Source organism: Campylobacter sp. US42a (assembly GCF_004379055.1).
Classification (GTDB): Bacteria; Campylobacterota; Campylobacteria; order Campylobacterales; family Campylobacteraceae; genus Campylobacter_D; species Campylobacter_D jejuni.
Map to the genome: position 1 here is coordinate 57,672 of NZ_RYYK01000005.1, position 57,671 is coordinate 115,342.

The following is a 57,671-nucleotide window of genomic DNA, read 5'->3' on the forward strand; positions in this document are numbered from 1 at the left end:
CGGCTTTAAGTGTTGCAGGTTGGGGATATTTTCTTTATCAAGGCGCCATTGATCCTAAGGGGGGAATTTATACGCTTTGGCCTCTTTTTGGCGTGAGCAATCAAATGCTTGCGGGTATGGCTTTGCTTCTTGCTACAACTATACTTGTAAAAATGGGCAAGGCAAGATATACTTGGGTTACTTTAGCGCCCGCGGTATTTGTCTTAGTGGCAACTCTGTATGGAGGAATTCAAAAAATTATGCCTTATAAAGAAGGCAATAAAGTAGCAAATGCGGTAAGTCATGTAGCCGCCGTTAGCATACAAAGTCAAAAAATTAAAGATTTAGAATTTAAATTAAATAATACTAAAGATGAAAAAGAAATTTCTACAATTAAAAAAGAAATTTTAATAGCCACTCAAAGTAAAGTTGGAAATTTACTTAATGCAATTCTTTGTGTGTTCTTTATGATAGCCACCTTGCTTGTTATAATTTCTTGTATAGGAATTTGTTTAGGTAAAATTAAAATTCCTCTTAAAGAAACTAAGTATATTAAGATTGATGAATTTCAAAAAATTTAAGTATTATTATGAAAAAGCCGAAAGGTTTTTTCATCCCTTGGTGGGACTTTCTAGTTATGATAAGTATTTAGAACACATGAAACAAAAACATCCAGGAAAAATTCCAAAAACCAGAGGGGAATTTTTCAAAGAATGTCTAGATAAAAAATATAATAGTGGCGGTTTAAATAAATGCTGATAAGCTTAAAGGATAAAGTTTTTATCATACAAAATAAGCTTTAAGCATTTAAAAAGCCATGAATTCTTTTAAGTTCTTCACTAATAGGCTTTTTCTTTCCATCTCTTGTAACACTTACATAAGTTACTAAAGCCGAAGTTACATTAATGCAAGAAGTACAACCTTGAGAATCCACTCTTTGAGCTGTGACTTCTACTTCAACGCTGATTGAAGTGTTGCCCACATTTACAACTTTAGAGTAACAAGAAATTATATCGCCTATAAAAACAGGTTCTTTAAAAACTACTTTATCCATAGAGATGGTTACAACGCGTTCAGGAGAAAGTTCTCTTGCTGCGATAGCTCCTGCTAAATCGATTTGTGAAAGTATCCATCCGCCAAAAATATTTCCCGCTGGATTTGTGTCACTTGGCATGGCTACAATTTTTAATTTTGGTTCTCCCATATCTCTCATTTTTACTCCTTATTTTAAAAAATGAATTATAATTAAAAAAGTTAAAAAGGAGAATAAAAGTATGAATAATTTTAAAGAAATAGCTAAATTGGTTAGAAAATACAAAGAAAGAAATAATGCGTTATATGAGTTTTTAGACAAAGAAGATGTGGGCGAGTATTTTAGATCTTTGATTTCTTTAAGCGAATTAAAACAAGATAAAACAACTATGCTAGCCATACTTAGGCGTTTGGTTGATTTAAAAGAAGAAAATTTAGTTCAAGAATGGAAAAAAAACAACTTTAAGGAAGATAAGATTATAGAGTTAAAACATAAGTTCTATGAAGAGATTAGAAAGTTTTATGAAAAAGAACATCAAAATTTAATTAATGAAATAAAAGAGAAAAAGCTTTTAAATAATTTTTATCAGTCCTTAATACAAGGAGTGCATAATATAGGTTTAATTATGAATATTTTTGAAATTTCTTGGACTAAAGAAATTATAGAAAAAAATAATAAAATTTTATCTACTCAATTTCCAAATTTAGATGATGCAATGGAATTTTTGCGTAAAAATCGTTTATATCAAAAAACTTCAGAAGGAGAAATTTGTGAGCGAAGCTATGGTGTTTTAGTTAGAATAGGAAATTTATGGAAATTTGTTCCTTATGCGAGATTTTTTGAGAATGAAATTTTAAAATTAGAATTTGCTTTTGAAAATATGATTGATCAGCTAAAAATATTTGCTAGCAACGAAGAGGAAAAAGCTTATATAGAATATTTTGAAAAATTAAAATTAGCGTTTTGCGAAAAAGATGAAGATAGAGTTATAAAAGCTTGGCAAGAAGCTGAATTTGCTTGGATGAAAGTAAAATCACCTTTACAAGTGGGACATCCTTTAGAATATTATGAAGATAATTATACTCATGCGGTGGCATTAGAATGGGATATAAGAATAGAAGATGAGAATGATTTTGATGTTTTGAAATTTGGTAGTGAAATTAAGGAAAGTTTTGAACATGTTTATAAAAATATAGGACTTGAAGATTGTGAATTAGAAAAAGAAGTTTTATCTAATATAGAAAAAACTCAACTTTATATTTGCACTCCGATGATATTTTATGGTGCTGAACTTAAAGGTTTATTCTCAGCTCAAGTCGTTCCAAATGATGAGTTTGTAAGTTCTAAGGCGGGCAAAAAAATATTTGCCTTTATAAATTTTGTATATGAAAATGCTAAAACAAAGCCTTTTATGAAAATTTCTAGCGAGATTTTTGATAAAGAATTTTTAGATTTTGGAAGAAATATTTTATTTTATCAGGAAAAAATTTGGAAAAGGGTTTATGAAGTATCAACTATAGGCCATGAATTTGGTCATATATTTTTTATTGCTAATGATACTGAAAAAACAATGAATCAGAGTGGTTTTTTTAAAAATATAGAAGAATATAAAGCTACTACAGGTGGACTTATAAATTTCTTTTATCACGAACAAGATGACTTGATAATGCCTGTTTTTCATGAACTTATAAAAAGGGCTATTGGACTTATTTCTTGGCAAAGGGTTGATGAAGTTAGACCTTATTATACAGAAGGACTTATTCATCTTAGTTTGCTTTTTGAAAGTGAAGTATTGATTTTTGAAAATAATAATTTGAAGATAAATTTTGATTTAGGGCATTATGAAAAATTTAAAGAACTAACTTTAAAAAATTATCATGAATTGGCAAAACACTATGCTTTAAGACTTGATGCAAAAGAGTTTTTAAGTAGATTTTGTGAAATTGAAGATAATATTTTTCTTCCTATTATGCCTAAGTGTAAAGAATTTGTTAAATTTTATTATGATTTATACGAGAAAATTGGCAATGAAATTGATAATAGCGGAGAATTTGAAAGATATAAGAAAAAATAATAAAGTTTTTTGAAAAAAACTTAAAAAAAGCTGTTTTTTACTTGATATTGTTTTTTAAATATGCTAAAATTAGGCGTTTCAATTAAAACAAAGGAGCTTTTATGACTAAAGCAGATTTCATTTCATTAGTTGCTCAAACAGCTGGGCTAACAAAAAAAGACGCTACTACTGCTACTGATGCAGTTATTTCTACTATTACTGATGTTTTAGCTAAAGGTGATAGCATTAGTTTTATTGGTTTTGGTACTTTTTCAACTCAAGAAAGAGCTGCTAGAGAAGCTAGAGTACCAAGCACAGGAAAAACAATCAAAGTTCCTGCTACAAGAGTTGCAAAATTTAAGGTAGGTAAAAACCTTAAAGAAGCTGTTGCAAAAGCAAGCGGCAAAAAGAAAAAATAAAACTTCGGCTAGATAAATTCTAGCCTTCTTTCTTAATTAATTCAGATATTTTGTATCTTTTATTTACTTTATTTTTTTAAACTTTTATAAAACTATCATTATTAAACAAAAAAAGGATATTAAAATTATGAAAGTACATGAAAAAGTAAGTGAGCTTATAGGAAATACTCCTATTATACATTTGAAAAAATTTGGTATCAATGTTTTTGCTAAATGTGAATTTTTAAATCCTAGTCATTCTATAAAAGATAGAGCAGCTTTTGAAATGATTAAAGATGCTTTAGATAGTAAAAAAATTAATCAAGATACTACAATAGTTGAAGCAACTAGTGGAAATACTGGAATTTCTTTGGCTATGATTTGTGCAGATTTGGGACTTAAATTTATTGCTGTAATGCCTGAATCTATGAGTTTAGAAAGAAGAAAAATGATAACACTCTTTGGTACTAGGTTAGAATTAACTCCTGCAAATTTAGGAATGAAAGGAGCGGTTGATAAAGCAAATGAAATATTATTAAATACTCCAAATTCTTTTATGGTTTCTCAATTTGAAAATATTTCAAATAAAAATGCGCATCGTAAGAATACGGCTTTAGAAATTTTAAGAGATTTGGATAATGAACTTGATATTTTTGTAGCTGGTTTTGGAACTGGCGGTACTATTAGTGGAGTTGGGGAAATACTAAAAGAAAAATTAGAAAAAGTGCATATTGTTGGAGTCGAGCCTCTAAATTCTCCATTGCTTAGCAAAGGTGAAGCGGGAAGCCATAAAATACAAGGAATAGGGGCAAATTTTATACCTGCTATTTTAAATAAAGAAGTTATAGATGAAGTGATCACGGTAAGTAATGAAGATGCTATAAATACAGCCAAAGAACTTGCCAAAAGTGGTTTAATGGTAGGTATATCAAGTGGAGCAAATGTATTTGCCGCAAGTATGCTAGCAAAGAAATTTCCAGATAAAAGAATTTTAACTATGCTAAACGATACGGCTGAAAGATACCTCTCAACTGATCTTTTTGCTTAAGTATAATTATTGAGAATTTAGAAAAATTCTAAGTTCTCTTAAAATTTCTTGTGGATTTAAATCGCTAATTTCTTTATAAAAATGACCTTTTTCATCAATAAGATAAAGCATATTGCTATGTGCTATAGAATAACCCATAAAAGAATCATTTAGATCTATTTTTTGATATTGAACATTATATTGTTTTGTTATTTTTTGAAGAGTTTTTTCATCTTTTGCAATTAAAGCATCTGCTTTTGGATAAAAGTATCGCAACCATTCGTTTGTATTACTTAAGTTATTATCTCTATTTGGATCTAAAGAAATAAAAAGAAGGTGAGCCTTAGGATTATTGATTTGCTTTAAGGCTTTGCCTACTAAACTAAGAGTTGCTGGACAAACATCAGGGCAATAAGTGTATCCAAAATAGATAATAAGCTTATCTCCTTTAAAATCTTTTAGGGTGGTTTCCTCTTTTAAGTCTGATTTTAAGATAAAATCATAAGAATTTTGATGATTTTTAATAAAAAATATTACACCTAAAATAATGGCAACTATAACTATAAACAAAATAATATTTTTTTTCATTTTTTTAGCTCAAAATCAAAATAAAACCCTATGGGTTTATTATTATCCATAAATTCTACCCTAAAACGCATAGTATCTAAAACGCAAGCAGCAAGAACTATTTTACTTTCATAGTCTGTTGAATTTAATCGATGTATTTTAGGTTTAATTTCACCCATATACATATTTAATCCATAAATTTTAATTCCTAAGTTGTTATAATTTCCTAGATTTACAATCTTTAGATTTGTAACATCTAAAGATTGTAAGGGTTTGGGATTTAGGGAAATTAAGACTTCTTTATTATTAAAACTATATGTGCAGTCTTTAACATTAAGATCGCAAGTCAATGGGGTAGAAAAATCAGCTTTTGTTATTTTTTTAGAATCTTTTATTATATAAAAATCAAAAATAATATATAAAATAACAATAACAAAAGCAAAAGCTAGGATAAAAATAATTTTTCTCATTAATTAAAATTCTTTAGAATCAATATTTTTTAACTCTATGATTTTATGATTATTAAATTTTAAATCTAAATTTACCTTCGTGTCTTTAATAATAGGTTTTTTTAGTTTTAAAAGCATTATATGGTAACCTCCTGATTTAAGCTCTGTGCTTGAATGAGCTTTTATAATAATTTCAGGAATTTTTTGCATCATCATTTTTCCATCTTTATGTATATGTGTATGCAGTTCACTGACTTCACTGATATCGCTTTTGGCACTTATTAGAGCAATATCCTTATCAGTATTATTAAAAATGGTAAGAAAAATAGCACTATTTTGCGCATGAGGTGGAGTTTGTTTTACAAAGGCATTTTTTACCTCTATATCATTAACAGCCCAAAGATTTACAGCAAAAAGAGCACCTAAGAGAAGAATTTTTTTCATATTGTATCCTTATTTTTATAATATTAAATATTTGTTCATTATATCAAAAAATATTTTTATTTGAATATAAAATTTTGAAAATTTTTCAATGTGTGTTACCTGTTTGAAAATTTTTTTGCATAGTAACATCAAAATCAAAGAAAAAACCAGTTGGAGCATTATTGTTTAAAAATTCAACCCTAAATCTAGAATCATCGGTAATGCTTCTACCTATAAAATTTATAAGAATATCACCATTAACTATATTAAATTTAGGAATGATATCGCCTATATAGGAATTTAAACTATAAATTTTAATCTTTAAATTAGAATAATGAGGAAAATTTTTAATTTTTATAGTAGTTTTATTGAAAATTTTTATAGGTTTTGGGTAGGCTGAAACTTCAATATTTTTTTTATTAAAAGAAAAAACACAATCTTGTAAATTTAAGTCACAAGTTAGAGGTTGGCATGTATTTAAGCTAAATACACTTTCTTTCTTTTTATCATATAATGCATAAAAAGCTAAAAACAAAATGCCTAAAAAAGACATTCCTATAAAAAAATTTCTTATCATTATAGACAACCTTTTAAAACAAGCCTTTATGATTTATAAAAATTATATCATAAATAAGGCTGCATTGTTAATATAATTAATATTTTTTAAGAAAAAAAATATTATAATCACAAACATTTTTGACTTAAAAAATTTTGAAATACCTAAGGAAAAACATTGTTAAAACGACTTGCTTTATTAATTACACTTTCTTCATTGATGTTGCATGCCTCAGATCTTGTTAAAATTTATCTTAATCAAGGATTAGATGCTGTTGGTGTAGCAATTGAAAAAGAATTAACTCAAAAGGATTTTTGGTTAAGTGAAATAGGAGATAAAAATATTTCACTTGGATACTATGATGATAATGTTGCTATCGTGCTTACAAATAAAACAGATAAAATTCTCCGTGTTTATTCTTATGAGGACGGAAAAATAAGAAAAGATTTTGAACAAAAAGAAATAATAACTGGATTAATGGGCGATAAAAAAATAGAAGGAGATTTGAAAACGCCAGTAGGTTTTTATGAGTTAGGCCGTAAGTTTAATCCAGGTGATCCTTATTATGGTCCCTTTGCTTTTGCTACAACTTATCCAAATTTACTTGATAAAGTACAAGGAAAAACAGGTGGTGGTATTTGGATCCATGGCTATCCTTTAGATGGTTCTAGACTTGATGAATTTAAAACAAGAGGATGTATTGCTTTATTTAATAATAATTTGGAGAAATTTGCACAAGTTGTACAAGATAAAAAAGTTTTTGTTATGACAGAAGAAAAAGAAAAAATTAGAGCTAAAAAGGATCAAATAGCTAGTTTATTAGCTGATCTTTTTACATGGAAACTAGCTTGGACAAATAGTGACACTAATACCTATTTAAGTTTTTATGATGAGCAAGAATTTAAACGTTTTGATAAAATGAAATTTGAACAGTTTGCTTCCATGAAAAAATCTATTTTTTCTCGTAAAGAAGATAAAAAGATTAAATTTTCAGATATTAATATCAGCCCTTATCCGAATTTAGAAAATGAAACTATGTATAGAATTTCATTTTATGAGGATTATTATACTAAAAACTATCAGTTTAGAGGCGATAAAATTTTATACGTTAAGATAGATAGTAAAGGTAAAATGAAAATTTTAGCAGAGCAATAAATGTCTTTAATAAAAATTGATCAAAAAGCTTATGAATATAATTTAAGACATATTGCTAAAAAAATAGGGAGTTTTCAAAGATTAATTTGCGTTTTTAAAGATAATGCATATGGACATGGAGCTAAGCTTTTAGCTCCATTAGCCAAAAATTTAGGAGTTTCTTTTGTTGCTGTTAAGAGTGAAGAAGAAGCTCAAGAAATCGAAGAATTTTTTGAGAATATATTAATACTATCACATCGTCCTCATGGTAATGAAAATTCTCGATTTATTTATGCTTTAAATGATATTTCCCAAGTAAAAAAATACAAGCAAGATATAAAAATACATCTAAAAATAGATACAGGCATGCATCGCAATGGAATTTGTGTAGAAAATTTAGAACATGCTATAGATCTTATTCAAAGTAGTGATTTAAAACTTACTGGAATGTTTACACATTTTGCTAGTGCAGATGAAATGGATGGAAGTTTTTTTGTTCAAAAAGAAAATTTTCAAAAAGCTAAAAAGATAGTAAAAAAATATTTTTCAAATTTATTATTTCATTCGCATAATTCTGCAGCATTATTTAGAGGGAAAATTCCCGAAGATGAATATTGTAGAGTTGGGCTTGTTCAATTTGGATATGGGGATTCAAATTTAAAAAGAGTTTTAAGCTTGTATGCTCATAGATTAAGTCAAAGGATTTTGCAAAAAGGACAGAGTATAGGATATGGAGGCATTTTTACTGCTACAAAGGATATGGAAGTAGCAACTTATGATTTGGGTTATGCTGATGGTCTTTTCCGTTACAATGGAAAAGGGGAGTTGGTGCTTGGAAATGGAAAAGTAATGCTTGGAAAGATGTCAATGGATAGTTTTTCTTGTGAAAATTCTGGTGAGGAAATTTGCGTGTTTAAAGATGCTGATATTTGGGCTGATTTTTTTCATACTATTAACTATGAAATTTTAGTAAAATTAAATCCTAACATTCAAAGAGTTCTAGTATAAATATGTTTAATATAGTTTTAGTTCACCCTAGAATACCGCAAAATACAGGTAGTATAGGTAGAATGTGTTTTAATGCTGGTTTTAAACTTCATATCGTTAAACCAACTGTTTTTGATATTTCTCAAAAGGCTGTTAGAAGGGCAGGGCTTGATTACTGGGATAAATTAGAACCCATTATTTGGGAGAATCTTGAAGAATTTTTAAATGAAAATATTATTTATAAAAATCGCTTTTTTTTCGCAACAACTAAGAGTCAAAAAGCTTATTTTGATGCAGAATTTCAAAAAAATGATTTCTTGTTCTTTGGAAGTGAGAGTTATGGCTTACCTATGGAATTAATGCAATTAAATTGGGAAAATGCTATAACTATACCTATGAAATCTTATGGAAGAAGCTTAAATTTAGCTACAAGTGTTGGTATAATCTCTTATGAAGCTTTAAGACAAAATTTTAGCAATTTTGTTTCTTAAAAGTTTCAAATTTACACAATAACTTAAAACAAATAAAATCATAAAGTCCTTTTTATAAAAATTATGTTAAAGTAAAATTTAGATTATTTTTTGAGGAGTTTGGATGAATTTAGATATTATGCTAGATTTTGCCAATAAAGCGTCTGATATTATAGCTAATAAGATTGTCCCAAATACAGACATTATTATGGTAGTTTTACTTATTGTTTGTGGGCTTTATTATAGTTTTTTAACTCGCTTTGTTCAGTTTCGTATGTTGAGTTCTGTATTTAAAATTCTTACAGAAAAAAACGAAGGACACACTAAAGAACATATTTCACCTTTTCAGGCATTGATGATCTCAACTGCTTCTAGAGTTGGTATAGGAAATATCGCTGGAATTTCTTTGGCATTGGCTACAGGTGGAGCTGGTGCTTTATTTTGGATGTGGGTTATGGCATTTTTTGGTGGTGCCTCAGCATTTGCTGAAAGCACCTTAGCTCAAGTTTACAAATCAAAAGATGATACAGGTGGATTTAAAGGTGGGCCAGCTTATTATATAAAAAAAGCCTTAGGCTCACATTTTTTTGGAGCTTTTTTTGCTTTTATTCTTATTATTACTTATGCTTATGGATTTAACGGACTTCAAAGTCAAACAATGACTTCGTCTTTTAAAGTTTATTATGATATGTTTAATCCAAATGCTGCTGTAGATTTTGCATCAAGCTCTTGGCCAATGATTATTGGTATTGTTTTAACTATTTTTGGCGCATGGATGTTTTTTTCTCACCATACTAAAATAGGTAAAATTAGTTCTTTAATTGTTCCTTTTATGGCTTTAGCTTATGTTTTACTTGCTGTGATTGCTGTTTTAATGAATTTTGATAAAATTCCTTCTGTGGTTCATATGATTTTACAAAGTGCTTTTGATTTTAAAGCGATTTTTGGTGGTTTTGCTGGTTCTGCTTTAGTTATAGGGATTAAAAGAGGACTTTTTTCAAATGAAGCAGGTATGGGCTCGGCACCTAATGCAGCTGCAGCAGCTTTGACAAGTCATCCAGCTAAACAAGGTGTTATACAAGCCTTTTCAGTTTTAATTGATGTTGTTGTTTGTACAAGTTCTGGATTTTTAGTTCTTTTTTCTATGGCATATTTAGGACTTGGAGAAAGTAAAATTGATGGTGGAATGCCTTTAGTTCAAGAAGCTATGCGTGAGTATTATGGTAGCTTTGGAATCCATTTTATTACTATAGCTATTGTTCTTTTTGCAATAACTTCTTTAATAGGAAATTATTATTATGCTCAAGCTAATGTTAAATATTTAACAAATTCCAAATTTGTAATGAATTTGTTTAGAATTACAGCTGTAGCTATGATTTTTATAGGCTCGCAAATGAATTTAAAACTTGCTTGGAATTTGGCTGATTTGACTATGGCTTTCATGGCAACGACAAATATTATATCTTTATTGCTTTTAGGTGGTATAGTAAATAAAGTTTTAAAAGATTTTAATACGCAACAAAAATCTGGTATAGATCCTAAATTTAACGCTAGCAAACTTGGAATTAAAAACGCTGAATGTTGGGATTAAAATTCATAAGCCTTAATGGCTTATGAATTAATGATTTAAAACCTTATTTAAAAATTCTCTCAATCTTTCATTGCTAGGATTTTCAAATACTTCTTTAGGGCTTGCATCAACAGCAATTTTTCCTTTATCCATAAAAAATATACGATTGGCAACATTTCTAGCAAAGCCCATTTCATGAGTTACTACAAGCATAGTTAAACCTTCTTTTGCAACATCTTTCATAATGCTTAGAACCTCGCCTATCATTTCAGGATCTAGAGCTGAAGTAGGCTCATCAAATAAAATAACATCAGGATTCATCATCAAGCTTCTAGCAATAGCTATGCGTTGTTTTTGTCCGCCAGAGAGCTTATGGGGCATTATATTTTCTTTGTCTGCTAAACCCACCTTAGTAAGAAGTATTTTTGCTTTTTTTATGGCTTCTTCTTGACTTAAAATTCCTGTTTTAATGGGTGTTAAACATAAATTTTCCATAACATTTTTATTAGCAAAAAGATTAAAATGCTGAAACACCATGCTAACTTTTTGCCTGATCTTATTAATATCAATTTCTTTATCAAGTATGTTTTGTTTATTGATTAAAATTTCCCCACTATCAGCTAGTTCTAAGCGATTGATGCAGCGTAAAAATGTACTTTTTCCGCCTCCACTTGGACCTATGATAGCTATTACATCGCCTTTTGAGATTGTAGTGTTAATATTTTTTAAAACTTCTAATTCTCCATATTTTTTTTGTAAATTTTTAACTTCAATCATTTTTATTCATCCTAAGTTCAAGTTTTTTTGCAAAATAACTAAAAATTTTTACACTTACGTAATAAACAAGTCCAGTGAAAATAATAGGTTTTGGATTGTAAAGTACGGCTTGCAAGCTTTGACTTTGCATGGTAATATCAATAACACTAATAAATCCTACAACAGAAGTTTCCTTAAATAAAGAAATAAATTCATTAGCTAATGCAGGTAGAATGTTTTTAGTAGCCTGAGGAAGAATAATTTCTTTCATTGAAGTTTTGTAATCAAGTCCCATTGCTCTTGCAGCTTCCATTTGTCCTTTATCTACACTATTAATGCCGCTTCTTACAATTTCTGCTATATAAGCCGAGCTATTAAGTCCTAGTGCAAGAATGGCTGCATAAAGGTTATCTATAAAAGTAAAAATTACAAAAGCAAAAATCATCAATTGTAAAATTATCGGTGTTCCTCGTATAATGTCTATATATTCATCTATAATAAAATTAAGTGTTTTAAATTTAGAGAAGCGTAAAATAGCTAAGCTAAAACCAATAATCACTCCGATAATAACAGCACAAGCAGTTAATAAAAGCGTAATAAGATAACTTTTTAAATAAGCTTTTGCATTTTCTGTATAGCCATAGCTTACAACTCCACTAGGATCTTGAATTTTTAATATTTCTATCGGGAAAGAAAAATAGCCCCATAAAATAATAATAACAAAAAAAACAAAAATTCTTATATTTTTCTGATTCAATTTGTAAACCTTTTCAGAGAAATTATTTAAAAAAAGATTTTATAGAAATATCTTTGAATTTTCTCTAAAGATTTAAAAAAATGTGTTAGAATTTCCCAAAAATAAGGTTGTATTTATGGAAATTTTAGATTTCATTCTAATAGTTATTTTTGTGTTTTTAATGATTGTTTTGGTCATAGGTTTTAATCGTCAAATGATGCAAAAAAACAAAGAAAGAGAAGAAAGATTTAAAAAATATAAAAAAGGAGAACAAAATGAGTAAAAAAGTATTAATTCCATTGGCTCAAGGTTTTGAGGAAGCTGAATTTATAGGAATTGCGGATGTTTTAAAACGAGCAAGAGAATTAAATCCAGATTTGGAAGTTGTTATAGCTTCGTTAAACAGTGAGTTATTAGTAAAAGGTGCTAATGGCATTAGTATAAAAGCAGATTGTTCTATAGAGGATGTTGATATAGAAAATTTAGATGCCATTGCTTTGGCGGGTGGCTTTGAAGGTATGATGAATCTTAAGAATTCAAATGTTATTTTAAATATCATTAAACAACTTCATAGCAAAAATAAAATTGTTGCCGCAATCTGTGCTTCTCCTATAGTCTTAAATGAAGCAGGTGTTTTAGAGGGCGAGTTTGCTTGCTATCCTAGTTGTGAAGTTGGACTTAATGGAAATCGTGTTAACAAGGCTGTAGTTGTAAATAAAAATGTTATAACTTCAGCAGGTCCAGCTACGGCAATTCTTTTTGGTTTAGAGCTAGCTAAAAAGTTATGCGGTGATGAAATTTATCAAAAATTATATGAGGGAATGTTGCTACCTTTGACAAAATAGTTTAAATGGTAGTTTTTCTACCATTTAAACTAAAATAAAGCTTGAGGATTTTCTTTTTTTGTTTTTTCCTTAGGCAGTTCAAAACCTCCAAGCATATGAAAATGCAAATGAAAAACTTCTTGTCCACTATTTTTTCCACAGTTTGTTACCAAGCGATATCCACTTTTATCTACACCTAAAAGAACAGCTAATTCTTGTATGAAACTTGTCATTTTGGCCATAAGTTCAGGATCAAATTCTTGAAAGTCTTTAAAATGTTTTTTAGGGATTATAAGTATATGTATAGGTGCTTTGGGTGCAATATCATGAAATGCTAGAAAATCGTCACTTTCAAGCACTTTATTGCATGGAAGTTTACCTTCAACTATGAGTTCAAAAATTGTTTTTTCTCGCATTATTTATCCTTTTTTATTGTTGGTTTGATACAATTATATCTTTAAAGTTTGGTTTTTATGCTGAATTTAAAATAGTTTTTAATAGAATTAGAACTTGAAATATTTTATTTAAGGTAAGAAAATTGCAAAATTTTATAGAACAGATTCAAAAATGTGAGAATTTAAATGATTTGGAAGCCATTAGGATTTCCGTTCTTGGAAAAAAAGGTATTTTAACAGAAGGCTTTACAAAGCTTAAAGAGTTAGAAGATGATGCGAAAAAAGAATTTGCTGCTAAACTAAATGCACAAAAAGAAATATTTAATGAGGCTTATTTAGCCAAATTTAAAGATTTGGAAAATCTTGCTTTAGAAGAAAGAATGAAACAAGATGCTTTAAATTTTAACTATTTTGATGAAAGTATTACAACAGGTGCCTTGCATCCTGTTATGAGCACCATGGATAAAATCATAGAGTATTTTATAGCTTTGAATTTTAGCATAGAAAAAGGGCCTTTAATAGAAGATGACTTTCATAATTTTGAAGCGTTAAATTTACCTAAATCTCACCCCGCAAGAGATATGCAAGATACCTTTTATTTTGATGATAAAAGGCTTTTAAGAACACAAACTTCACCAGTGCAAATACGGACAATGCTTGCACAAAAACCTCCTATTAGGATGATAGCCCCTGGTGCTGTATTTAGAAGAGATTTTGATATTACGCATACTCCTATGTTTCATCAAGTTGAGGGCCTTGTGGTGGAAGAAGGGCAAAAGGTTAGCTTTGCAAATTTAAAAAGTGTATTGGAAGATTTTTTGCGTTATATGTTCGGAGATGTGAAAGTTCGTTTTCGTCCAAGTTTTTTCCCATTTACAGAGCCTTCTGCTGAAGTTGATATTTCTTGTGTATTTTGCAAAGGAAAGGGTTGTAGAGTTTGCAAACATACAGGTTGGCTTGAAGTTTTAGGATGTGGAATAGTTGATCCTAATGTTTATAATTTTGTTGGTTATGAAAATGTAAGTGGTTATGCCTTTGGATTGGGAGTAGAGCGTTTTGCAATGCTTTTGCATCAAATTCCAGATTTAAGATCTTTATTTGAAGGTGATTTGAGATTATTGGAGCAGTTTAGATGATAATTACTAAAAGTTGGTTGAATGATTGGTTAGAACTTGAAGAAATAAGTTCGGATAAAATAGCTAAAACTTTAAACTCTATAGGTATAGAAGTTGATAGGGTTGGCGCTTTAAAAGCTCCAGATAAAGTTGTTGTAGGCTATGTTAAGGAAAAAATTAAACATGAAAATTCAGATAAATTAAGCATTTGTCAAGTTGATATCGGAAGTGAAACCTTGCAAATTGTCTGCGGTGCTGCGAATGTTGATGCAGGACAATTTGTAGCTGTTGCAACTAAAGGTGCTATCATGCCAAATGGTATGGAAATAAAAGAAGCAAAATTACGAGGAGTGGATTCTTGTGGTATGCTTTGTTCTAGTTTAGAACTGGGTTTTGAAAAAATCAATGAAGGAATTATGCTTTTAGATGAGAGTATAGGGAAATTAGAACTTGGGAGAGCTTTAAATACTTATGAAATTTTTAATGATGAGCTAATAGAAGTAGAACTTACTCCTAATAGGGGTGATTGTTTAAGTATTTATGGTATTGCTCGTGATTTGGCTACAGCTTTAAATTTAAATTTAAAAGAACCAAAACCATTCAAAGAAAGTGAAAATGTTTTAGGTATCGGTAGAATTTTGCGCTTAGCAGCTGAGAAAGAACTTAATGGACTTTATAATTATCGAGCCATAGAGTTAAAAGAAGAAATTCAAACAAACTTATTACTTAGTTTAAGACTTGCTCAAATTGAAGGTTTGGGAAAAAATTCCATAGAAAATTTATTAAATTATGCAACACATTCAACTGGTGTTCTTTTTAATGCTTATGATTTAAGTAGTTTTTCTGAAAAAGATGAAGAATTTACCATTAATTTAAGCAAGCAAGTGCATGGAGAAACAAAAGTATCTTGCAAAGATAAACTTTTAAGCTTTAGCGGAATTTTCCAAAATAATGAAAGTAGATGTAAAGATGATTCTAAAATAATTATTATTGAGGCTAATTATACCGATCCATTGGTAATTGCAGATGCTAAAATATATCATAAAGATCAAGATGAAAAAATGCTTTATAGAAGTTTTAGGGGAAGTGAACCTAAATTAAATTTAGGAATGGATTTTTTGCTTAGTATTTTTGAGCAGATTCCAAATCTTGTTATTTATAGTTCTTCTCAACAAATTTTAACTGACAAAGAATTACCAATCATACCAATAAGTATTGAAAGTATTGGCGATATAATAGGACAAAATGTTGATAAAGATGAAGTATTAAAAATATTGAAAAAATTAGGTTTTGAACTCATACTTTCAGGTGAAGGGCTTATAAATGTTAAAGCACCTTTACATCGTCCTGATATTAAAAATTTATCAGATATTTGCGAGGAAGTTGTAAGAATTATAGGTATTGATAATATTGCTTCTAAGGGTTTAGAATTTATAGAAAAAAATCGTTTAAATTCTGCATATAAAAATTATATTGAGTTTTTGAATTTAAGGAAAAGAGCAGTAGCTAGTGGTTATTTTGAAAGCTTACATTATGTTTTGGATAATGAAGAAGAGCTTAAAAGATTGGGTTTTGACTCTGTTAAATTAAAACTAATTAATCCAATTACAGCAGAACTTAATACTTTAAGAACAACCCTTTTAAATCATTTGTTAAATGCAGCAAGTTTAAATGCAAAAAATTCTAAAAAAATTATTAAACTTTTTGAACTAGGGGCTGTTTTCAATGTTAATAATCAAGAATTAAATCGTATCGCATTTATCCATTCTGGCTTAAAAGAAGAAGCTAAAATTTCCAACAAGGCAAAACCTGAATCGGTGCAATTTTATGATTTTCTTTTAGACATTAAAAATATTATAGGTGATTTTAAACTAAAATCATCAAAATATAATATTTTAAGCCCTTATGAACAAGCAGATATTTACCTATCGGATATTAAAGTAGGTTTTATAGGCCGTTTGCATTTAAAAATAGAAAATGAGAGAGATTTACCAAAAACATATATTTGCGAACTTGATTTAGATTTAATCAGGCAAGATTTTAAGATAGCTAAGCCTTACTCCAAATTCCCAGCTATCACTAGAGATCTTAGCGTGTTAATACCTAAAGGTTTTGAATACAATCAGATTAAAAATTGTATCGAAGAATTGAATTTAGAAATACTTGAAAATTTTCGTTTAGTTGATATTTATAGTGATGAAAACCTTAAAGAATTTTATAGCATTACTATAAGTTTTTCTTTTAGGGATATAAATAAAACTCTAGAGGATAATCAAGTCAATGAATGTATGGATAAAATTTTAAATACTCTTAAAAATTTGGGTCTTGATTTAAGATGAAAATTTACAAATTGCAAACCCCTGTAAATGCTATACTTGAAAATATAGCAGCAGATAAAAGCATATCTCATCGTTTTGCTATATTTTCGCTTTTAACACAAGAAGAAAATAAGGCTCAAAATTATCTCTTAGCTCAAGATACTTTAAACACTCTTGAAATTATAAAAAATCTTGGAGCTAAAATTGAACAAAAAGATTCTTGCGTCAAAATTATACCCCCTAAAGAAATTTTATCTCCAAATTGTATTTTAGACTGTGGAAATTCAGGAACTGCTATGCGTTTGATGATAGGATTTTTAGCAGGAATTTCTGGTTTTTTTGTTTTAAGTGGAGATAAGTATTTAAACAATCGTCCTATGAGAAGAATAAGCAAACCACTTGCTCAAATAGGCGCTAGAATTTATGGAAGAGATGAGGCAAATTTAGCTCCACTTTGCATAGAAGGTCAAAATTTAAAAGCTTTTAACTATAAAAGCGAAATTTCTTCGGCTCAAGTTAAAACAGCTATGATTTTATCTGCTTTTAGAGCTGATAATGTATGCACTTTTAGTGAAATTTCTCTTAGTCGAAATCATAGTGAAAACATGTTAAAGGCTATGAAAGCTCCAATAAGGGTTAGCAATGATGGCTTAAGTCTTGAAATAAGTCCTTTAAAAAAACCTTTAAAAGCTCAAAATATAATCATTCCTAATGACCCTTCTTCGGCTTTTTATTTTGCTTTAGCAGCTATTATTTTGCCTAAATCTCAAATTATTTTAAAAAATATTTTACTTAATCCTACTCGTATAGAGGCGTATAAAATTTTGCAAAAAATGGGTGCCAAACTTGAAATGACAATAACTCAAAATGATTTTGAAACTATTGGTGAGATCAGGGTGGAGTCTAGCAAGCTTAATGGCATAGAAGTTAAAGATAATATTGCTTGGTTGATAGATGAAGCGCCTGCTTTGGCTATAGCTTTTGCTTTGGCTAAGGGTAAATCTAGTTTAATAAATGCTAAAGAATTACGCGTTAAAGAAAGCGATAGGATTGCTGTGATGGTTGAAAATCTAAAGCTTTGTGGTGTTAAAGCTAGAGAACTTGATGATGGTTTTGAAATAGAAGGTGGATGCGAACTAAAATCTTCAAAAATTAAAAGCTATGGAGATCACCGTATTGCTATGAGTTTTGCTATTTTAGGTTTGCTTTGTGGAATTGAGATTGATGATAGTGATTGTATAAAAACTTCTTTTCCAAATTTTATAGAGATTTTATCAAATTTAGGAGCTAGGATTGATTATTGAATTAGCAAAAAACTATGGTTTTTGTTTTGGTGTTAAAAGAGCTATTAAAAAAGCAGAACAAATAAAAGATGCCGCAACTATAGGCCCTCTTATTCATAATAACGAAGAAATTTCTCGTTTGCAAAAAAATTTTAATGTCAAAACTTTGGAAAATATACAAGCTTTAAGCAATGAAAAAAAGGCTATTATAAGAACTCATGGTATTACAAAGCAAGATTTAGAAGAATTGAGAAAAAAAGATATAGAAATTTTTGATGCCACTTGTCCTTTTGTTACAAAACCACAACAAATTTGCGAGCAAATGAGCAAGGAGGGTTATGAAGTTGTTATTTTTGGAGATGAAAATCATCCCGAAGTTAAAGGAGTAAAAAGTTATGTAAGTACAAAAGCTTATGTGGTTTTGGATAAAAAAGAACTTCAAAATATAAAACTTCCTAATAAAATAGCTGTGGTAAGCCAAACAACTAAGAAGCCTGAGCATTTTATGGAGATAGTAAATTTTTTAATACTTAAAACCAAAGAAGTAAGGGTTTTTAATACTATATGTGATGCAACCTTTAAAAATCAAGATGCCATTAAAGAACTCTCGCTTAAAAGTGATGTTATGGTTGTTGTAGGGGGTAAAAACTCAGCCAATACAAAACAACTTTTTTTGATTGCAAAAACCAATTGTGAAGATAGCTATCTAATTGAAACCGAAGAAGAGTTAAAAAAAGAATGGTTTTTGGATAAAAAACATTGTGGCATTAGTGCAGGTGCTAGTACTCCTGATTGGATCATACAAAAAGTTATCGCCAAAATAGAAAATTTTAAGATTAATTAAAAAATGTTTTCAAATAGAATAAAAAAGTCAAAAATTTAAAAAAAATTAACAAAAATAAAAAAACTTAACACTAATTAAAGAAAAATAAGGTAAAATCAATCAATTTCTAAAAATTATTTTAAAGGACCATAATGAGCGAGGTGAACAAAAAAGTTCAAGGCGGCGTAGATGATTATCTTGAGGAAGAAGATTTTGGACAGCTTTTGGAGGCTTTCGATAAATCAAGAGAAGAGGCTACAACAGAGGGTGTGATTGTAGAGATCAAAAATGATGAAGTTTATGTAGATATAGGTAAAAAATCTGAAGGTATTTTAGCTCTTAGCGAAATACAAGATGACAATTCTAAGCTATTATTTAATGTAGGCGATAGTATTAAAGTTGCTGTTATGGGTTCTCGTGGTGGCAGATCTTTACTTTCTCATAAAAAAGCTTTGAGAAAAGAAAAAGTTATTGAATTTATTAAAAACTATCAAGAAAATCAAGATGATATTTTTACCATAAAAGTAGTTGGAAAAAATAAAGGCGGATTGATAGTTGTTGATGAAAATGATGTTGAATTTTTCTTACCAAAATCTCAATATGGCTTCAAAGAAACAAATAATATTATAGGCAAAACGTTTAAAGTTAAAATTATTAAAATCGACAAAGATGAGCAAAGTATCATTGTTTCTCGTAAAAAAACTTTAGATGATGAGAGAAGAAAACGCAAAGAATTGATCAATAATGTAGCACAACAAGAAGATTTAATTGAAGGTATTGTGAAAAAAATTACCACTTATGGTATGTTTGTAGATGTAGGAGGTGTTGATGGCCTTGTTCATTACAGCGAAATTTCTTACAAAGGACCTGTAAACCCTGGAACACTTTATAAAGAGGGCGATAAAGTTCCAGTTAAAGTAATAAAGTATGATAAAGAACGCAAACATTTATCCTTATCTATAAAAGCGGCTTTACCTGATCCATGGAGCGAGATAAAAGATACTCTTGATGTAGGTGATACCATTAAAGTAATAGTATCAAATATAGAGCCTTATGGTGCTTTTGTAGATTTAGGAAATGATATAGAAGGATTTTTACATATTAGTGAAATTTCTTGGGATAAAAATATTAAAAATCCAAAAGATTATATCAACAAAGGTCAAGAAATTGATGTTGAAGTAATTGAAATCAATCCAAATGAAAGACGCTTAAGGGTTTCTTTAAGAAATTTACTTTCTAGACCTTTTGATGAATTTATGAAATCTTATAAAATTGCAGATGTGGTTGAAGGAGAAATTACCTCAGTAACTTCTTTTGGTGCATTTGTTAAACTTGGTGGTATTGAAGGTTTATTGCATAATGAAGATGCTTCTTGGGATAGAAACGATAAATGCAAAGATAAATTCTCCCAAGGAGATAAAATCAAGGTAAAAATTATCAAAATAGACGAAGAAAACCAAAAAATATCATTAAGCACAAAAGAATTAAGCAGCTCTCCAGTTCAAGAATATGCCAAAATTCATAAAGTCGGCGATATTGTAAAAGGCACTATCCGTGATATTAAAGATTTTGGTGTTTTTGTAGAGCTAAGTAAAAATGTTGATGCTTTAATTCATAAAGAAGATATAAGCACTTCTATGCTTGAAAATTTAAAAATTGGCGACGATATTGAAGCTGCTATAGTTTTTATTGATGAAAAGAAAAATAGAATTCGCCTAAGTGTTAAAAATCTTGTTAGAATGAAAGAAAGAGAAGTTCTTAATGAAATCAATAATGATGATAAAGTGACTTTAGGTGATATCATTAAAGATCAGCTAGCTTAATGAAAAAATACATTACAATAAGCATTTTGAGTATTTTATTACTCATTTTGCTTGCTGTTGTTTTTACATTGCTTTGGCAATTTAAAGCTAATGTAAATTTCATTCCACAACTTGCTAAAGATACAAATACACAGCCAAGCATTCAAACCCAAAATCAAGATCTTTCATGGCAAGAAGAATTAGCAAAATGGCCTACAAGAGATTTTACCCCAGCAGCAGAAAAATTTACCTTATATTTTGATGCGGATACTAGCGAGCTTAAGGAGAAAAATAAATATTATCAACTTATAGTTGGAAAATATGATATTTATTCTATGTTTTGCTTAAGACAGACTTTAAATTCTTTTAATGTGAAGTATTTTCTTCTTAAATCAGGTGATAGTCCAGAAATCTTTTTGGATACAGGTAATGAAAAACTTATAGATGATATTATCAAAGAATTAAAAAAATATAAAATAAATACAGAAGTAAAGGAAATTTGGTTATGAAAAAAAAGATTATAGTATGTGATGCTATTTTGGATAAAGGTGTCGATATTCTAAGAAAAGCTGAAGATATTGAGCTTATAGAAGCTGCAAAAGTTCCAAAAGATGAACTTATGCAAATGCTAAGCGATGTTGAAGTTGCTATTACTAGAAGTTCTACAGATGTAGATATAAATTTCTTAAATCATGCCAAAAAATTAAAAGCGCTTGTGCGTGCTGGGGTGGGCGTAGATAATGTTGATATTCCAGAGTGTTCTAAAAGAGGAGTGATTGTGATGAATGTCCCAACTGCAAATACTATTGCCACAGTTGAACTAACAATGGCACATCTTTTAACATCAGCTAGAAGCTTTGTCAATGCTCATAATTTTTTAAAAATTGAAAGAAAATGGGAAAGAGAAAAATGGTATGGCATTGAATTGATGAACAAAACCCTAGGGGTTATAGGTTTTGGAAATATAGGTTCAAGAGTAGCTATCCGCGCTAAAGCATTTGGTATGAAAATTTTAGCCTATGATCCGTATATTTCTGCTTCTAAGATTACAGATTTAGATATGGAGCAAGCAAAAAATTTGGATGAAATTTTAGAAAAAAGTGATTTTATTACCATTCACACACCAAAAACCAAAGAAACCAATGGTGTGATAGGAAAGCAAGAAATTGCAAAAATGAAAGATGGAATAAGATTAATAAATTGTGCTCGCGGAGGATTGTACACAGAAGAGGCTTTATATGAAGGTTTAAAAAGTGGTAAAATAGCATGGCTTGGTATAGATGTGTTCGATAAAGAACCCGCGACTAATCATCCTCTTTTAGACTTTGAAAATATTTCGGTTACTTCTCACCTAGGAGCAAATACTTTAGAAAGTCAAGATAATATCGCAAGAGAAGCTTGTGAGCAAGCATTAAGTGCAGCACGAGGCGTAGCTTATCCTAATGCCTTAAATTTACCAATTAAAACTGAAGATTTACCACCTTTTGTAGCTCCTTATATAGAACTTGTTTCTAAAATGGCTTTTTTAGCTGTTCAAATTGATAAAAATCCGATAAAAAGTATTAAATTAGAGGCTGAAGGAATTATTGGCGAGTATGCAAATTCTATGCTAACCTTTGCAGCTGTTGGTGCTTTGGGTGGAATTTTAGGAGAGAAAATTAATTATGTTAATGCAGAATTTGTAGCCAAAGAAAAAGGAGTTGAATTATCTTGCGAAACTCTTCCAAATAGTGGTTATAATAATAAACTTAGTGTTAAAATTATCACCGAAAATTCAAATATCAGTGTTTCAGGAACAGTGTTTAATGAAAATGAACAACGCATAGTTGGATTAAATGGCTTTAAAACTGATTTTAAGCCAAAAGGGAAAATGATTATTTTTAAAAACAAAGACATACCAGGAGTTATAGCTAAAATCAGTTCCGTTTTGGCAGCTAAAAATATCAACATAGCTGATTTTAGGCTTGGTAGAGATGGTTTTGGGTATGCTTTGGCTGTTGTTTTGATTGATGAAAAAGTTCAAAAAGAAGTATTAGATGAACTAAAACAATTAGAGGCGTGTGTATTTGTCCAATATGTTGAAATTTAAAATTTTAATTATAGAAGATGATATAGATTTAAACGAACTGCTTGTTTTAAAGTTGAAATCTAGTGGTTATGAAGTTATATCTTTAGTGGATTTTTTTGGAGTTGAAGATTTGCTCGATAATGAGCAAATCGATCTTGTAATAGTCGATAGAAATTTGCCCAGTGGAGATTCTTTAGAAAAAATTCAAGATTTAAGAGAGCAAGGATATAAAGAAGCAGTTATTTTTCTTACAGCCAAGGCTTTACATCAAGATTTGCTCGAAGGCTTTGAAAGTGGTTGTGATGATTATGTTTGCAAACCTTTTGATTTTAATGAGCTTTTGCTTCGCATTAAAGCAATTTTAAAACGCCATAAGAAAGAAGAAGAAAAGCTATCTTTTGGTGATTTTATTTTAGATTTGGCTAATTATGAATTCTTTTACAAAAATCAAAAATTAGAAATCTCAAATCTTGACTATGAGCTTTTAAAATGTTTTTTTGAAAATCCAAATACCTTGCTTACTAGACAATTTTTAAGCGAAAGTGTTTGGAAAGATGATACTACAAGTGATAAAACAATCAATATAGCTCTAACAAGACTTAGAAATAAATTTCCAAAACTAAAAGATCATATTATAAGCGTTAGGGGTGTTGGCTATAAATTATGCTAAAAACTAAAAATATTTTTATAGTTTTTTTTGTTGTATTGGCTTTGATTTTTGGGTTTATTTTTTATACTTTTACTAATTCTTATCTTAATTTCTTGCTTATAAAACAATATGAACAAAAAATCAAAAGCCTTAATGATGTTTTAAAATTTTCTCTCTTAGAGCATTTAAATGATGCCAATATTAAAGATTTTGCTAAAGATACTAGGGCTGATTTTATTATCCTAAACAATGATATGAAAATAAGTTCTGTAAAAAATCCTGATTTTTTTTCTAATCTTAAAGAAGGAGAAATTTTAAATTTCAATTCAAAAAAAATTCTTACCAAAAGCTTTATTTACAAAGGATATAAATATATTATTATTGTTTATCCTCGTTTTTTAGATTTAGAACTTTTTTGGACAAAAATAGCAATCGGTTTTGGAGTGTGCTTGCTGTTTGTTTTTATTTTGATGTTGTTGTTAGGTAGAAGAATAGAGAAAAATTTTAATAAAATTTTGGATTTTTTGGATTCTATAAGTGATCATAAAGTTGTTATATTAGAAAAAGGAATGTTTAAAGAATTTAACTTACTAAATGAGAAACTTTTAAAAACTAAGGATAAAATTCTAAAGAATACCCAAAAAAATAAAAAACAAAGCGATAAAATCACTTTAAAAAATACTCAGCTTGCTAGCGTGATTTCTGCTATTTCACATGAGCTTAAAAATCCTTTAAGCGTGATTGATCTTAGCTTAGAAATATTAAAAGATGAGAAATTAGAAGATAAAAAATTAAAAAAGGAATTGCTAGAAAAAATTTCGCGTCAAAGCATTAAACTTAATGCTTTGACCCATAAGCTTAATTTTGTTTTCAATCTTAATAGTGAAGCCTTGCAAATGCAAGAATTTGATCTTTTTTTTCTATGTGAAAAAATCACTAAAAACCCAGGCTTTGAAAGAGTTGTATTGCAAGGTAAAAGCACGAAAGTTAAGGCTGATGAATTTTTAATCGAGCAAGTGATTATAAATTTGCTTTCTAATGCTTTAAAATATAGTCAAAAAGAAGTCATTTTAACAGCAAGAGATCAAAAAATAATAGTGCAAGATTTTGGAAAAGGCATAGAAGAAGATAAAATAAAATTGATTACAAAAAAATTTTATAAAATTGATGTAAAAAGCGATAATTCTTTTGGTTTAGGACTTTTTTTAGTAAAGAAAATTTTAAATATACATAAAAGTTATCTTGAAATTTCTAGCACTTTAGGCTATGGTTCTAGTTTTAGCTTTAAACTCAGTCAAGGATAAAAAATGGCTCTTATAGATTTAATTGAAGCTTCAAAAAAATTTGGAGACAAAATAGTTTTAAATGAAGCAAATTTTAGTGCAAACGAGGGAGAAAAGATTGCTATTATAGGCAAAAATGGAGAAGGAAAATCTACTTTTTTAAAAACGCTTTTAGGCACACTTCCTTTAGATAGCGGTAGAGTAATAAAACAAAATGGCAAAAGTATAGCCATGCTTTCACAAACCGTTGATTTTAATGCAAATTTAAGTGTAAAAGAAGCTATCAAGCAAGAGCTTGCAGAAATTTACAATGCTTTAGAAGAATATGAAATACTGCATAAAAAATTAGAAGAAGATCCTAGCAATAAAGATCATCTTAAAAAAATAGATACACTTATGACTTTGATTGATAGTAAAGATGCTTGGAATATAGAATCTAAAATAATACGCGTTTTAAAAGAATTTAGTTTGCTTGAGTATGAAAATCGCATTATATCTACTTTAAGTGGCGGAGAAATACGCCGCGTTGGACTTTGCATACTTTTGCTAAAAAATCCTGATATTTTATTGCTTGATGAACCAACTAATCATTTAGATGTATATATGACAAGCTTTTTGGAGGAATTGCTAAAAAATTCAAAGATGTGTGTGATTTTTATTTCCCATGATAGATATTTTATTGACGCTATAGCACACAAGTGTGTAGAAATAGAGCAGGGTAAACTTAGTATTTTTAAAGGCGGATATGCAAACTATTTAGAGAAAAAAACACAAATTTTACAAAGCCTTGCTAAGAGCCATGAAACTCTTTTAAAGCAATTAAAAAGCGAAGAAGAATGGCTTAGAAGAGGGGTTAAAGCAAGACTTAAAAGAAATGAAGGACGAAAAGAACGCATTTTTAAAATGCGTGAAGAAGCGAAAAAAAATCCCGGAGCAATCAAACGCTTAAAACTTGAAATTTCAAGAGCGGCTTTAAATTTTAATGGAGAAAAAACGATCAATCGTAAAAAAATGCTTTTTGAGCTTAAAAATATAAGCAAAAATATAAACAATAAAAATCTTTTTAAAGATTTTTCAACGCGTATTTTACAAGGTGAACGCATAGCTATCGTAGGAAGAAATGGTTGTGGGAAATCAACATTGTTAAAAATTCTTCTAGGACAAATCAAACAAGATAGCGGCGAAATAAAACGTGGAGAGCTTAAGATAGGATATTTTGATCAGGCTAGAAGCTTGGTAAATTCTGATAAAAGCTTGCTTGAAATTTTTTGTCCCAATGGTGGAGATAGGGTTGAAGTTCGTGGTAAAAATATGCATGTTTATGGATATTTGAAAAATTTTCTATTTCCTAAGGAATTTTTAGATAAAAGCGTGGCTCTTTTAAGTGGCGGAGAGAAAAATCGCGTTGCTTTAGCCTTGCTTTTTACTAAAGAATATGATGTTTTGATTTTAGATGAGCCAACTAATGATCTTGATATAGCTACGATTAATATATTAGAAGAATATTTACTCAGTTTTGAAGGGGCTATTTTGCTAGTATCGCACGATAGATACTTTGTTGATAAAATCGCAACAAAACTTTATGCTTTTGAGGGAAATGGATATATAAATATTTTACACACTCTTTACACTGAATATCTTGAAAATGAAAAAGAAATTGAAGAATTGGATAATTTTGCTTTAGAGCTTCAAACCCAAGAGCAAAATAATAACCAAAAAGAAAAAAGCTCTAAAAAATTAAGCTACAAAGAAAATGAGATATTAAAAAATCATCCTGAAAAAATAGATTTTTTAGAGCAAAAGATAGCTAAATTAAATCAAGATTTATCCGATCCAAATGTATATCAAGAAATAGGTATTAACAAGCTTTATCAAGAACTTGAAGTAATGCAAAAAGAACTTGAAATTCTAGAAAATGAGTATTTTTTAGTATTAGAGAAAAGCGAGAATTTATAATTAAAAAGATTTTATATTTTTTTACTCTATGGAGCGGGAAACGAGATTCGAACTCGCGACCCCAACCTTGGCAAGGTTGTGCTCTACCCCTGAGCTATTCCCGCAAAAAATAAGTGGTGCCCGAGGTCGGACTCGAACCGACACAAGGTTGCCCTTACCAGATTTTGAGTCTGGCGCGTCTACCAGTTTCACCACTCGGGCTAATTTTTAAGATTTAAAGCTAAAATTATACTTTTTTAGGCTAAAAAATACTTTAAAAATAAAAAGTATTTTCGAAAAGACGATATAAAATTATATAATTTAAATTTTTGGAACAGTTATTGCTTTTATCTATTAGCAATGTTTGAAAAGATTTTAACTTTAATACTTTAGAGGAAAAAAATGAGAATTACAAATAAACTTAACTTCACAAATAGTGTGAATAATTCTATGGGTGGTCAAAGTGCTTTATATCAGATATCTCAACAACTTGCTTCAGGTTTAAAAATTCAAAATTCATATGAAGATGCAAGCACTTATATAGATAATACGCGTCTTGAATATGAAATTAAAACATTAGAACAAGTAAAAGAATCAACTAGTAGAGCTCAAGAAATGACTCAAAATAGCATGAAAGCTTTACAAGACATGGTTAAACTTCTTGAAGATTTTAAAGTTAAAGTAACTCAAGCTGCAAGCGATAGCAATTCTCAAACCTCAAGAGAGGCTATAGCAAAAGAACTAGAACGCATAAAAGAAAGTATAGTTCAGCTTGCAAATACCAGTGTTAATGGTCAGTATCTTTTTGCAGGTTCTCAAGTTGCAAACAAACCTTTTGATTCTAATGGAAATTATTATGGAGATAAAAATAATATTAATGTAGTAACTGGAGCTGGAACTGAAAGCCCATACAATATACCAGGTTGGGATTTATTTTTTAAAGCGGATGGAGATTATAAAAAACAAATAAGCACCAATGTTAGTTTTACAGATAATCGTTGGGATCTTACTCAAAATCCTGATAAAACTAAATATCTCACAGGAGATTCTAAATGGCAACAGCTTATCGGACAAGGTTATGTAAAAGATAATAGCTTAGATGCTGACAAAGACTTCGAATATGATGATAGCAAGCTAGATTTTCCTCCAACAACTCTTTATGTTCAAGGTACTAAACCTGATGGAACAAGCTTTAAAAGTGCTGTACTTGTAAAACCTGAAGATACTTTAGAAGATGTAATGGAAAATATCGGAGCTCTTTATGGTAATACTCCAAATAATAAAGTAGTAGAAGTAAGTATGAATGATAGTGGTCAAATTCAAATTACAGATCTAAAGCAAGGTAATAATAAACTCGATTTTCACGCTGTAGCTTTCACACCACAAGCTGATGATAAAACTGAATTAAATAATATTATCAAAGCAGCACAGGATGAAGGCATTACAATGGAAGATGTTACAAACAGGGTAATGACTGCTGCACTAGGAAATCCTAATAACGGAGATATAACAAAATTAAACAGCCCTGTAACCATTCAAATCAACGGACAAGACTTTGAAATCGATTTAAAACAAACTGATTTTATCAAAAGTAAAATGACAGATACAGATGGAAATGCTACTAATGGGGCTGATTATGATAATGTATATTTTGAAAAAAATGGAAATACTGTTTATGGTAATGTTTCTCAAGTTATCAAAGGAAGCAATGCTTATGCAACTGATTCAACCAAACTTAGCGAGGTAATGGCAGGAGATAGCCTAAATGGTACTACTTTAAATTTAAAAGTCAATTCCAAAGGTGGAAATTCTTACGATGTTACTATAAATTTACAAACTTCAACTGTAAGCTATCCTGATCCTAATAATCCAGGTCAAACTATAAGTTTTCCTATAACCCATACCGATCCTGCAACTGGAAATAGTGGAGTTGTTACAGGATCAAATGATATTACTTATGGTCAAATTAATGATATTATAGGTATGTTTGCTGCAGATAAAATTCCAACCCAAAGTATAACAGCCACAAATGGAAAAGTTGATGCAAATGGTTATAATAATTTACAACAACTCATGAAAGATTCACAAGCTACTGTTGATGTAAGTATGGATTATAAAGGTCGTATTAGTGTTACTGATAAACTTTCTTCAGGCACTAATATAGAAATTTCTCTTAGTGATTCTCAAAGTGGCCACTTTCCACAACCACCATTTAGCACAACTTCTTCAGTAACAAATGGTCCAAACTTTAGTTTTAGTGCAAACAACTCTTTGGTTATTGATGAGCCAAATGTGGATATTATTAAAGATTTAGATTCAATGATTGATGCTGTTTTAAAAGGCAATATGAGAGCAGATTCTGAAAGTGAAGATCCTAGAAATACAGGTATGCAAGGAGCTTTAGAAAGGCTTGATCATTTAGCAGATCACATTAGCAAGCTTAATACAACTATGGGTGCATATCACAACACAATAGAAGATGTAAATACTCGTTCTACTTTTTTAAGCGTAAATGTACAATCTATCAAATCAAATGTTATTGATGTAGATTATGGTGAAGCAATGATGAATTTAATGCAAGTTCAACTTGCATATCAAGCTTCTCTTAAAGCTAGTACAACAATTTCCCAACTTAGCTTATTAAATTATATGTAAAATTTTTTATGGTATAATTTGGCTTTGATTTTATTTTCAAGGAAAGAATATTAAAAAAGAAGCCATTTTTACCAGCTCTACACTTGTTATTTTTTATCTTTGTCTTTGTATGCTAGCACCTAGCATGGGAGAATGGGTTTACAAGGCTAATTTATTTTTATTTGGAGAATTTGGGTATTATTATCCATTTTCTTTGCTTATATTAAATTATCTCTATTATAAAAAAAATTATAAAATAGAAAATTTTAAGCGTAGAGAGCTTTTTGGTTTTTCTTTGGCCTTTTTTTCTGCTTTGCTTTTATTTTCTGTCTTTTATAGAGGGTTTGGGTATATTTTAGAAATTGTATATGGATTTTTTTCTATAATCTTAGGGCATACAGGGAGTGGAATTTTCGCTCTTTTGCTTTTGCTATTTTCTTTGATCTTATTGTTTCCAAAATTTGCAAAAGAAATTTTAAAAATAGAATTAGATTTTACTTATTTATTAAAAGTAGAGCAAGCTTTTAAATCTTTACTTATGCGTGTATTTGGTGGAGAAAATGAGAAAGAAGATATAGGCAAATCAGAACCTATGGCGCCAAAATTAAATATTTTACAAGATAATATATACGAAAATTCACAAATAAATGAAAAAGAAAAAACCAATAACTTAGAACAGATAATTAAAGATAGCAATATCAACGCAAGTAAAAATTCAATTACCACAGCTAAGGAAAATTTTGAAAAACTAAAAAATCAAATTTTAGATGAAACCATAGAGATTGATAAACAAAGTTTAAAAGAATCAAGAAGTTTTGTTCATGAGCATTCTCAACAAGTGCGAAATTTCGCACAAAAAGCTAGTAAAATGAGCATTAGTCTTGATGAAGATTTTAATTTTATTTCAGAAGAAGAGGTAGATATGATTCCTGAACGTTTTTTAAAACCTAAAAAACTTGAAGATATAAAGCAAATAGATACAAATAAAAATTTAGATGAGCCAAGTTATAAGCGTAAAAATATTGAAATTTCAGTTTCCAAACAAGAAGTTAAACCAAAAATTTTTACAAAAGAGCTTGAACTTAGAGAGAATTTGATAAAAAAAGAAAAACTAGAACAAGAATACAAAGCCTATCAAAATGAAATTTTAGAAAATAAAGTAAAACAAGAAATTAAAAAATTAGAAGAATATGATGCAATAAATTCAAGCGATATTATAGAAGGGAGTAAATATAGTTTTAATAGCCCAAAAACAATTAAAACAGAAACAGAAGAATCAAACAAAATAAATGAAAATAAAAATCCAGATAAAGCAGACAATATCTTTGAATTTGCTCCCATTGTAGAAGAGTTAAATCATCCTTATATAGAACCTACTCCTATAAAAAATATAAATGAAATAGTTATAGAAGAAAAAAATACACTCGATTTTATTCAAAATACAGAAACTAAAATTGATGATAAAAAAACAAATGATCAAGAAATTAAACTTCAAAAAGCAGTTTTAGCCAAAGAAATTGCTATTAACCAAGCTTTATTGCGTGAAATAGAGCAGGGCGAAGTAGAAAAACCAAAAGATTTCACCTTGCCGCCATTAGATTTTTTAGCTAATCCAAAAGAGCATAGACAAGAAATCAATGAAAGTGAAATAGATAAAAAAATTTACAATCTTCTTGAAAAGTTGCGTCGTTTTAAAATAGGAGGCGATGTTATAAGCACTTACGTTGGTCCTGTGGTAACTACTTTTGAATTTCGTCCTAGTGCAGATGTAAAAGTAAGTCGTATTTTAAATTTACAAGATGATTTAACTATGGCTTTAATGGCAAAATCAATCCGTATTCAAGCTCCAATACCAGGAAAAGATGTTGTAGGCATAGAAGTCCCAAATGATGAAATTCAAACTATTTATCTAAGAGAAATTTTACAAAGCGAAGTTTTTAAAAACGCTAAAAGTCCTTTAACCATAGCCTTAGGTAAAGATATAGTAGGCAATGCTTTTGTAACCGATCTTAAAAAACTTCCGCATTTACTCATCGCAGGAACGACAGGTAGCGGTAAAAGTGTGGGGATAAATTCTATGCTTTTAAGTCTTTTATATCGCAACTCTCCAAAAACCTTGCGTTTGATGATGATAGATCCTAAGATGCTTGAATTTAGCATTTATAATGACATTCCTCATCTTTTAACTCCTGTTATCACAGATCCAAAAAAAGCAGTCAATGCGCTTTCAAATATGGTAGCTGAAATGGAAAGACGCTATCGTTTAATGGCTGATGCAAAAACCAAAAATATAGAAAATTACAATGAAAAAATGAAAGAATTAGGCGGCGAAGAACTTCCTTTTATTGTAGTAATTATTGATGAACTTGCTGATTTAATGATGACTGCAGGTAAAGATGTAGAATTTTATATAGGAAGACTTGCACAAATGGCAAGAGCAAGTGGAATTCACTTGATTGTAGCCACACAACGACCTTCTGTTGATGTTGTAACAGGACTGATCAAAGCGAATTTACCAAGTAGAATTTCTTATAAAGTAGGACAAAAAATCGACTCTAAAGTTATCCTAGATGCTATGGGTGCAGAAAGTTTACTTGGAAGAGGGGATTGCTTATTTACTCCTCCTGGAACAAGCTCTATAGTGCGTTTGCATGCGCCTTTTGCAAGCGAATTTGAAATAGAAAAAATCGTGGATTTTCTAAAAGATCAACAAAGCGTAGAATATGATGAAAGCTTTTTAAAAGATCAGCAAAGCGTGGGTGTTACAACAAATGAAAGCTTTGATGGGGAAGTAGATGAGCTTTATGAGGAAGCTAAAAGAGTAATCTTAGAAGATGGAAAAACAAGTATTTCTTATTTGCAACGCCGTTTAAAAATCGGCTATAACCGCTCTGCAAACATTATTGAACAACTTACTCAAAATGGAGTTTTAAGCGAACCTGATGCCAAAGGACAAAGGGAAATTTTATAAGATTTTCTTTTTATTTTTTTGATATAAAAACTAATTACAAAAGAAGAAATTTACAAAGATAAAAGCCCCGTAAAAAGGGCTTAAAATTATTTATCTCTAAGATTTAATTCGGTAATTAACTTACTATAAGAATTATAATCTTTTCTTTTAAGATAAGATAAAAGTCTTTTTCTTTGACCTACAAGTTTTAAAAGTCCTAATCTTGATGAAAAGTCTTTTTTGTAGATTTTTAAATGCTCTGTAAGTTCTGCAATTCTTGCAGTTAAAAGAGCTACTTGAACTTCTGTTGAACCAGTATCACCTGGTTTTTTAGCGAATTTCGCAACTATTTCTGCTTTTTTGGCCGAATCCAAAGCCATGATAGACCTCCTGATTGGTAAAATAATAAAATTAAAGAACTGTAATTTTATCTTAAAAAGCAAAAAATAAACTGAATTTATCTTTTTTAGAAGGTTTTGTCAAAATTTAAGTCTTTTTCTAAGAATTATTTATTATAATTACAGCTATTTCTGTAGTTATAATAAGGAGAATCTGTGCTATTTACCAAAGCTAGCGAATACGCTTTACTTTCTTTAATTTATATTTCTCAAAAAGAAACACCTCAAGATGTAGATTCTTTAGCTTTAGAGCTTGATATTCCTAAAAGTTTTTTAGCTAAAATTTTACAAACTTTAGCTAAAGATGGCTTGTTAAAATCCTTTAAAGGGGCAAAAGGTGGTTTTGTTTTAATCAAAGAACCAAGTCAATATACTATAAAAGAAATTGTTAATAGTGCCGAAAAAAAGGATATCAGTGTATTTGAATGCAGTGGTGGTACTTGTCCAAATAATAAAGAAGAAAATTGCACCTTAATGCCTATGTTAGTAAATTTACAAAATAAAGTAGATGAATTTTTAGATTCTATTACTTTAGAAGATATTATGAAAAATAATGGCAAAAAATAAAATAGTCGATTTAGTTTTTCCTTTCTTGGGGCCTTTAATTGCTCCTGTTTTAAAAGCTAAAAGCTTAACTATTGTTGGTTTTTTAGTTTGTATTTTAGCTATTATTATAGTTCCTTTACCAAGTCCTATTTTGGACTTTTTCTTAGCTTTAAGCATAGCTTTATCGGTATTAATTATTTTAATTTCTATTTATATACCCAAACCGACAGATTTAACAACTTTTCCAACTTTAATCTTGATTATTACTTTATTTAGACTTTCATTAAATATAGCTACTACAAGGATGATTTTAAGCGAAGGACAAAACGGTCCTGAAGCCGTGAGTGAGATTATAGCAGCATTTGGAGAATTTGTTGTTGGTGGAAATATGGTCATTGGTGTGATTGTATTTTGTATCTTAGTATTGATTAATTTCATGGTTGTAACAAAAGGTAGCACAAGGGTTTCTGAAGTACAAGCAAGATTTACACTTGATGCGATGCCAGGTAAACAAATGGCTATTGACGCGGATTTAAATGCAGGACTTATTGATGAACAAACCGCTAGAGCAAGACGTCAAGAAGTTATTGCTGAAGCAAACTTCTATGGAGCAATGGATGGTTCTTCTAAATTTATCAAAGGAGATGCTGTTGCGGGAATTATCATAACTATTATAAATATCATAGGTGGTTTTTTAATAGGATCTTTTCAGCACGATATGGCTTTAAGCGATGCTGCATCTACTTATACTATTTTAACCATAGGTGATGGACTTGTATCGCAAATTCCAGGACTTATTACTTCTACTGCAACCGCTATAATTATCACTCGTGCAAGCAAAGATGAGGAAAATTTTGCAGAAGGAACTTTAACTCAACTTTTAAGCGAATATCGCACGCTTTTAATAGTAGGTTTTGTACTTTTTATCTTTGCGTTAGTACCTGGCTTACCAACCTTATCTTTAGGTTTTATGGCTTTAGTATTTTTAAGCCTTGGCTATCTTACCAAGCAGGTTAAGGAAGGTAAAATTGATATAACTACAGTTAAAAAAAGCAAACCAAGTGCCGCAGCTGCATCTCAAAGTGGAGCAGGTGGGACAACGGCAGCGCCTGCTAAGAAAAGTGAAGAAGAAATTCTCAAAGAAGAAGAGCACAAGATTAACGACATACTCAAAGTTGAAATTTTAGAACTTGAACTTGGATACGGACTTATTAAGCTTGCTGAAAACGAACTTACAGAAAGAATTCGCTCAATGAGAAGAAGTATTGCTGAAAGTTTAGGATTTTTAATGCCAAAAATAAGAATAAGAGATAATTTAAGACTTAAACCAAATGAGTATAGTTTTAAACTCAAGGGCGTGTCTATAGCAAGTGCTGAAATTTATCCGGATAAATATTTAGCCATGGATAGTGGTTTTATCACAGAAGAGATAGAAGGGATTGCTACAAAAGAACCCGCTTTTAACTCTGATGCACTTTGGATTGATGCGAATTTAAAAGATGAAGCAACATTAAATGGCTATATAGTAATAGATCCTGCAAGTGTTATTTCAACACATATGAGCGAACTTATCAAAGCACACGCAAGCGAACTTCTCACACGCCAAGAGGTGCAAAATCTTCTTGATAAGGTTAAAAATGATTATCCAATCATCGTAGAAGGTGCTTTAGGTGTTGCACCTGTAAGTCTTATTCAAAAAATTCTCAAAGACTTGCTTAAGCATCACATACCAATTAAAGATATGCTTACTATTTTAGAATCTGTAAGCGATATAGCAGAAGTAAGCAAGAGTTTTGATATGATTATTGAACATGTAAGGGCGTCTTTAGCTAGGATGATTACAAATATGTATTTAGATGATAAAGGAAATTTGGATATTTTTATCTTAGACTCTGCTAGCTCTGCAGTTTTAATGGAAAATGTACAATTTAGAGATGGAAGTTATCACTTGCCTTTAAGTGTAGCTCAAACAGGCACTTTAGTAGATACTCTAAGGGCTGAAGTTGCCGCGGTAGCAAATGGTCGTATCAAGCCTTTTATACTTTGCGTTGAACCGCAGCTTAGAAAATTCATTGCTGATATTTGTTATAATTTTAGCATTAATATAGTAGTGTTAAGTTTTGCAGAAATTGCAGAAAATACAAATTTTAATACCGAGGGTATTATTAGGATAGAACTTTAAGGAATATAATGAAAATTTATCATCTTTCGCATACAGATCTTGATGGTTATGCTTGTCAATTTATAGTAAATTTTTATTTTAAAAATGTGAGATTTTATAATTCTAATTATGGTAAAGAAATTAATGAAAATTTTAACTCTATTATAGGCGATATAGAAAAAGATGAAAATTTCGGAAAAGCTATTATTCTAATAACAGATTTAAATTTAAATTTAAATCAATGCGAAGAATTTGAAAAAATTTGCAAAGAGAAAAATATTAAAATTTTTCTTCTTGATCATCATCAAAGTGGCGAAGAATGTGCTCAAAAATATTCTTGGTATTTACTTGATTCTAAAAGATGTGCAACTAAAATCGTTTATGATTTTTTCTCTAAAATCTGCACTCCTGTTTTAGAACTTTCAAAATTTGTTGATGTAGTTAATGCTGTTGATATTTGGCTAAGCGAGGATGAAAATTTTGAACTTGGAAAGGTTTTTTTAGGCTTGATTGCCAATGCAAAAGAAATAAATCGCGTGATGTTTAAAGAATCTCAAATCGATTATATGTTTTTCTTGCTTGATAAGGCTTGGAAATTTATAGGAAAAGAAAATGCGAATATTTTACTCGATAATGCTACTCATTTTATAAAAAAGGATTATTTTGCCAGAAAAAATGATGATACTCTTTCTAATTTAATTTCTTATTTTGTAGTTAAAAAACTAAGTGAGCTAAAAGAAAATTTCAGCATAGAATATGAAGGCCATAAAGGCATCTTAACTTCAAATATAGGCAATACTTCTGTTATTGGAAATGATTTTTTAGTAAAAAATCCTGATTATGACTTTTTTATTGATGTTAGTTCTAGAAAAACCTTAAGTTTTCGTGCAAATGGAAAAATAGATGTAAGTTTAATGGCTAAAAATTTAGTAGGTGGCGGTGGACATAAAAATGCTAGTGGTGGACTTTTTGCGACATTTAAAGATGGGGCAAATTATAATCATATTAAGGCTCAAATTATTGATTTAATTAAAAGCAAAGAACTTAAAAAGGGAAACAATGAATCAAAACAATAATAAAACCTTAAAAAATGAACTAGAAGATTTACAATATGAGCTTAGCATAGTTTTAGAAGCTATGCTTTTATACGCTGGAGTTAAAAGAGAAAAATTAGAAAATGCAATAGAAGCTTATATTGATAATATAGATAATGTGCTCGAAAATTCCAACAAAGAAGGGGTTGATGAAATTTTAGAAGTTGTGGAATTTCTAAAAAATAAATACAAAGATTTTTTTCAATGAAAAAGTGTATTTTAATTTTTTTTAGTTTATATTCTTTAAGTTTTGCCAATATTTATGAAAAATTAAATGATTTTGCTTATGAAAAAAAACCAAATAAAGATTTTAAGATTCAAGAAGTTAAATTAGTACAATTTTCACAAGAAAATAAAGATTGCCTTGAACTTTTAATAGAAGCTGGTCAAGTTAGAATTTTAAATAGCTATAATTCTTGTCAAAAATTATCCAAAGATGAAAGTTTTCAAAAATTTCTTAATGAAGATTTTTTAAAACTTTATAAAAATAATGGATACTTGATTAATGAAAATTTACAAAATTTGAAAAATACCATGCAGGATATTATGATATATTATAAACTCCGATATTCTTTTAGTAAAGACGTAAAAGATATGAGTAAAAATAAGAATTTGGATATTTTAAATATAGATGAAAAAGACGGTGGCACTTTACTTTACAAAATCAACAATCAAGCTTGCGTTGGAATAGAACTTACAAGACATGACTCAAGAATGGCTATGAAAATATACGGAATAGAAAATTTGGATAAAGAGTGTAAACTATTTATCCAATCGCCTTCTTTTAAAGATCTTTCCTACACAAAAAAAGATTTTAAGTGGTATTATTTAGAATAAATAAATGCTTTAATTTTTAAATAAAAATTTTTAAAAATCGCACTTAAAGCAAAAGTATCTTGCCTTCCAAGATTTTGAAAAACACAGTTGTCTAAGTCTTTTTTTTCTTGAATGCTTAAATTTTTCATTAACCTAACCTTTAAAAATATTGCAAGATTTTATTATAGCGAAAAAACTTTATTTTTGCTTTAAATATTTATAAGTTCTATTTTAAATATAAATGAATATTATTTTAAGGTTTAAAGCTTTTTTCTTAAAATGTAATTAGGTTTTATTGACTTTTTCTAAATAAAGTCTTATACTGAATTTAAATTACGCAAAATAAGGAGGAAAATTGATGAATAAATTTTCTATAGTTTTAACTTTGTTGTTATGTGGAAGTTGTGCTTTAGCCTTAGATCCAAATTTGGAAAAAACCAAGAGTGCAACAGGTATTGACCTGCCTACTGCTAAATGGAATTTACCTAAGGCATTAAATGAAGATGGCACTATAGATGAAACTAAGATGCCAAAAAATTCAGAATATAGCAAAATGGTTATTTTAGGAAATAAAATTCTTAATGAAACAAGCAAATATGTGGGTCCACAGGCCAAAGATCCTAAAAAAAGATTTGCAGGAAATAATCTTTCTTGTTCAAGCTGTCATGCTAATGGTGGAAGTGTGCAAAATCAATCGGGTTTTGTAGGAATTTGGGCAAGATTTCCACAATATAATGCCAGAGGAGATAAAGTAATTACCTTAGCAGATAGGATCAATGGCTGTTTTGAACGCTCTATGAATGGCAAAAGAATGCCTAGTGATGCGCCTGAAATGAAAGCCATGCTAACTTATATGCAATGGTTATCTCAAGGAGTTCCAGTAGGAGCTAAGATAGAAGGGCAGGGACTTAAGAAAATAGATTTCATCTCAAGAGCAGCTGATCCTAAAAAAGGCAAGGCAATTTATATGGATAAATGTGCCGTTTGTCATCAAGAAAATGGCTTAGGGCTTAAAAATGAGGATAGTGCAGGGGCGTATTATCTTTATCCACCACTTTGGGGTGATGATAGTTATAATACAGGAGCTGGAATGTATCGTCTTATCAAAGCTGCTTCTTATATTAAAGAAAATATGCCTCAAGGTGCGTCTGACTTAAGTCTTGAAGATGCTTATGATGTAGCAGCTTACATGAATTCACAAGCTCGCCCTATTAAAGCAAATAGAGATAAAGACTTTCCAGATAGAAAAGTTAAGCCTTTAGATATGGATGTAGGACCTTATGATGATAGCTTTTCTACAACCCAACATCGCTATGGACCTTATACAAATATGATCAAAAAATAATTTTAAGGCAATTTTTATTGCCTTAAAAATTTATTATTTCATATTGCTTAATTTTTTAACTAGATCTTCTAAATCTTGCATTGAATTGATTGCACTTGGGTTAATTTGATATTTTCCATTAACAACAAAAGCAGGGGTGCCATAGGTTTTAGCTATATCATTAGCTCTTTGAAACTCGCTTAAAATTTCTTTAGCTTTTGGGGTATTTAAAAAATTTAATACTTCATTTTTATTTACATTCATAGCCTTTAAACCTATGTCGTAAAATTCATCTAAATTTGAAAAATTTCTTTGCTTGTTTAAAAAATAAGAAACAAAATAAACATCAGCAAGTTTATGAGATAAACTATCAGAATAACTCGCATCTTTACCATTTTGCTCATCTTTGTATTGAGCAAAGGCAAAAAGCTCATTCATTTCTTTGGAAAATTCCCCATTCATTAAACTTACAGGATAGAGTTTAAAATGTAAATTTGGAAAAGCTTCTCTCAGTTTTTCAAGAGTTCCAAATTTATGATGATTATAACAATGTATACATTTATAAGAAAATGCTTCTATTACACTATTTTCAGAGTTGGGTAAACTTGGATTAAGGGTAATAAAACTATTATTTGCTAATGCAAAACTTGAACAAAATACAAGCGTTAAAACAAATTTGCAAAAAAATTTACGCATATTATATCCTTGGTTAAATAAAATTTTCAAAGATAATTTTATTTAAAAAAATAAATAAGCCCAAATTTATTTTTGGGCTTATTGTTATTTTTTAGGATTGAATGCTTGATCAACACTAAAAGGCATTGCTTGATAACCCGTGCCTGAACCGCTAAATTGAATTTGAACCGAAGGCTCCTTAGCACCCCAGTTAAATTCATCAATTTCAGGTTTTGGTTCCCCAAGACTTACACCTTTGCTAAGATCAAAAGCCATTCCAGCTGTTGCGCTATAAACCATAATAGAATCTTTATCTGGTTCATATTGAGTTAGAGAAGTTACAGGAGAAAACCATTCATTTCCACGATTTTTACCATATTCCCAAATTTGTTCCACAGTTTTATTTTGCTGATCGATTTTATAAATTACAGCACGAGAATATTTTTGACTTGCAAACGCAGGTTGTTCAGCTCCTCTTGCATCACCATTATCAAAAACACTTATATAAATATAACGCTTGTTTGATTTACTATCAATTCTCCAGCCTGTATGTTGCGTCCAAGTGAAATCAAATCCACCATTGTCATTTTCATAACCTGGGCATTTGCTATAATCATCATCACAAACAATTTTTTTGCCATTTTTATCTACAGGTTGCAATAAATATTTTTGAAATTCTTTATTCCACCCTTTATGTGCCCCTAAAATCCATTTTATTTTTTTATCACGACCAATTTTAACAACAGCACTTTGATGGCGACTAGAAATAATAATACTGTCATCACTTGGATCATAATCAACGCTATTTACATGAGCCCAATTCCTACCTATACCTGTACCTGCTATATCTCCAAATTTGTCGCTTTCATCCATTTTGGCAAGCTCTTCATCGCTTAAAGTTTTACCCGCTTTGCTTGCATCTATATTTAAACACACTGCACCTTGATCTAAAGCTTTGATAATGGTACTTCTATAAGGATCTAAAATCTCATACAATCTCCAATCATCAACAACATTACCATTCTCATCTACTTCTACAATAGTATCACGCACTGTGCGTACATGCTTACCATCTGGACGCAAAGTATTTGCTGAAGCTACTCTTAATAAATAATGCCCATTTTGCATATTGTCCATAGCATGAGAAAAATCTATATAGGTAGCAGGTAATTTGCGATTGAAAATTTCTCTTCCTAAGATATCGTATTTTACATATCTTTGACCAAATCCCCAAGTTAAAGCTCCATCTTTGTTTTGATGAAAACCCATCATAATTCCACGATTGTAAATATTATCCCAGTTCATTAATTTATCGTTATCAAAATACCATCTGATTTCACCCTTGGTATCTATGATAAAGACATTTGAATTTTCATCCCATTCCATAGCACCACCTACAGGATTATTCCATACAGATTGTGAGCCTTTGCCAGATTGTTTTCCAGGAGCATTATTTACTAAATATAACCTGTCTGAAAATTTTGGATTCATTTTTAATACTTTCACATTTTCAAAAGGAGTTCCTCTTTGATCAGTACTTCCACTTGGTTCTATGCTAACCCCTGGAGTTGTAATTTTATAAATCTCATCAATGACTTTTTGACTTTTACCATTTGCAGTTTTAGTATAGCTTACCTTTACTGTATTTAAATAAGAAGGATAAAGTCCAAAAATAGGAATTCCACCATAAGTCTTAGCCATTTTAGAATTCACATTATAAGAAATAGTTTGACCATTTGGTTTAGGAACAATGGTTACTTTTATATCACTTAAGACATAACCATTGTCCATAATAATAGCGGTCAAAGGAGACAATCCATAAGGATTCATTTTAATCGCGCCTATTTGTCCTTGAATTTGCCAATCTATTTTCGCTCCACTAGGACCACCCATGGCCATTAAAGCATTAGGTGCAAGTAGGGTAGAACCCGCCAAAAGTGCCATGCAAAGAGTTTTGCTAAGTCTCATGATCAATCCTTTAAAATTATTTAAGCCATCCTAAGATAGCTTAATAAAATTTTAATAATACACAACAAAAATAATTTGTTGCGTATTTTAAGAGTATCTTAAAACGACTTGATTTAAATGATTTAAACTAGCTATATTTTGATTTGGATTTTTTGGTTCGCCTATAAATTTAAGCACCAAAACCAAAATAACAATCGCCAATGCAAAAATTTTAGCATTAGGTTTATTTTTATCCAAAACATAGGCTATAAACATTGCAAAAAGCACAATAAAACAACATAAAAATGCTATAAGACAGCAAATTGCCATATTCATAAACTTTAAACCAGGAATCAAATACCAACCATTGCTATAAAGCCCATTTTCAAAATCAGGTGGAGTTCCTATAAAAAATTTTTGAAAAGCATTGAGATGATTATAAGCATTTTCTGGAACTACAGGGGTATCCATCCCACATTCTCCTGTTGGCAAAAACCAACTAGGAGCCCACTCATGCAAAGGTAAATTAAATGGATAAATAGGAATTTCACGACATCCGTCTACACCTGCAAAAGGATTTTCAGAATGAACCACTTCATGAATATGATTTAAAGTTATACAATGCTCCAAGCCAAGCCAAATTCCATAAAAAGCTAAGCCATAAGAAAAAATTTTTATAATATTATTTTTAGGGTTGATTAATGCAATCATACCACCTATAGCCATAACAAGCATATCAAATCTTATATACACACATTGTTCGCAAGGTTCCATAAAAAGATATTCTTGAAATAAAAAATGTGCTATACAAGTAAGCCCTATAGTAACTATAATCAAAATTAACCAAGGTTTGCGCGTATCTTGCCATTTAGAAAGTGAAAAATTTCTGCAATTATCTTTCATTTTTATACAACTCATTTTTGCTTGCTAAGTTCTTTAATAATTTCAATCAAAGCCTCTGGAGAGTTGATTGCACTTGGAACGATTTGATATTTTCCATTAACAACAAAAGCAGGGGTGCCATAATTTTGCGAAATAGGATTGGCAATTTCATAACTTTTTAAAAGCTCTGCAGCCTCTGGAGTTTTTAAGAAATTTTCCAAATCAGCCTTACTCACATTCATTGCTTTTAAACCGACACTATAAAAAGCTTCAGGATTTTTACCATTTTCCCATCTTTGTTTTTTCTTAAAATATGCATTAAAATAAGCTTTAGCGACTTTATGAGTTAAGCTATTTTTATCCGTAGGATCAATTTGATTTACACCATCCTTAAATGCCGCAAAAGCAAAAATTTCATTAGCTTGCTTTCCATAATCTCCCATAGAACTTACAGGATAAAATTTATAAGTTAAATTAGGTAATTTTTCTTTAACTTTACCCATGGTATTAAATTTGTGATGATCATAACAATGAGTACAGCGATAAGAAAAAATTTCAATCAATGAATTATCAGCATTAGCAATAGAATTTTTAAGAATTATATATTCTTTACCTTCACTTAATGCACTAGCACTTATACCTGCTAAAAAAGCACATACAACAATAGATCTTGCTAATTTTACTGGAAATTTCATTACCTTCTCCTTGAAATTTGGTTTTGATAAAACTTTTTATTAAGTTTTTATGTAATAACCATTATAAAACTATTAAAATAAAAATATTCTTAAAAATTTTATAACTAAGAATATTTACTTTAACTAAAAATCAAGAATAGAGGATTAAAAAATTTAATGCACAAGTTATCATTTTTATGTATATTTTGATAATAATATAAAATAATTTAATTTTTAAATATTCTTTATAGTTTTCAATAAAAGTAAAATATAATTTTATTTACAAAATAAAATTATCAATTTTTTACATTATATTTTATGGATAAGTTTATTTCACTCAAAAGGTAAAATCATAAAAGCATGTAAAAATAGTAGCTTAATCTATATCAAAGTAGAATAATCTAGGTGTATATAAAAAAGTTTGAAAATTACAGTTTTCAATACAAAATTATAAATTTTACATATTTTTACCTTTTATCATATCTTTTTATGATTGATATAAGATTTATTTAATAAAAATATTTCAATCTTTTTGCCTTGCATATAAAAACAAACTTTTTCCTAAAAAAGCTTTTTTTTACTAAGTTAATACTAAAATACCTTTTATAGTTAAAAAGCTAAAAATTTTAGATTTAGGAAAAGTTTTTATGAAATACCCTTTAGATTGTGAAGAAAATTTTGAAAAATCATTCTTATTTTGGCTGGCAAAATATGTAAAATTTAAACTCAATTCGCTATCTAACAAAGAGCTAAAAAATCCACAAGCTTTAGCAGAAGTTAATTTTGCTCTTACAAAAGGTGTAAAAAATATCGAAGAACTTGACGCTCTAGCAAAAAAAGCAAGAAATGCTGGTTTAAGTGGAGTTAATACTTATTTTAATCCTTTAAAAAAAGTATTTGAATATTTAAATTTTTACAAGCTTTACTCTTTAAAACAGATTGATGAAGAACTTATTGTGGAAGTTTTAGCAAGTATAACAGGTGCTTTATCAGATGCAAGTAAAAAAAATTACCGTATTGCTGTGATTAATTTTTTTGATTTTTTAGACAAGCAAAATGAAGAAGATGAAAAAGCGCATATTTTCGATATCAATCTTAAAAACTGGGCAGGTATAGCGGGTTCTAAAGGGGTAAAATTACCTGAATTTATGAGTGAAGAAGAACTTAAAAAATTTCTTGATGCTATTGAAAATGCAGATTTTAGAAACAATACTATACGCAATAAACTTATTATTAAAATCATCATTTTTACAGGCATACGGGTAAGCGAAGCTATCAATATCAAAATGGGTGATATTAGCGAAGAAAACGATCTTTATATCATAAGAATAAGAGCTAAAGGCAATAAATATCGTGTTGTAATGATAAAAAAAGAACTTATTTACGATTTGCTTAAAAATGTAAGTATTAATTATATGAGTAAAGACGCCCTACTTTTTGTCAATAAAAAAGGCACTCCACTGACTCAATCTTATGTCAGTCGCATAGTAGAACAGCTTTTATTTCGTGCAGGAATTCGCAAGCAAAAAAATGGTGCTCACATGTTGCGTCATACTTTTGCCACCCTACTTTATAAAAAGCAAAAAGATTTAGTTTTAGTTCAAGAAGCTTTAGGGCACGCGAGTTTAAATACTTCAAGAATTTATACTCATTTTGATAATGATAAATTAAAACTTGCCGCACAGGTTGCAAAGGAATTAAGTGACTCTTGAAAACTATGCTGTTTTTGGTGGATATTTTTACCATGATTTAAAACACATTTTAAAAGCCTTTAACCATAAAGAAAGTAAAAAGTGCTTTAAATTTATAGAAAAATATAAAAATGATTTTTATATTTTAATGCTTGCTGATTATGAGCTATATAGATATTTTCAAGATAAAAATTTCACAAGCAAAAAAGCTTATTTGTCCGTATTTGCTTTTAAAAAAAGAAAAAAATTTCAAAAAGAAGATATTGATGAAGAAAAATTTATTCCTGAATTTATAAATTTTTTAAATCAAGATAATTACAAAGAAAATTTCATCAAGGTTAAAGAGGCAATCTCCAAAGGAAGAGTTTATCAAATCAACCTCACTCAAAATTTTAAATTTCATAGCAAAATGGATTCTTTTAAACTTTTTAAACTTTTGCTTTCTAGACAAGATACTGAATTTAAAGCTTTTATAAAAGATGAAACAAGAGAAATTTTATCCTTCTCTCCTGAACTTTTTTTCAAGACCAAAAAAAGAAAAATATTTACAAAACCTATGAAAGGCACAATTAAGCGTGATAAAGATCCTATAAAAGATGAAGAAAATAAAATTTTCTTGCAAAATGATACAAAAAATCTAAGTGAAAATATTATGATTTGCGATCTTTTACGCAACGATCTTTCAAAAATCATCACAAAAAAAAGCTTAAAAACCAAACTTTTTGAAATTCAAAGTCACCCTACTTTACATCAAATGACTTCAAGCGTACAAGGAAAACTTAAAAAAAATATTTCTTTATATCAAATTTTTAAAGCTCTCTTTCCTTGTGGTTCTATTACAGGTGCTCCAAAGCTTGAAAGCATTAAATTTATTGAAGAATTAGAACAAAGAGATCGTGGTATTTACTGCGGAACTATAGGTTTAATACACAAAAATAAAAATAAATTTAGCGTAGCCATACGCACCTTAGAAAAACAAGATGAAATTTATACTTATAGCACCGGTAGTGGCTTGGTTTGGGACTCAAAATTCAAAGATGAATTTGAAGAATTAAAACTTAAAAGCGCGATCTTAAATCCTTGTGATTTTCATCTTTTTGAAACCATGTATTTTAAAAATTCTCAAATTTTATTTTTAAAAGAACATTTATTAAGGCTTATAAATTCAGCTCTTAAATTTAATTTTAATACTCACAAGCTCTTTAAAGATTTTTATAATATTTTAAATCAAAAAAGTTCTTATAAAGAATATCAAAATTTTACACTTTTTAAACTCGATGAAAAAATTTTCCACAAAAAACACTCTTTATTTTATAATTTTCCCCTACCCTTTAAAAATCCACACAAAGAAGGAATTTTAAAGCTTATTTTATACAAAGACGGAAGATACGCATTTCAACAAAGTGCCTTAAAACAAAATTCAAACGATATTCTGCTTTTAAGTGATGATAAAATTAATTCAAAAAGTGACAATCTCTATCACAAAAGCTCGTTGCGTACTTTTTATAATCAACACTCATACAAATGGCAACAAAACTTGTGTTATGACATAGCTTTTTTTAACGAAAAAGATGAACTTTGCGAAGGCTCAAGAACCAATCTCATCTTAGAAAAAAACACTCAATTTTATACTCCACAAATTCAAAGCGGTATGTTAAATGGCGTATATAGAAATTTTTTAATCAATCTTGGTTTGATAAAAGAAAAAGCATTATTTAAACAAGATTTATTTGAAGCAGAAAATATTTATTGCATTAATTCCGTGCGTGGTTTAAAAAAGGTAAAATTACAATGAAGAAAATTTTATTTATAGATAATTATGATTCTTTTAGTTATACCATCATCTATTATCTTAAAGAACTTGGTTTTGAATGTAAAGTGATAAAAAATGATGCCTTTAAAAAAGCTAAAGAATTAGAAAAATTTGATTTCACTCATCTTATCATCTCTCCTGGCCCTCATTCTCCTAAGGAATCTAAATTAAGCTTAAAAGCAATCAAATATTTTAAAAAAAATAAAAAAATTTTAGGTATATGTTTAGGACATCAGTGTATAGCTGAAATTTTTGGCGGTAGGGTTTCTAAAATGCAAAATCCCATGCATGGCAAAATTTCTAAACTTTATTTTAAAAAAGATCCTATTTTTAAGGGTATTAAAAAAGAAATTGAAATTTGCTTATATCATTCTTTACACATCAGTTCTATGCCTAAAAAATGCAAAATTTTAGCTCATAATTCAGAAAATATCATTATGGCAATTAAACATAAAAAATACTCTATTTATGGATTGCAATTTCACCCCGAAGCGGTTTTAACTCAAAAAGGCAAAAAAATACTTAAAAACTTTATGAAACTTTAGTCTTTTTTGCATTTAAAATAACACTCAATATAATCAAAACAAAAGCAAAAATATCAAGCAAGCTATAACGGGTTTTTAAAAATAAAAAACTCATTAAAGCAGCTGCTACAGGCTCTATGGAAGCAATCATACTAGCTCTTAGAGCGCCTATATATTCCACTCCTTTTAAATACAAACAAAAAGCCCCTATAGTTCCGATAAAGACAATCCCGCCCATAGAAAAAAATGCTTTTAAGTTAAAAGCATAGTGAATTAAACCCTTATCAAATTGCAAGATTAATAAAAATACAAAAGAAGCAAAAAGACTCGCCCAACCCATTATCCAAAAAAGACCATATTTTAATATCACTTCTCTAGCACTTAAAGAATAAAAAGCAACTCCAAAAGCTCCTATAATAGCCCAAAAAATACCCCAATAATTTAAAATCACCGCTTCAATATCTCCTTTAGTTGCAAGCAAAAACAAAGCAAAAATAATCAAAATCAAAGCCAAAATTTCTATCAATTTAGGAAATTTTTTATTTTTAAAGCACAAATAAAGCATTATAATCAAAGGTGCACAATATTGTATCATAGTTGCAGTTCCAGCATCGGTATAATAAATAGCCTTAAAATAACCAAATTGTGTTAGCAAAAGCCCAAAAAATCCAAACATACAAATACTTAAGCTTTCTTTTAAATTTGCAAAAACGAAAATTTTTTGAGTTTTAAAACTTAAAAAAATTAAAATTAACCCTGTAGATAAAAGCCTATAAAAACAAACCCAATCTACGCTATAATTATTTTTAAAAAGGTATTCAGCTAAAACACCGCTAATAGCCCAAAAAATACCTCCCAAAAGAACTAAAAATACGCCCATTGCAAACCTTAATAAAAATTATTTTAAATTATAGTATATTTTTTTAAAATAATGTCGATTTAGTGTAATATATATTATAAATTAAGGAGAAAATATGCAAATTAACAATTCCTTAAATAGCTTGAGTCAATATGTTAAAGTCAACTCAAACGAAGAAAATCAAAACTCTAAAAATCAAGAACAAAACACTTTAGCGCAAGATCCAGCTGTAGAGGTAAATATCAGCAAAGAAGCCAAAGAAAAATCAAATACTTCTAATCAAAACAATTCTCAAGCTTTAAACGCACAAAACAACACGCAACAAGATAGTAGCAGCAATAGTGAAGATAAACTTACAGAATTAACACAGAAGCTTGCAGAAATTCAAGCAAAAATTGTTGAACTAACTGCAAAAATGTCTAAAGCTAATGAGGATCAAATCAAAAGTATTGAAAGTCAAATAGCAACATTAAATGCCCAAGCTTCAACTATTCAAGCTCAAATTCAAGAACTCCAAAGTCAACAAGCTTGATTATATTTTTTCAAAAGTTTAAGAATGCTATAATGATGTATTTTTAAACTTTTTCAAGGAAAAATATGACTTATCTAGAAATCGAAGGCACAAATCATCTAAGCGGAAATGTTACAATAAGCGGAGCAAAAAATGCTGCCCTACCCTTGATCGTTTCAAGTATACTTGCTAAAAATGAAGTAAAAATCAACAATGTTCCTAATGTTGCTGATATAAAAACTCTTATATCTTTGCTAGAAAATTTAGGAGCTAAAGTCAATTTTCAAAACAATAGTGCTTTATTAAACACAAACACTCTTAATCAAACCATAGCTAAATATGACATTGTGCGTAAAATGCGTGCTTCCATACTTACTCTAGGACCTTTACTTGCTCGTTTTGGGCATTGTGAAGTATCTTTGCCTGGTGGATGTGCCATAGGACAAAGACCTATTGATTTACATCTTTTAGCCTTGGAAAAAATGGGGGCAAATATACAAATTAAACAAGGCTATGTCGTAGCTAGTGGAAATTTAAAAGGCAATGAAATTCTTTTTGATAAAATCACGGTTACAGGTAGCGAAAACATCATCATGGCAGCAGCTTTAGCTAAAGGTAAAACCAAGCTCTTAAATGTTGCAAAAGAGCCCGAAGTAGTTCAACTTTGCGAAGTTTTAAAAGACGCAGGACTTGAAATCAAAGGCGTAGGTACAGATGAACTTGAAATTTATGGTAGCGATGGAGAACTTTTAGAATTTAAAGAATTTAGCGTTATACCTGATAGAATTGAAGCAGGAACTTATCTTTGTGCAGGGGCTATTACAAATTCTAAAATTACTTTAGATAAAGTTAATGCCACTCATCTTAGTGCAGTTTTAGCAAAACTTCATCAAATGGGTTTTGAAACTTTGATTGCAGAAGATAGTATCACCCTACTTCCTGCTAAAGAAATTAAACCTGTAGAAATCATGACAAGTGAATATCCAGGCTTTCCAACCGATATGCAAGCGCAGTTTATGGCATTAGCCTTAAAAGCTAATGGAACTAGTATTATCGATGAAAGACTATTTGAAAATCGTTTCATGCATGTAAGTGAACTTTTAAGAATGGGTGCGGATATTAAACTCAACGGTCATATTGCTACTATAGTAGGCGGAAAAGAACTTAACGCTGCTGATGTCATGGCTACAGATTTGCGTGCTTCTTCAGCCCTTATCTTAGCAGCTCTTGCAGCTAAAGGCACAAGCAAAGTCCATAGAATTTATCATCTTGATAGGGGTTATGAAAATTTAGAAGAAAAATTTAAAGGCTTAGGGGCTAAAATCACAAGGCTTGAAGAATGAAAAATATCTTTGAAACCTTAAAAGACTTAGAAGATCAAATTTCATGCTTAGATGAAAGTGAACTTATTAGCCTTGAAAAAGCAAAAGATAGAATTTTAGCTAAAGATTTATACGCTAGAAAAAATCTACCCAGTTTTGACAATGCTGCTCTTGATGGCTATGCTTTTAATTATACTGATATCAATGAAGCTTTGGAGATTAAAGGGACTATTTTTGCAGGAGATAAAAATTTTTATACAGTTGCTAAAAATGAATGCTATAAAATCATGACAGGGGCTAAAATGCCCAAAAATGCTGATACTATCTTAATGTTAGAAGATGAGTATATAGAAGAAAATAAACTCATCATTAAAAAAGCTCCCAAACAATACAATGCCTATCGCTATAAAGGCGAAGAATTAAAAAAAGGTGAAATTTTACTTCAAAAAGGCACCAAACTTAATGATAAACATATCGCCCTGCTTGCTTCTCAAGGGCTTTATAAAATAGAAGTCATAAGAAAAATTCGCATAGGTATTTTTTCAAGTGGAAATGAACTTAAAGAACCTTGGCAAGAGTGTGATGAAGAAAGTATTTATAATGCCAATGCTTTGCCTTTACTAACCATGCTTCAAAATGCTTCTTATTTGGGCATCATCAAAGATGATTTTAAAAGCACTAAAGAGGCTTTAGAAAATACAAATTTTGATCTTTTAATCACTTCAGGGGGTGCAAGCGTTGGCGAGGCTGATTTTATGGAAAAAGCTTTAGATGAATTAGGCTTTACTTCGCTTTTTAAAGGACTAAAAGCACGCCCTGCAAGACCTACTAAGCTTTATAGAAAGGGTGAGAATTTCGTATTGATTTTACCAGGAAATCCTATGGCGGCCTATCTTTCTTGTTTTATTTTTGCTAAAAAAATTATTGCTTTACTAAGTGGAAACCTAGAAAATCCTTTAAAATTTCATGCTACAATGGGTATGGATTTAAAGCTTAAAAATGGAAGAAATAATCTCATTTTAGGAAATTTAGAAAAAGATATTTTTACACCATTTAATGAAAACAAATTTGGATCTGGTATGATACTTCCACTTATTAAAAGTGAGTTTTTACTTATAAGCGAAGAAAATACAAGTGAATTAAAAAAAGGTGATAAAATCACGCTTTTAAAAATATAATGTTTGTGTTTTTCACAAACATTAGCTTAATTTATCCTCATCATCATGATCATGGATATATTGTTCATCATTTTCCAAGGTATCAACAAAACGCCCTATCCTTTCCCAGCGAACATTTTTATCTTTATCCCAAGAGAAATATACAAACCAAGGTTTACCTACTATCAACCTATAAGGAACAGAACCCCAAAAACGACTATCATAAGAATAATCGCGATTATCACCCATCATGAAATACTCATTTTCAGGTACATCAAAAACATAAGCATTTCCGCCGCTAAAACCTATATGATTTCCAAGTTCTTTAATATAAGTTGGAGACATGGCAAAATCACCTATGCTAAGAAAGCGTAAAATATCGCTTTCTATATCTTTTTTTGGATCATAATGAATACCTTTTTGTTTATAAGGTTCTTTTACATAAATTTGCCCTCCAAGAGTAACAAGATCATTCGGATAATGTTCTCTCATGAAATCATCACCCTCATGCATTCTTACATAAAGTGTTTTATTTGCATAAACTATCCTATCTCCTCCTGTGCCTACACAACGCTTTACAAAGTGTTCTTTTTCATTTCTAGGATTTCTAAAAACAACTATATCTCCTCTTTGTGGCCCTTGTGCTTTTATCAAATGCCCATCTTTATTAAAATCAGGCAAAACAGGAATTTCCAACCAAGGAATATGAGGAGTTGGGATACCATAGCTAAATTTTTTAACAAATAAAAAATCCCCTACCAATAAGGTATTTTTCATAGAACCAGAAGGAATAACAAAAGCTTGTATAAAGAAAAAAATCACCAAAAGAACAATAACTACAGTTCCAGTCCAAGACTGTGAAAATTTATATAATTTCTTTAAAATTTCCATAGATTTTCCCTAATTAAGTCTATTTTTAGCAGATTTAACTGTGTTTTCTAAAAGCATGGCTATAGTCATAGGACCTACTCCACCTGGAACAGGAGTTATATAACTAGATTTTTTAGATACCTCTTCAAAATCCACGTCTCCTACTATCTTTCCATTTTCAAGACGATTGATTCCAACATCAACAACAATCACTCCTTCTTTTACCATATCCGATCGAAGTAAATTCACACAACCTGCTGCTACTATAATCAAATCAGCTTGCCTAGTATAAAGGCTCAAATCTTTGGTTTTAATATGACAAACGCTTACTGTAGCTCCAGCGTTTAAAAGCATAGTAGCCATAGGACGACCTACTATATTTGAAGCACCTATAATAACAGCGTCTTTTCCTTCTAAATCAATTTCATAAGCCTTCAAAAGCTTCATAACTCCAAGTGGAGTACAAGGCAAAAACCCACTTTCTAAGCCTAAATTTAAATATCCTACATTAATAGGATGAAAGCCATCAACATCTTTACTACTTATAATGCTTTCAAGTATTAAATCTTTACAAATATGATCAGGTAAGGGAAGCTGAACCAAAATTCCATGAACACTATCATCGTGATTTAAGGTATTAATCAATGCCAAAAGTTCATTTTGTGTAGTATTTTCATTAAGATGATAAACTAAAGATTTAATTCCACATTCTTCACAGGCTTTAGCCTTAGATTTTACATAAGTTTGACTTGCAGGATTATCTCCAACCAAGATAACAGCTAAACAGCTTTCAATCCCTTTGCTTTTTAAAAATTGATTTTTTTCTTTTAATTCTTCTTTGATTTTTGCGCTTAAAGCTTTACCATCAAGCAAAGTCATTATTTTCCTTCTATAAATTTAATCACTTTTTTAAAGTAAAAATTGTATCATATTAAAACTTCATTAACAAGGTGAAACTTTGAAAATTGTTTTAATGTTTTTTTTATTTAGTATCAGTCTTTTTGGTGCTGATTTTATCACTCTTAAAGAATACTCTAAAATGCTTTATGAAAATCCAAGGGGCATTAGTTGTAAAGAATGTCATGGAGCAGATGGAAGCGAACAAATTTTAGGATATTATATGAAAAATGGTATTAAAACAGCTTATAAAGTTCCAAGTATACAAAATCTTAGTTTTGAGAATTTTAAAAATTCTCTTAATCAGAGTAAAGACGCAAAATCAATCATGCCAAATTACTCTTTAACAAATGATGAAATTGTAACTTTATATAATTACATCAAGCAATTTAGTAAGGAAGAAAAATGACAAACAAAAAAGCTTTTAAAGAAGCGTGTAAATTCATCGCAGGTGGTGTAAATTCTCCAGTTCGTGCTTTTGCAAATGTTCAAAGTGAGCCAAAATTTATTTCTCATGGAAAAGGTGCTTATATTTTCGATATAGATGGAAATTCTTATATAGACTATGTTCAAAGCTGGGGGCCTTTGCTTTTTGGACATTGCGATAAAGATATACAAAAAGCTTGTCAAAAAGCACTTCATAAAGGTTCAAGTTTTGGAGCTCCAACTTTATTAGAAACTGAACTTGCCAAGCTTGTTTTATCTGATTTTCCTCATTTAGAAAAGATCCGCTTTGTAAGCAGTGGAACAGAAGCAACCATGAGTGCTATTCGTCTTGCCCGTGGTTTTACTAAAAAAGATAAAATTTTAAAATTTGAAGGATGTTATCACGGGCATTCTGATTCATTATTAGTGAGCGCAGGAAGTGGTGCTGCTACTTTTAACTCTCCTAGTTCTTTGGGTGTTTTAGAAGATGTAGCTAAACACACTTTAGTAGCTAAATATAATGATATAAATAGCGTTAAAGAGCTTTTTGAAAAAAATAAAGATATTGCATGTGTTATCATTGAGCCTATTGCTGGAAATATGGGGTTAGTTCCAGCTAAACAAGATTTTTTAGAAGAACTTGCTAAGATCTGTAAAAACAATCAAACTCTGCTGATTTTTGATGAAGTAATGAGTGGATATAGAGCATCTTACCTTGGTTCCTATGGAATCAATCATATCCAAGCAGATATAATTACTTTTGGTAAGGTAATAGGAGGCGGTCTACCTGCAGCAGCATTTGCTTCTAGAGCTGAAATTATGGATATTTTAAGTCCTTTGGGTGGAGTTTATCAAGCAGGAACTTTAAGTGGAAACCCTTTGGCAATGGCTGCAGGCATAGCAAGTCTTACAAAAGCCAAAAAGAAAACCAAACTTTATGACAAGCTTGGAAAATTAGCAAAAAAACTTACCCAAGGAATGAAAAAATTAGCAGATGAAAAAGGACTTCCGCTGCAAGTTTGTCATGTAGGTTCTATGTTTGGATACTTTTTCACCAAAAATCCTGTATTAAATTACCAAGATGCATTAAAATCTGATCTAGCATTATTTTCAAAATTTCACAAAAATATGCTTGAAAATGGAATTTATTTAGCACCTTCTCAATTTGAAACAGGCTTTATATGTTCAAAAATGGATGATAAAATTATAGATACAACATTAGAGGCTGTTAGGGAAAGCTTTAAAAGAATATGAGCAATATTTTAAAAGAAGAAAAAAATCACTTAGAAAATTCCAACAGCAAAAGACAAAAAATCATTCGCAAAACTCTTGAAGCTGCGGATGGTTTAAGTCTTGGTATCTCTATGGTTGTTGCTGTATTTATAGGTGTGGGAATAGGATATTTGCTTAAAAAATTTACTCCTTATCCTTGGCTTTTTTGGCTTGGAGTTTTTTGGGGGATCAGTGCTGCTATACTTAATGTTTATAAAGCTTATAAAGTTCAAGTAAAAAGCTATGAAGAATTTAAAGAAAGAGATGAGTTGATCAAAGAAAAAATTCAAAAAGAAAAGAACAAATAATGGAACATAAAAAAGCTCTATTTTGTATTTTTGCCATTATTCATTTATTTTTTTGGATCATATTTTCATCGTTAAATCATTTTAAATTAGATACATTTTTAAGCTATGAAATAGCTTTTTTTAGTGTTTTATTGATTATTTTTGCTTCTTATTTAAATTATAAAAAAGTCATTATAAAAAAATCAAAAAATTATGAAAAAGATTTTAATTTCATTTCGTCACTTTTTATCAAAAAAAAACAAAATTTATCAAAAATTATTCATTTTAAAGTTCTAAAAGACGATTTAAAGCCAAATGTTAAAGAGAAAATCCATTTTTTTGCTATGTTTTTTACTCTCTTTAAATTGATGGCTTATGTGATATTGGTTGCTGGATTTTTATTTTTACATCGCCAAGATAAATTAGATATCTTTGCTTATATTTGTGGAATTTCATCCTTGCTAGTTTGTGTGTTTATTTTTATTTTATATATAAAAAAGTATGAGTCCAAAAAAAATTATTAAATCAATGACAGCACTTTTTGCTGGTATGGCATTTTTATTTGCAGGTAATGCCTTGATAGTAAGCTCTATAGGTGTTATATTAAAAGAAAACGGAGAAAGTTCTTTAGCTGTTGGAGTAGTAAGTTCTTGTTTTTTTGTAGGCGCTCTTGTTGGAACTATCAGTGCTCATAAAATTATTTCTCGTATAGGTCATATACGCTCTTTTGGGCTATTTGGTGCTATTTTTGGAATTTCAGCTATGCTTCATACAGTAAGCGAAAATCTTATTTTTTGGGCTATTTTAAGATTTTTCATAGGAATTTGCTACTATGGACTTTTAATGGTCATAGAATCATGGCTTAATGAAAAAAGCAAAAATGCCATTCGATCTAGAATTTTAGGTTTTTATGAAATTGTTTTTTATCTTGCGTTTGGTATTGGAGTTTTAATCATAGCGTTAAATTTGAGCAAACATAGTGTATTTATTCTCAGTGCAACTTTAATTTTACTTTCATCTTTACCTTTAAATCTAATTAAAATCAAAGAACCTGTTTTACCCGCATCAAGTCCTATTTCTATACCTAAAATTTTTGATATAGCTCCTTTAGCTATCGTCACAAGCTTTATAGCCGGAATGCTTATAAATGGCTTTTTTTCTATGGCATCTTTATTTATACTTTTGCAAGGTTTTGATACAAAAGCGGTTTCTTATTTTATATTTTGTGGGGTTTTAGGTGGTTTTATTGCACAAACCATCATAGGAACTATTTCAGACAAACTTGGTCGCAAATTTGCCATTATCACTTGCGCAAGCATAGGATTTATCACTATGCTTATATTTATCTTTTTTAAACTTCACTTGTATATGCAATATTTTTTAGGAATTACTCTTGGTATAGGAATATTTTGTTTATATGCTTTAGCACTTGCTAGAGCAAATGATGTTTTAGTAAGCAAAAATAAAGGCGTAGAGTTAGGTCGTGGTGTTCTTTTTTGCTATTCTTTGGGTTCTTTGTTTGGCCCTTTAATTTTAGGTTTTTTAATGCAATATTTTGAAATCAAAGGTTTTATATGGTTTTATATAATTTCTTTAGCATTTTTAATTCTTTTTGCTATCAATAAACCAAATATTTTAAATAAAAAATTTAAGAAAAAGCCTGGAAATATGGTGATATTTGATGATTAATACTCAACTAGCAAGTCAAATTGCCAATACGCAAAAAAATGATTTAAAAGTAGATAACTCTGCTTCAAAAGATAAAACAAATTTAAAAGACAATCCAAAAGAAGCACTTGCACAAGCTTTAAAGCAAAATTTAGGTTTAAGCAAGGACGCTAGTAGTGAGGAAATACTAGCAAAATTTGTTCAAAATGAAACAGGTACCAAATTAAAAGAACTTGTTAATAAACTTTTAGATCAAATCAATGCTCAAAAAAATCCCGATTCCCCTGTACTTAAACAAGGAAAAAATTTAAATTTAGCTCCTAATTTTGCTAATGAATTAAAAACTTTAAGTACAGAACTTGCAAAAAGCGATACTTTTACACAAGTTTTAGATAGATTAAATCAAATTTTAAAACCTGCCAGTGAAATAAAAAACAATAACTTAGCTCCTTTGTTTAAAAATTCAGGCGTATTTTTAGAAGCTAAATTAAAAGATGCCCTAAACGAAGAATTACTACCCAAAAGTTTTCACTCTCTTTTAAGTACAATCAAAGGTCTTAGTAGCGAAAAAATAAGCGTTCAGATAGCCCGGCTTGCAAATACAAATTTAAGCCCAAAAGACACTTTAAAAGAATTAAAAAATATTATTAATTCTAGCAAAAATGAAAATAAGCAAATTTTAAATCAAAGTTCTTTTAAAGCACTTTTAAATTTAAGTTCTAAATTGGAAAATTTTAAAAATTATATAAGTAAAAATCCCAGTCATGCTCAAGAAAAAATCACCCCTATAGCTAATAAAATTTTAAAAGAATTAAATTCCATCAAAAATGATTTTTTCAAAGCTCTTAATAAGCCAGAAAATTTAATGATAAAAGATCCAAACATCCTTAAGCAAACTGCTGCCGCCTTTGAAAAACTTGAAAATACTTTAAAAAATATACTAGGCAATCAAACTTCTAAAATACAAGATAAAGAAAATATTTTAGAAAATCTTTTAAGTAACAAAGAAAATATGAAAGAAGAAAAACTTAATCATAACACAAAAAACCAAGATGAAGAAAAACATATAAAAGCATCAAAAGAAGAAACTCTCACAGATGATACTAAAACCGATATTAAGCAAGATTCAAAAAACGAAGAAAATTCGCATGCAAAAGAAACTGATATAAAAGAAGATGAAAATTTAGATTCTGATATAAAAACTCACGAAGAAGATACTCAAGATACAAAAAATGATATTCAAAATAATGAAACAGAAAATAAGCCAGATAATGATATAAAAAATTCTACTCCAAACCAAGAAAAAATCAAAGATGAAAAACAAGAAAAATCAAAAGAAAATATCAAAGAAAATCCAAAATTTTATGAAACAAAAACAGAAAACAAAACTTCAGTCAATACAAATACTAACACTTCAAATCCTAACACAAACAATACGCAAAATTTAAATAATTCTCAAAATATTCAATCTAACAATAACCAAACTATGCAAAATATTTTTAAAAATCAGGAATTTATAAAACAAAATATTATAAAAAATTTAGCATTTAATGTAGAAAATTTAGATCTAGAACAAGTGCAAGATTTAAGTAAAAATTTAAGCAATCTTTCTCGTAGACTTAATGAAAGCTTGAAAGAAC

General features: G+C 29.5%; 57 protein-coding genes, 2 tRNA genes and 1 pseudogene (2 of these 60 cut by a window edge). 41 read left to right on the forward strand and 19 right to left on the reverse strand.

What is annotated here, in order from left to right; translation table 11 throughout:
• Positions 1 to 560: the 3' end of a carbon starvation CstA family protein gene (locus tag ELQ10_RS05880; protein WP_004305967.1), read on the forward strand. It extends 1,552 nt beyond the left edge of the window; 560 of the gene's 2,112 nt are visible here — the last part of the coding sequence; its start codon lies beyond the left edge, outside the window; its stop codon occupies positions 558 to 560.
• A complete protein-coding gene (kcuS, locus tag ELQ10_RS05885) occupies positions 541 to 738 on the forward strand; it encodes a KCU-star family selenoprotein (protein WP_002867452.1) in 198 nt (65 codons plus the stop codon). Before ELQ10_RS05880 ends, kcuS begins: the two co-directional genes overlap by 20 nt.
• A 40-nt stretch (positions 739 to 778) precedes the next feature.
• On the opposite strand, the gene ELQ10_RS05890 is transcribed toward kcuS, so the two are convergent.
• Positions 779 to 1,192, reverse strand: a complete 414-nt coding sequence (locus ELQ10_RS05890; protein WP_002853544.1) for an acyl-CoA thioesterase — start codon at positions 1,190 to 1,192, stop codon at positions 779 to 781.
• A 61-nt stretch (positions 1,193 to 1,253) separates the two neighbouring features.
• Between ELQ10_RS05890 and ciaB the strand changes: the two genes are divergently transcribed.
• The 3 genes from ciaB to cysM all read left to right on the forward strand — a co-directional run bounded on the left by ciaB (position 1,254) and on the right by cysM (position 4,511).
• Positions 1,254 to 3,086, forward strand: a complete 1,833-nt coding sequence (ciaB, locus tag ELQ10_RS05895; RefSeq protein ID WP_134250319.1) for an invasion protein CiaB — start codon at positions 1,254 to 1,256, stop codon at positions 3,084 to 3,086.
• A 101-nt stretch (positions 3,087 to 3,187) separates the two neighbouring features.
• Positions 3,188 to 3,484 (forward strand): HU family DNA-binding protein, encoded by a 297-nt coding sequence (locus tag ELQ10_RS05900; protein WP_002859562.1) that lies wholly within the window; start codon positions 3,188 to 3,190, stop codon positions 3,482 to 3,484.
• Between the two features lie 127 nt (positions 3,485 to 3,611).
• Entirely contained in the window at positions 3,612 to 4,511 is a 900-nt protein-coding gene (gene cysM, locus ELQ10_RS05905; protein ID WP_100625834.1) for a cysteine synthase B, read from the forward strand.
• Between the two features lie 6 nt (positions 4,512 to 4,517).
• On the opposite strand, the gene ELQ10_RS05910 is transcribed toward cysM, so the two are convergent.
• From ELQ10_RS05910 to ELQ10_RS05925, 4 genes are all read right to left on the reverse strand, one after another.
• On the reverse strand, positions 4,518 to 5,078 hold the full coding sequence (locus ELQ10_RS05910) for an SCO family protein (protein WP_002859560.1): 561 nt from the start codon (positions 5,076 to 5,078) through the stop codon (positions 4,518 to 4,520).
• Complete coding sequence (locus ELQ10_RS05915) at positions 5,075 to 5,527, reverse strand: hypothetical protein (protein ID WP_002865908.1); 453 nt, start codon at positions 5,525 to 5,527, stop codon at positions 5,075 to 5,077. Before ELQ10_RS05915 ends, ELQ10_RS05910 begins: the two co-directional genes overlap by 4 nt.
• Before the next feature lie 3 nt (positions 5,528 to 5,530).
• Positions 5,531 to 5,950, reverse strand: coding sequence for a copper chaperone PCu(A)C (locus ELQ10_RS05920; protein WP_002856967.1), 420 nt, complete (start codon positions 5,948 to 5,950; stop codon positions 5,531 to 5,533).
• Between the two features lie 85 nt (positions 5,951 to 6,035).
• Positions 6,036 to 6,506: a hypothetical protein gene (locus ELQ10_RS05925; RefSeq protein ID WP_002867455.1), complete on the reverse strand. Its 471-nt coding sequence runs from the start codon at positions 6,504 to 6,506 to the stop codon at positions 6,036 to 6,038.
• A 156-nt stretch (positions 6,507 to 6,662) separates the two neighbouring features.
• Here ELQ10_RS05925 and ELQ10_RS05930 point away from each other — a divergent pair, with 156 nt between their 5' ends.
• From ELQ10_RS05930 to ELQ10_RS05945, 4 genes are all read left to right on the forward strand, one after another.
• Positions 6,663 to 7,640 carry a murein L,D-transpeptidase family protein gene (locus ELQ10_RS05930; RefSeq protein ID WP_002856863.1) on the forward strand — a complete coding sequence of 326 codons (978 nt, stop codon included), beginning with the start codon at positions 6,663 to 6,665 and terminating at the stop codon, positions 7,638 to 7,640.
• The gene (locus ELQ10_RS05935) at positions 7,641 to 8,627 is read left to right on the forward strand and encodes an alanine racemase (protein ID WP_134250320.1); all 987 of its coding nucleotides are present in this window, start codon (positions 7,641 to 7,643) and stop codon (positions 8,625 to 8,627) included. It abuts the gene before it with no gap.
• A gap of 2 nt (positions 8,628 to 8,629) precedes the next feature.
• Positions 8,630 to 9,097, forward strand: a complete 468-nt coding sequence (locus tag ELQ10_RS05940; protein ID WP_002883252.1) for a tRNA (cytidine(34)-2'-O)-methyltransferase — start codon at positions 8,630 to 8,632, stop codon at positions 9,095 to 9,097.
• A 103-nt stretch (positions 9,098 to 9,200) separates the two neighbouring features.
• Positions 9,201 to 10,667, forward strand: coding sequence for a sodium:alanine symporter family protein (locus tag ELQ10_RS05945; protein ID WP_002865337.1), 1,467 nt, complete (start codon positions 9,201 to 9,203; stop codon positions 10,665 to 10,667).
• 27 nt (positions 10,668 to 10,694) lie between these two features.
• Here the strand turns inward: ELQ10_RS05945 and ELQ10_RS05950 are convergent, their stop codons facing one another.
• Together ELQ10_RS05950 and ELQ10_RS05955 are read right to left on the reverse strand one after the other, a co-directional pair.
• Positions 10,695 to 11,423: an amino acid ABC transporter ATP-binding protein gene (locus ELQ10_RS05950; RefSeq protein WP_002921723.1), complete on the reverse strand. Its 729-nt coding sequence runs from the start codon at positions 11,421 to 11,423 to the stop codon at positions 10,695 to 10,697.
• On the reverse strand, positions 11,416 to 12,159 hold the full coding sequence (locus tag ELQ10_RS05955; RefSeq protein ID WP_086032153.1) for an amino acid ABC transporter permease: 744 nt from the start codon (positions 12,157 to 12,159) through the stop codon (positions 11,416 to 11,418). Before ELQ10_RS05955 ends, ELQ10_RS05950 begins: the two co-directional genes overlap by 8 nt.
• A gap of 82 nt (positions 12,160 to 12,241) precedes the next feature.
• Between ELQ10_RS05955 and ELQ10_RS05960 the strand changes: the two genes are divergently transcribed.
• A complete protein-coding gene (locus tag ELQ10_RS05960; RefSeq protein WP_011812746.1) occupies positions 12,242 to 12,421 on the forward strand; it encodes a hypothetical protein in 180 nt (59 codons plus the stop codon).
• On the forward strand, positions 12,414 to 12,983 hold the full coding sequence (locus ELQ10_RS05965; RefSeq protein ID WP_002869165.1) for a DJ-1 family glyoxalase III: 570 nt from the start codon (positions 12,414 to 12,416) through the stop codon (positions 12,981 to 12,983). The genes ELQ10_RS05960 and ELQ10_RS05965 overlap by 8 nt, the downstream gene beginning before the upstream one ends.
• Before the next feature lie 29 nt (positions 12,984 to 13,012).
• Here the strand turns inward: ELQ10_RS05965 and ELQ10_RS05970 are convergent, their stop codons facing one another.
• Positions 13,013 to 13,378 (reverse strand): histidine triad nucleotide-binding protein, encoded by a 366-nt coding sequence (locus tag ELQ10_RS05970; protein ID WP_086032152.1) that lies wholly within the window; start codon positions 13,376 to 13,378, stop codon positions 13,013 to 13,015.
• 122 nt (positions 13,379 to 13,500) lie between these two features.
• Here ELQ10_RS05970 and pheS point away from each other — a divergent pair, with 122 nt between their 5' ends.
• The 10 genes from pheS to abc-f all read left to right on the forward strand — a co-directional run bounded on the left by pheS (position 13,501) and on the right by abc-f (position 26,654).
• Positions 13,501 to 14,493, forward strand: coding sequence for a phenylalanine--tRNA ligase subunit alpha (gene pheS / locus ELQ10_RS05975; protein WP_052834386.1), 993 nt, complete (start codon positions 13,501 to 13,503; stop codon positions 14,491 to 14,493).
• Positions 14,490 to 16,811 carry a phenylalanine--tRNA ligase subunit beta gene (gene pheT / locus ELQ10_RS05980; RefSeq protein ID WP_002877346.1) on the forward strand — a complete coding sequence of 774 codons (2,322 nt, stop codon included), beginning with the start codon at positions 14,490 to 14,492 and terminating at the stop codon, positions 16,809 to 16,811. The genes pheS and pheT overlap by 4 nt, the downstream gene beginning before the upstream one ends.
• Positions 16,808 to 18,094 (forward strand): 3-phosphoshikimate 1-carboxyvinyltransferase, encoded by a 1,287-nt coding sequence (gene aroA, locus ELQ10_RS05985; protein ID WP_134250321.1) that lies wholly within the window; start codon positions 16,808 to 16,810, stop codon positions 18,092 to 18,094. The genes pheT and aroA overlap by 4 nt, the downstream gene beginning before the upstream one ends.
• Positions 18,084 to 18,917 carry a 4-hydroxy-3-methylbut-2-enyl diphosphate reductase gene (locus ELQ10_RS05990; protein WP_002857098.1) on the forward strand — a complete coding sequence of 278 codons (834 nt, stop codon included), beginning with the start codon at positions 18,084 to 18,086 and terminating at the stop codon, positions 18,915 to 18,917. Before aroA ends, ELQ10_RS05990 begins: the two co-directional genes overlap by 11 nt.
• Positions 18,918 to 19,048: 131 nt before the next feature.
• On the forward strand, positions 19,049 to 20,719 hold the full coding sequence (locus ELQ10_RS05995; protein ID WP_052834388.1) for a 30S ribosomal protein S1: 1,671 nt from the start codon (positions 19,049 to 19,051) through the stop codon (positions 20,717 to 20,719).
• Positions 20,719 to 21,207, forward strand: a complete 489-nt coding sequence (locus ELQ10_RS06000; protein ID WP_134250322.1) for a hypothetical protein — start codon at positions 20,719 to 20,721, stop codon at positions 21,205 to 21,207. Before ELQ10_RS05995 ends, ELQ10_RS06000 begins: the two co-directional genes overlap by 1 nt.
• Positions 21,204 to 22,787 (forward strand): phosphoglycerate dehydrogenase, encoded by a 1,584-nt coding sequence (gene serA / locus ELQ10_RS06005; protein WP_134250323.1) that lies wholly within the window; start codon positions 21,204 to 21,206, stop codon positions 22,785 to 22,787. Before ELQ10_RS06000 ends, serA begins: the two co-directional genes overlap by 4 nt.
• A complete protein-coding gene (locus ELQ10_RS06010; RefSeq protein ID WP_052834389.1) occupies positions 22,774 to 23,436 on the forward strand; it encodes a response regulator transcription factor in 663 nt (220 codons plus the stop codon). Before serA ends, ELQ10_RS06010 begins: the two co-directional genes overlap by 14 nt.
• On the forward strand, positions 23,430 to 24,719 hold the full coding sequence (locus ELQ10_RS06015; protein ID WP_052834390.1) for a HAMP domain-containing sensor histidine kinase: 1,290 nt from the start codon (positions 23,430 to 23,432) through the stop codon (positions 24,717 to 24,719). The genes ELQ10_RS06010 and ELQ10_RS06015 overlap by 7 nt, the downstream gene beginning before the upstream one ends.
• 3 nt (positions 24,720 to 24,722) lie before the next feature.
• A complete protein-coding gene (gene abc-f, locus ELQ10_RS06020; protein WP_134250324.1) occupies positions 24,723 to 26,654 on the forward strand; it encodes a ribosomal protection-like ABC-F family protein in 1,932 nt (643 codons plus the stop codon).
• Positions 26,655 to 26,683: 29 nt separating this feature from the next.
• Here abc-f and ELQ10_RS06025 read toward each other — a convergent pair.
• Positions 26,684 to 26,758, reverse strand: a tRNA-Gly gene (locus tag ELQ10_RS06025).
• 10 nt (positions 26,759 to 26,768) lie between these two features.
• Positions 26,769 to 26,855, reverse strand: a tRNA-Leu gene (locus ELQ10_RS06030).
• Between the two features lie 180 nt (positions 26,856 to 27,035).
• On the opposite strand from ELQ10_RS06030, the gene flgL reads away from it, so the two are divergent.
• Both flgL and ELQ10_RS06040 read left to right on the forward strand, forming a co-directional pair.
• Entirely contained in the window at positions 27,036 to 29,288 is a 2,253-nt protein-coding gene (gene flgL / locus ELQ10_RS06035; RefSeq protein ID WP_070304808.1) for a flagellar hook-associated protein FlgL, read from the forward strand.
• 109 nt (positions 29,289 to 29,397) lie between these two features.
• A complete protein-coding gene (locus tag ELQ10_RS06040; protein WP_134250325.1) occupies positions 29,398 to 32,238 on the forward strand; it encodes a DNA translocase FtsK in 2,841 nt (946 codons plus the stop codon).
• Between the two features lie 86 nt (positions 32,239 to 32,324).
• On the opposite strand, the gene rpsO is transcribed toward ELQ10_RS06040, so the two are convergent.
• Positions 32,325 to 32,597 carry a 30S ribosomal protein S15 gene (gene rpsO, locus ELQ10_RS06045; RefSeq protein WP_002852579.1) on the reverse strand — a complete coding sequence of 91 codons (273 nt, stop codon included), beginning with the start codon at positions 32,595 to 32,597 and terminating at the stop codon, positions 32,325 to 32,327.
• Between the two features lie 174 nt (positions 32,598 to 32,771).
• On the opposite strand from rpsO, the gene ELQ10_RS06050 reads away from it, so the two are divergent.
• Genes ELQ10_RS06050 through ELQ10_RS06070 form a run of 5 tightly spaced genes read left to right on the forward strand, consistent with a single transcriptional unit; the run spans position 32,772 to position 37,253 of the window.
• Entirely contained in the window at positions 32,772 to 33,182 is a 411-nt protein-coding gene (locus tag ELQ10_RS06050; protein ID WP_002852609.1) for an RrF2 family transcriptional regulator, read from the forward strand.
• Positions 33,169 to 35,343 carry a flagellar biosynthesis protein FlhA gene (flhA, locus tag ELQ10_RS06055; protein ID WP_002852599.1) on the forward strand — a complete coding sequence of 725 codons (2,175 nt, stop codon included), beginning with the start codon at positions 33,169 to 33,171 and terminating at the stop codon, positions 35,341 to 35,343. The genes ELQ10_RS06050 and flhA overlap by 14 nt, the downstream gene beginning before the upstream one ends.
• Positions 35,344 to 35,351: 8 nt before the next feature.
• On the forward strand, positions 35,352 to 36,398 hold the full coding sequence (locus tag ELQ10_RS06060) for a DHH family phosphoesterase (RefSeq protein WP_134250326.1): 1,047 nt from the start codon (positions 35,352 to 35,354) through the stop codon (positions 36,396 to 36,398).
• On the forward strand, positions 36,382 to 36,624 hold the full coding sequence (locus tag ELQ10_RS06065; RefSeq protein WP_002852415.1) for a hypothetical protein: 243 nt from the start codon (positions 36,382 to 36,384) through the stop codon (positions 36,622 to 36,624). Before ELQ10_RS06060 ends, ELQ10_RS06065 begins: the two co-directional genes overlap by 17 nt.
• Positions 36,621 to 37,253 carry a hypothetical protein gene (locus ELQ10_RS06070; RefSeq protein WP_002856997.1) on the forward strand — a complete coding sequence of 211 codons (633 nt, stop codon included), beginning with the start codon at positions 36,621 to 36,623 and terminating at the stop codon, positions 37,251 to 37,253. The genes ELQ10_RS06065 and ELQ10_RS06070 overlap by 4 nt, the downstream gene beginning before the upstream one ends.
• Here the strand turns inward: ELQ10_RS06070 and ELQ10_RS08560 are convergent.
• Positions 37,231 to 37,381: pseudogene (locus tag ELQ10_RS08560) on the reverse strand (hypothetical protein). The gene ELQ10_RS06070 and the pseudogene ELQ10_RS08560 overlap by 23 nt on opposite strands.
• 209 nt (positions 37,382 to 37,590) lie before the next feature.
• Between ELQ10_RS08560 and ELQ10_RS06080 the strand changes: the two are divergent.
• Positions 37,591 to 38,577, forward strand: a complete 987-nt coding sequence (locus tag ELQ10_RS06080) for a c-type cytochrome (RefSeq protein WP_134250327.1) — start codon at positions 37,591 to 37,593, stop codon at positions 38,575 to 38,577.
• Positions 38,578 to 38,610: 33 nt separating this feature from the next.
• Here the strand turns inward: ELQ10_RS06080 and ELQ10_RS06085 are convergent, their stop codons facing one another.
• From ELQ10_RS06085 to ELQ10_RS06100, 4 genes are all read right to left on the reverse strand, one after another.
• Positions 38,611 to 39,252, reverse strand: coding sequence for a thiol:disulfide interchange protein DsbA/DsbL (locus ELQ10_RS06085; RefSeq protein ID WP_002865931.1), 642 nt, complete (start codon positions 39,250 to 39,252; stop codon positions 38,611 to 38,613).
• An 84-nt stretch (positions 39,253 to 39,336) separates the two neighbouring features.
• Positions 39,337 to 41,199 carry an aryl-sulfate sulfotransferase gene (locus tag ELQ10_RS06090; protein ID WP_134250328.1) on the reverse strand — a complete coding sequence of 621 codons (1,863 nt, stop codon included), beginning with the start codon at positions 41,197 to 41,199 and terminating at the stop codon, positions 39,337 to 39,339.
• Positions 41,200 to 41,286: 87 nt separating this feature from the next.
• Positions 41,287 to 42,096, reverse strand: coding sequence for a protein-disulfide oxidoreductase DsbI (dsbI, locus tag ELQ10_RS06095; protein ID WP_134250329.1), 810 nt, complete (start codon positions 42,094 to 42,096; stop codon positions 41,287 to 41,289).
• A complete protein-coding gene (locus ELQ10_RS06100; RefSeq protein ID WP_134250330.1) occupies positions 42,093 to 42,755 on the reverse strand; it encodes a thiol:disulfide interchange protein DsbA/DsbL in 663 nt (220 codons plus the stop codon). The genes dsbI and ELQ10_RS06100 overlap by 4 nt, the downstream gene beginning before the upstream one ends.
• A 626-nt stretch (positions 42,756 to 43,381) precedes the next feature.
• Here ELQ10_RS06100 and ELQ10_RS06105 point away from each other — a divergent pair.
• From ELQ10_RS06105 to ELQ10_RS06115, 3 genes are read left to right on the forward strand one after another with little or no spacing between them, the layout of a single operon-like run.
• Positions 43,382 to 44,446 carry a tyrosine-type recombinase/integrase gene (locus ELQ10_RS06105; protein ID WP_134250331.1) on the forward strand — a complete coding sequence of 355 codons (1,065 nt, stop codon included), beginning with the start codon at positions 43,382 to 43,384 and terminating at the stop codon, positions 44,444 to 44,446.
• A complete protein-coding gene (locus tag ELQ10_RS06110) occupies positions 44,436 to 46,220 on the forward strand; it encodes a bifunctional anthranilate synthase component I family protein/aminotransferase class IV (protein WP_134250332.1) in 1,785 nt (594 codons plus the stop codon). Before ELQ10_RS06105 ends, ELQ10_RS06110 begins: the two co-directional genes overlap by 11 nt.
• Positions 46,217 to 46,783, forward strand: coding sequence for an aminodeoxychorismate/anthranilate synthase component II (locus ELQ10_RS06115; RefSeq protein ID WP_134250333.1), 567 nt, complete (start codon positions 46,217 to 46,219; stop codon positions 46,781 to 46,783). Before ELQ10_RS06110 ends, ELQ10_RS06115 begins: the two co-directional genes overlap by 4 nt.
• Here the strand turns inward: ELQ10_RS06115 and ELQ10_RS06120 are convergent.
• A complete protein-coding gene (locus ELQ10_RS06120) occupies positions 46,770 to 47,642 on the reverse strand; it encodes a DMT family transporter (RefSeq protein ID WP_134250334.1) in 873 nt (290 codons plus the stop codon). The genes ELQ10_RS06115 and ELQ10_RS06120 overlap by 14 nt on opposite strands.
• Positions 47,643 to 47,736: 94 nt before the next feature.
• Here ELQ10_RS06120 and fspA1 point away from each other — a divergent pair, with 94 nt between their 5' ends.
• The 3 genes from fspA1 (at position 47,737) to ELQ10_RS06135 (ending at position 50,632) form a co-directional block, all read left to right on the forward strand.
• The gene (gene fspA1 / locus ELQ10_RS06125; protein WP_134250335.1) at positions 47,737 to 48,153 is read left to right on the forward strand and encodes a flagellum-secreted nonflagellar protein FspA1; all 417 of its coding nucleotides are present in this window, start codon (positions 47,737 to 47,739) and stop codon (positions 48,151 to 48,153) included.
• A 65-nt stretch (positions 48,154 to 48,218) separates the two neighbouring features.
• Positions 48,219 to 49,475 (forward strand): UDP-N-acetylglucosamine 1-carboxyvinyltransferase, encoded by a 1,257-nt coding sequence (gene murA / locus ELQ10_RS06130; RefSeq protein WP_134250336.1) that lies wholly within the window; start codon positions 48,219 to 48,221, stop codon positions 49,473 to 49,475.
• Complete coding sequence (locus ELQ10_RS06135) at positions 49,472 to 50,632, forward strand: molybdopterin molybdotransferase MoeA (RefSeq protein ID WP_134250337.1); 1,161 nt, start codon at positions 49,472 to 49,474, stop codon at positions 50,630 to 50,632. The genes murA and ELQ10_RS06135 overlap by 4 nt, the downstream gene beginning before the upstream one ends.
• Before the next feature lie 21 nt (positions 50,633 to 50,653).
• Here ELQ10_RS06135 and lepB read toward each other — a convergent pair whose 3' ends face one another.
• Both lepB and folD read right to left on the reverse strand, forming a co-directional pair.
• The gene (gene lepB / locus ELQ10_RS06140) at positions 50,654 to 51,502 is read right to left on the reverse strand and encodes a signal peptidase I (RefSeq protein ID WP_058000630.1); all 849 of its coding nucleotides are present in this window, start codon (positions 51,500 to 51,502) and stop codon (positions 50,654 to 50,656) included.
• A gap of 9 nt (positions 51,503 to 51,511) precedes the next feature.
• Positions 51,512 to 52,360, reverse strand: a complete 849-nt coding sequence (gene folD, locus ELQ10_RS06145; RefSeq protein WP_134250338.1) for a bifunctional methylenetetrahydrofolate dehydrogenase/methenyltetrahydrofolate cyclohydrolase FolD — start codon at positions 52,358 to 52,360, stop codon at positions 51,512 to 51,514.
• A 79-nt stretch (positions 52,361 to 52,439) separates the two neighbouring features.
• On the opposite strand from folD, the gene ELQ10_RS06150 reads away from it, so the two are divergent.
• The 6 genes in view from ELQ10_RS06150 to ELQ10_RS06175 are tightly spaced (each overlapping or abutting the next) and all read left to right on the forward strand, a layout consistent with a single transcriptional unit that may run on beyond the window.
• Positions 52,440 to 52,787, forward strand: a complete 348-nt coding sequence (locus tag ELQ10_RS06150; protein ID WP_002852485.1) for a c-type cytochrome — start codon at positions 52,440 to 52,442, stop codon at positions 52,785 to 52,787.
• On the forward strand, positions 52,784 to 54,058 hold the full coding sequence (gene hemL / locus ELQ10_RS06155) for a glutamate-1-semialdehyde 2,1-aminomutase (RefSeq protein WP_134250339.1): 1,275 nt from the start codon (positions 52,784 to 52,786) through the stop codon (positions 54,056 to 54,058). Before ELQ10_RS06150 ends, hemL begins: the two co-directional genes overlap by 4 nt.
• Complete coding sequence (locus ELQ10_RS06160; RefSeq protein ID WP_002852414.1) at positions 54,055 to 54,384, forward strand: AtpZ/AtpI family protein; 330 nt, start codon at positions 54,055 to 54,057, stop codon at positions 54,382 to 54,384. The genes hemL and ELQ10_RS06160 overlap by 4 nt, the downstream gene beginning before the upstream one ends.
• Positions 54,384 to 54,887: a membrane protein gene (locus tag ELQ10_RS06165; protein WP_002860510.1), complete on the forward strand. Its 504-nt coding sequence runs from the start codon at positions 54,384 to 54,386 to the stop codon at positions 54,885 to 54,887. Before ELQ10_RS06160 ends, ELQ10_RS06165 begins: the two co-directional genes overlap by 1 nt.
• Positions 54,865 to 56,052 carry an MFS transporter gene (locus tag ELQ10_RS06170; protein ID WP_134250340.1) on the forward strand — a complete coding sequence of 396 codons (1,188 nt, stop codon included), beginning with the start codon at positions 54,865 to 54,867 and terminating at the stop codon, positions 56,050 to 56,052. Before ELQ10_RS06165 ends, ELQ10_RS06170 begins: the two co-directional genes overlap by 23 nt.
• Positions 56,045 to 57,671, forward strand: partial view of a flagellar hook-length control protein FliK gene (locus tag ELQ10_RS06175; protein WP_134250341.1) — the 5' portion only. 623 nt of this gene lie beyond the right edge of the window; only the first 1,627 of its 2,250 coding nucleotides appear in the window; its start codon is at positions 56,045 to 56,047; its stop codon lies beyond the right edge, outside the window. Before ELQ10_RS06170 ends, ELQ10_RS06175 begins: the two co-directional genes overlap by 8 nt.

Coding starts and splice junctions, on each gene's coding strand:
- dsbI (WP_134250329.1), bottom strand. CDS start 42,096: ATGAGTTGTATAAAAATGAAAGATAATTGCAGAAATTTTTCACTTTCT.
- flgL (WP_070304808.1), top strand. CDS start 27,036: ATGAGAATTACAAATAAACTTAACTTCACAAATAGTGTGAATAATTCT.
- ELQ10_RS06065 (WP_002852415.1), top strand. CDS start 36,382: ATGAATCAAAACAATAATAAAACCTTAAAAAATGAACTAGAAGATTTA.
- ELQ10_RS05900 (WP_002859562.1), top strand. CDS start 3,188: ATGACTAAAGCAGATTTCATTTCATTAGTTGCTCAAACAGCTGGGCTA.
- ELQ10_RS06165 (WP_002860510.1), top strand. CDS start 54,384: ATGGAACATAAAAAAGCTCTATTTTGTATTTTTGCCATTATTCATTTA.
- ELQ10_RS06085 (WP_002865931.1), bottom strand. CDS start 39,252: ATGCGTAAATTTTTTTGCAAATTTGTTTTAACGCTTGTATTTTGTTCA.
- ELQ10_RS06160 (WP_002852414.1), top strand. CDS start 54,055: ATGAGCAATATTTTAAAAGAAGAAAAAAATCACTTAGAAAATTCCAAC.
- cysM (WP_100625834.1), top strand. CDS start 3,612: ATGAAAGTACATGAAAAAGTAAGTGAGCTTATAGGAAATACTCCTATT.
- ELQ10_RS06120 (WP_134250334.1), bottom strand. CDS start 47,642: ATGGGCGTATTTTTAGTTCTTTTGGGAGGTATTTTTTGGGCTATTAGC.
- ELQ10_RS06040 (WP_134250325.1), top strand. CDS start 29,398: ATGCTAGCACCTAGCATGGGAGAATGGGTTTACAAGGCTAATTTATTT.
- lepB (WP_058000630.1), bottom strand. CDS start 51,502: ATGGAAATTTTAAAGAAATTATATAAATTTTCACAGTCTTGGACTGGA.
- ELQ10_RS06090 (WP_134250328.1), bottom strand. CDS start 41,199: ATGAGACTTAGCAAAACTCTTTGCATGGCACTTTTGGCGGGTTCTACC.
- ELQ10_RS06100 (WP_134250330.1), bottom strand. CDS start 42,755: ATGAAATTTCCAGTAAAATTAGCAAGATCTATTGTTGTATGTGCTTTT.
- ELQ10_RS05945 (WP_002865337.1), top strand. CDS start 9,201: ATGAATTTAGATATTATGCTAGATTTTGCCAATAAAGCGTCTGATATT.
- ELQ10_RS05925 (WP_002867455.1), bottom strand. CDS start 6,506: ATGATAAGAAATTTTTTTATAGGAATGTCTTTTTTAGGCATTTTGTTT.
- ELQ10_RS06010 (WP_052834389.1), top strand. CDS start 22,774: ATGTTGAAATTTAAAATTTTAATTATAGAAGATGATATAGATTTAAAC.
- ciaB (WP_134250319.1), top strand. CDS start 1,254: ATGAATAATTTTAAAGAAATAGCTAAATTGGTTAGAAAATACAAAGAA.
- rpsO (WP_002852579.1), bottom strand. CDS start 32,597: ATGGCTTTGGATTCGGCCAAAAAAGCAGAAATAGTTGCGAAATTCGCT.
- ELQ10_RS05920 (WP_002856967.1), bottom strand. CDS start 5,950: ATGAAAAAAATTCTTCTCTTAGGTGCTCTTTTTGCTGTAAATCTTTGG.
- hemL (WP_134250339.1), top strand. CDS start 52,784: ATGACAAACAAAAAAGCTTTTAAAGAAGCGTGTAAATTCATCGCAGGT.
- pheT (WP_002877346.1), top strand. CDS start 14,490: ATGATAATTACTAAAAGTTGGTTGAATGATTGGTTAGAACTTGAAGAA.
- ELQ10_RS05915 (WP_002865908.1), bottom strand. CDS start 5,527: ATGAGAAAAATTATTTTTATCCTAGCTTTTGCTTTTGTTATTGTTATT.
- abc-f (WP_134250324.1), top strand. CDS start 24,723: ATGGCTCTTATAGATTTAATTGAAGCTTCAAAAAAATTTGGAGACAAA.
- ELQ10_RS06115 (WP_134250333.1), top strand. CDS start 46,217: ATGAAGAAAATTTTATTTATAGATAATTATGATTCTTTTAGTTATACC.
- ELQ10_RS06135 (WP_134250337.1), top strand. CDS start 49,472: ATGAAAAATATCTTTGAAACCTTAAAAGACTTAGAAGATCAAATTTCA.
- ELQ10_RS05995 (WP_052834388.1), top strand. CDS start 19,049: ATGAGCGAGGTGAACAAAAAAGTTCAAGGCGGCGTAGATGATTATCTT.
- ELQ10_RS06080 (WP_134250327.1), top strand. CDS start 37,591: ATGAATAAATTTTCTATAGTTTTAACTTTGTTGTTATGTGGAAGTTGT.
- ELQ10_RS05970 (WP_086032152.1), bottom strand. CDS start 13,378: ATGCGAGAAAAAACAATTTTTGAACTCATAGTTGAAGGTAAACTTCCA.
- aroA (WP_134250321.1), top strand. CDS start 16,808: ATGAAAATTTACAAATTGCAAACCCCTGTAAATGCTATACTTGAAAAT.
- ELQ10_RS06170 (WP_134250340.1), top strand. CDS start 54,865: ATGAGTCCAAAAAAAATTATTAAATCAATGACAGCACTTTTTGCTGGT.
- ELQ10_RS06060 (WP_134250326.1), top strand. CDS start 35,352: ATGAAAATTTATCATCTTTCGCATACAGATCTTGATGGTTATGCTTGT.
- ELQ10_RS05910 (WP_002859560.1), bottom strand. CDS start 5,078: ATGAAAAAAAATATTATTTTGTTTATAGTTATAGTTGCCATTATTTTA.
- ELQ10_RS05950 (WP_002921723.1), bottom strand. CDS start 11,423: ATGATTGAAGTTAAAAATTTACAAAAAAAATATGGAGAATTAGAAGTT.
- ELQ10_RS05935 (WP_134250320.1), top strand. CDS start 7,641: ATGTCTTTAATAAAAATTGATCAAAAAGCTTATGAATATAATTTAAGA.
- ELQ10_RS06070 (WP_002856997.1), top strand. CDS start 36,621: ATGAAAAAGTGTATTTTAATTTTTTTTAGTTTATATTCTTTAAGTTTT.
- flhA (WP_002852599.1), top strand. CDS start 33,169: ATGGCAAAAAATAAAATAGTCGATTTAGTTTTTCCTTTCTTGGGGCCT.
- serA (WP_134250323.1), top strand. CDS start 21,204: ATGAAAAAAAAGATTATAGTATGTGATGCTATTTTGGATAAAGGTGTC.
- kcuS (WP_002867452.1), top strand. CDS start 541: ATGAATTTCAAAAAATTTAAGTATTATTATGAAAAAGCCGAAAGGTTT.
- ELQ10_RS05890 (WP_002853544.1), bottom strand. CDS start 1,192: ATGAGAGATATGGGAGAACCAAAATTAAAAATTGTAGCCATGCCAAGT.
- fspA1 (WP_134250335.1), top strand. CDS start 47,737: ATGCAAATTAACAATTCCTTAAATAGCTTGAGTCAATATGTTAAAGTC.
- folD (WP_134250338.1), bottom strand. CDS start 52,360: ATGACTTTGCTTGATGGTAAAGCTTTAAGCGCAAAAATCAAAGAAGAA.
- ELQ10_RS06015 (WP_052834390.1), top strand. CDS start 23,430: ATGCTAAAAACTAAAAATATTTTTATAGTTTTTTTTGTTGTATTGGCT.
- ELQ10_RS05940 (WP_002883252.1), top strand. CDS start 8,630: ATGTTTAATATAGTTTTAGTTCACCCTAGAATACCGCAAAATACAGGT.
- murA (WP_134250336.1), top strand. CDS start 48,219: ATGACTTATCTAGAAATCGAAGGCACAAATCATCTAAGCGGAAATGTT.
- ELQ10_RS06105 (WP_134250331.1), top strand. CDS start 43,382: ATGAAATACCCTTTAGATTGTGAAGAAAATTTTGAAAAATCATTCTTA.
- ELQ10_RS06000 (WP_134250322.1), top strand. CDS start 20,719: ATGAAAAAATACATTACAATAAGCATTTTGAGTATTTTATTACTCATT.
- ELQ10_RS05965 (WP_002869165.1), top strand. CDS start 12,414: ATGAGTAAAAAAGTATTAATTCCATTGGCTCAAGGTTTTGAGGAAGCT.